Annotated in this window: 62 protein-coding genes (1 of these 62 only partly in view); 41 read left to right on the top strand and 21 right to left on the bottom strand. The window is 62.7% G+C overall.

The window, feature by feature from the left end; translation table 11 throughout:
- From uvrB to CK228_RS20970, 10 genes are all read left to right on the top strand, one after another.
- Positions 1-2,558, top strand: the 3' portion of a protein-coding gene (gene uvrB / locus CK228_RS21015) for an excinuclease ABC subunit UvrB (protein ID WP_095789078.1). 601 nt of this gene lie to the left of the window's left edge; the window shows 2,558 of its 3,159 coding nt (coding positions 602-3,159); its start codon lies beyond the left edge, outside the window; the stop codon is at positions 2,556-2,558.
- A gap of 63 nt (positions 2,559-2,621) precedes the next feature.
- Positions 2,622-2,957: a hypothetical protein gene (locus CK228_RS21010; protein WP_095789077.1), complete on the top strand. Its 336-nt coding sequence runs from the start codon at positions 2,622-2,624 to the stop codon at positions 2,955-2,957.
- A 118-nt stretch (positions 2,958-3,075) separates the two neighbouring features.
- Entirely contained in the window at positions 3,076-3,981 is a 906-nt protein-coding gene (locus tag CK228_RS21005; RefSeq protein ID WP_095789076.1) for a DMT family transporter, read from the top strand.
- 242 nt (positions 3,982-4,223) lie between these two features.
- Positions 4,224-5,750, top strand: coding sequence for an ABC-F family ATP-binding cassette domain-containing protein (locus CK228_RS21000; RefSeq protein WP_095789075.1), 1,527 nt, complete (start codon positions 4,224-4,226; stop codon positions 5,748-5,750).
- Positions 5,751-5,831: 81 nt separating this feature from the next.
- Positions 5,832-6,110, top strand: coding sequence for a type II toxin-antitoxin system RelE/ParE family toxin (locus CK228_RS20995; RefSeq protein ID WP_095789074.1), 279 nt, complete (start codon positions 5,832-5,834; stop codon positions 6,108-6,110).
- A 27-nt stretch (positions 6,111-6,137) separates the two neighbouring features.
- The gene (locus CK228_RS20990) at positions 6,138-6,446 is read left to right on the top strand and encodes a HigA family addiction module antitoxin (RefSeq protein WP_095773554.1); all 309 of its coding nucleotides are present in this window, start codon (positions 6,138-6,140) and stop codon (positions 6,444-6,446) included.
- A 143-nt stretch (positions 6,447-6,589) separates the two neighbouring features.
- Complete coding sequence (locus CK228_RS20985) at positions 6,590-6,772, top strand: hypothetical protein (RefSeq protein ID WP_095773716.1); 183 nt, start codon at positions 6,590-6,592, stop codon at positions 6,770-6,772.
- Between the two features lie 160 nt (positions 6,773-6,932).
- The gene (locus tag CK228_RS20980; protein ID WP_095773553.1) at positions 6,933-7,355 is read left to right on the top strand and encodes a glyoxalase/bleomycin resistance/extradiol dioxygenase family protein; all 423 of its coding nucleotides are present in this window, start codon (positions 6,933-6,935) and stop codon (positions 7,353-7,355) included.
- 92 nt (positions 7,356-7,447) lie between these two features.
- On the top strand, positions 7,448-7,801 hold the full coding sequence (locus tag CK228_RS20975; RefSeq protein WP_095773552.1) for a DUF1428 domain-containing protein: 354 nt from the start codon (positions 7,448-7,450) through the stop codon (positions 7,799-7,801).
- A gap of 87 nt (positions 7,802-7,888) precedes the next feature.
- A complete protein-coding gene (locus CK228_RS20970; protein WP_095789073.1) occupies positions 7,889-8,458 on the top strand; it encodes a dihydrofolate reductase family protein in 570 nt (189 codons plus the stop codon).
- An 80-nt stretch (positions 8,459-8,538) separates the two neighbouring features.
- Here the strand turns inward: CK228_RS20970 and CK228_RS20965 are convergent, their stop codons facing one another.
- The gene (locus tag CK228_RS20965; RefSeq protein WP_095789072.1) at positions 8,539-10,173 is read right to left on the bottom strand and encodes a tetratricopeptide repeat-containing sulfotransferase family protein; all 1,635 of its coding nucleotides are present in this window, start codon (positions 10,171-10,173) and stop codon (positions 8,539-8,541) included.
- A 246-nt stretch (positions 10,174-10,419) separates the two neighbouring features.
- On the opposite strand from CK228_RS20965, the gene CK228_RS20960 reads away from it, so the two are divergent.
- Positions 10,420-11,037, top strand: coding sequence for an NAD(P)H-dependent oxidoreductase (locus CK228_RS20960; protein ID WP_095789071.1), 618 nt, complete (start codon positions 10,420-10,422; stop codon positions 11,035-11,037).
- A gap of 7 nt (positions 11,038-11,044) precedes the next feature.
- Here the strand turns inward: CK228_RS20960 and CK228_RS20955 are convergent, their stop codons facing one another.
- Positions 11,045-11,509, bottom strand: a complete 465-nt coding sequence (locus tag CK228_RS20955; protein WP_179295990.1) for a Kazal-type serine protease inhibitor — start codon at positions 11,507-11,509, stop codon at positions 11,045-11,047.
- Between the two features lie 461 nt (positions 11,510-11,970).
- Here CK228_RS20955 and CK228_RS20950 point away from each other — a divergent pair, with 461 nt between their 5' ends.
- From CK228_RS20950 to CK228_RS20940, 3 genes are all read left to right on the top strand, one after another.
- Positions 11,971-12,183, top strand: coding sequence for a cold-shock protein (locus tag CK228_RS20950; RefSeq protein WP_006202520.1), 213 nt, complete (start codon positions 11,971-11,973; stop codon positions 12,181-12,183).
- Between the two features lie 318 nt (positions 12,184-12,501).
- A complete protein-coding gene (locus CK228_RS20945; protein ID WP_008877668.1) occupies positions 12,502-12,714 on the top strand; it encodes a cold-shock protein in 213 nt (70 codons plus the stop codon).
- 188 nt (positions 12,715-12,902) lie between these two features.
- Positions 12,903-13,331 (top strand): BA14K family protein, encoded by a 429-nt coding sequence (locus tag CK228_RS20940; RefSeq protein ID WP_010911084.1) that lies wholly within the window; start codon positions 12,903-12,905, stop codon positions 13,329-13,331.
- Between the two features lie 143 nt (positions 13,332-13,474).
- On the opposite strand, the gene CK228_RS20935 is transcribed toward CK228_RS20940, so the two are convergent.
- The 3 genes from CK228_RS20935 to CK228_RS20925 all read right to left on the bottom strand — a co-directional run bounded on the left by CK228_RS20935 (position 13,475) and on the right by CK228_RS20925 (position 15,737).
- Positions 13,475-14,113, bottom strand: coding sequence for an MBL fold metallo-hydrolase (locus CK228_RS20935; RefSeq protein ID WP_095789204.1), 639 nt, complete (start codon positions 14,111-14,113; stop codon positions 13,475-13,477).
- Between the two features lie 267 nt (positions 14,114-14,380).
- A complete protein-coding gene (locus CK228_RS20930; RefSeq protein WP_095773549.1) occupies positions 14,381-14,698 on the bottom strand; it encodes a hypothetical protein in 318 nt (105 codons plus the stop codon).
- Positions 14,699-14,843: 145 nt separating this feature from the next.
- The gene (locus tag CK228_RS20925; RefSeq protein ID WP_095789070.1) at positions 14,844-15,737 is read right to left on the bottom strand and encodes a branched-chain amino acid aminotransferase; all 894 of its coding nucleotides are present in this window, start codon (positions 15,735-15,737) and stop codon (positions 14,844-14,846) included.
- A gap of 256 nt (positions 15,738-15,993) precedes the next feature.
- On the opposite strand from CK228_RS20925, the gene CK228_RS20920 reads away from it, so the two are divergent.
- From CK228_RS20920 to CK228_RS20900, 5 genes are all read left to right on the top strand, one after another.
- Positions 15,994-16,527, top strand: coding sequence for a MarR family transcriptional regulator (locus CK228_RS20920; protein ID WP_032933687.1), 534 nt, complete (start codon positions 15,994-15,996; stop codon positions 16,525-16,527).
- The gene (locus CK228_RS20915; RefSeq protein WP_019860633.1) at positions 16,514-17,233 is read left to right on the top strand and encodes a response regulator transcription factor; all 720 of its coding nucleotides are present in this window, start codon (positions 16,514-16,516) and stop codon (positions 17,231-17,233) included. The genes CK228_RS20920 and CK228_RS20915 overlap by 14 nt, the downstream gene beginning before the upstream one ends.
- A gap of 69 nt (positions 17,234-17,302) precedes the next feature.
- A complete protein-coding gene (locus CK228_RS20910; protein ID WP_095789069.1) occupies positions 17,303-18,718 on the top strand; it encodes an ATP-binding protein in 1,416 nt (471 codons plus the stop codon).
- 208 nt (positions 18,719-18,926) lie between these two features.
- Complete coding sequence (locus CK228_RS20905) at positions 18,927-19,949, top strand: glycosyltransferase family 1 protein (RefSeq protein ID WP_095789068.1); 1,023 nt, start codon at positions 18,927-18,929, stop codon at positions 19,947-19,949.
- A 280-nt stretch (positions 19,950-20,229) separates the two neighbouring features.
- Positions 20,230-21,114: a hypothetical protein gene (locus CK228_RS20900; RefSeq protein ID WP_245438080.1), complete on the top strand. Its 885-nt coding sequence runs from the start codon at positions 20,230-20,232 to the stop codon at positions 21,112-21,114.
- A 69-nt stretch (positions 21,115-21,183) separates the two neighbouring features.
- Here the strand turns inward: CK228_RS20900 and CK228_RS20895 are convergent, their stop codons facing one another.
- From CK228_RS20895 to CK228_RS20885, 3 genes are all read right to left on the bottom strand, one after another.
- Entirely contained in the window at positions 21,184-21,543 is a 360-nt protein-coding gene (locus tag CK228_RS20895) for a tRNA-binding protein (RefSeq protein ID WP_095773543.1), read from the bottom strand.
- A 10-nt stretch (positions 21,544-21,553) separates the two neighbouring features.
- Positions 21,554-22,054, bottom strand: a complete 501-nt coding sequence (locus tag CK228_RS20890) for a YbjN domain-containing protein (RefSeq protein WP_013893499.1) — start codon at positions 22,052-22,054, stop codon at positions 21,554-21,556.
- Between the two features lie 323 nt (positions 22,055-22,377).
- On the bottom strand, positions 22,378-22,680 hold the full coding sequence (locus CK228_RS20885; protein ID WP_027055368.1) for an accessory factor UbiK family protein: 303 nt from the start codon (positions 22,678-22,680) through the stop codon (positions 22,378-22,380).
- Positions 22,681-22,895: 215 nt separating this feature from the next.
- Here CK228_RS20885 and CK228_RS20880 point away from each other — a divergent pair, with 215 nt between their 5' ends.
- The 8 genes from CK228_RS20880 to CK228_RS20845 all read left to right on the top strand — a co-directional run bounded on the left by CK228_RS20880 (position 22,896) and on the right by CK228_RS20845 (position 30,204).
- Complete coding sequence (locus CK228_RS20880) at positions 22,896-23,129, top strand: BrnA antitoxin family protein (protein WP_095773542.1); 234 nt, start codon at positions 22,896-22,898, stop codon at positions 23,127-23,129.
- A 134-nt stretch (positions 23,130-23,263) separates the two neighbouring features.
- Complete coding sequence (lgt, locus tag CK228_RS20875; protein WP_095789066.1) at positions 23,264-24,157, top strand: prolipoprotein diacylglyceryl transferase; 894 nt, start codon at positions 23,264-23,266, stop codon at positions 24,155-24,157.
- Complete coding sequence (locus tag CK228_RS20870; RefSeq protein ID WP_095773541.1) at positions 24,154-25,242, top strand: class I SAM-dependent methyltransferase; 1,089 nt, start codon at positions 24,154-24,156, stop codon at positions 25,240-25,242. The genes lgt and CK228_RS20870 overlap by 4 nt, the downstream gene beginning before the upstream one ends.
- Positions 25,243-25,358: 116 nt before the next feature.
- On the top strand, positions 25,359-26,153 hold the full coding sequence (gene pgeF, locus CK228_RS20865) for a peptidoglycan editing factor PgeF (protein ID WP_095773540.1): 795 nt from the start codon (positions 25,359-25,361) through the stop codon (positions 26,151-26,153).
- Positions 26,153-27,304, top strand: coding sequence for a Xaa-Pro peptidase family protein (locus CK228_RS20860; protein WP_095789065.1), 1,152 nt, complete (start codon positions 26,153-26,155; stop codon positions 27,302-27,304). Before pgeF ends, CK228_RS20860 begins: the two co-directional genes overlap by 1 nt.
- A gap of 43 nt (positions 27,305-27,347) precedes the next feature.
- A complete protein-coding gene (locus CK228_RS20855; RefSeq protein WP_095773538.1) occupies positions 27,348-27,977 on the top strand; it encodes a hypothetical protein in 630 nt (209 codons plus the stop codon).
- Between the two features lie 168 nt (positions 27,978-28,145).
- Complete coding sequence (locus CK228_RS20850; protein WP_010911102.1) at positions 28,146-29,081, top strand: ribose-phosphate pyrophosphokinase; 936 nt, start codon at positions 28,146-28,148, stop codon at positions 29,079-29,081.
- A 145-nt stretch (positions 29,082-29,226) separates the two neighbouring features.
- Complete coding sequence (locus CK228_RS20845) at positions 29,227-30,204, top strand: tripartite tricarboxylate transporter substrate binding protein (RefSeq protein WP_095773537.1); 978 nt, start codon at positions 29,227-29,229, stop codon at positions 30,202-30,204.
- A 26-nt stretch (positions 30,205-30,230) separates the two neighbouring features.
- Here CK228_RS20845 and CK228_RS20840 read toward each other — a convergent pair whose 3' ends face one another.
- On the bottom strand, positions 30,231-31,109 hold the full coding sequence (locus tag CK228_RS20840; RefSeq protein ID WP_095789064.1) for a helix-turn-helix transcriptional regulator: 879 nt from the start codon (positions 31,107-31,109) through the stop codon (positions 30,231-30,233).
- Between the two features lie 151 nt (positions 31,110-31,260).
- On the opposite strand from CK228_RS20840, the gene CK228_RS20835 reads away from it, so the two are divergent.
- Positions 31,261-32,502 carry an MFS transporter gene (locus tag CK228_RS20835; protein ID WP_179295989.1) on the top strand — a complete coding sequence of 414 codons (1,242 nt, stop codon included), beginning with the start codon at positions 31,261-31,263 and terminating at the stop codon, positions 32,500-32,502.
- Between the two features lie 71 nt (positions 32,503-32,573).
- On the opposite strand, the gene CK228_RS20830 is transcribed toward CK228_RS20835, so the two are convergent.
- Positions 32,574-33,431: an alpha/beta hydrolase gene (locus CK228_RS20830; RefSeq protein WP_095773535.1), complete on the bottom strand. Its 858-nt coding sequence runs from the start codon at positions 33,429-33,431 to the stop codon at positions 32,574-32,576.
- A 149-nt stretch (positions 33,432-33,580) separates the two neighbouring features.
- Between CK228_RS20830 and CK228_RS20825 the strand changes: the two genes are divergently transcribed.
- The 9 genes from CK228_RS20825 (at position 33,581) to CK228_RS20785 (ending at position 40,477) form a co-directional block, all read left to right on the top strand.
- Positions 33,581-34,009, top strand: a complete 429-nt coding sequence (locus CK228_RS20825; RefSeq protein WP_095789063.1) for a MarR family transcriptional regulator — start codon at positions 33,581-33,583, stop codon at positions 34,007-34,009.
- A 310-nt stretch (positions 34,010-34,319) separates the two neighbouring features.
- Positions 34,320-35,234: a hypothetical protein gene (locus tag CK228_RS20820; protein WP_095789062.1), complete on the top strand. Its 915-nt coding sequence runs from the start codon at positions 34,320-34,322 to the stop codon at positions 35,232-35,234.
- A gap of 317 nt (positions 35,235-35,551) precedes the next feature.
- A complete protein-coding gene (locus tag CK228_RS20815) occupies positions 35,552-36,193 on the top strand; it encodes a 50S ribosomal protein L25/general stress protein Ctc (RefSeq protein WP_095773532.1) in 642 nt (213 codons plus the stop codon).
- A 23-nt stretch (positions 36,194-36,216) separates the two neighbouring features.
- Positions 36,217-36,939: an aminoacyl-tRNA hydrolase gene (pth, locus tag CK228_RS20810; protein ID WP_095789061.1), complete on the top strand. Its 723-nt coding sequence runs from the start codon at positions 36,217-36,219 to the stop codon at positions 36,937-36,939.
- 97 nt (positions 36,940-37,036) lie between these two features.
- Complete coding sequence (ychF, locus tag CK228_RS20805) at positions 37,037-38,140, top strand: redox-regulated ATPase YchF (protein ID WP_095789060.1); 1,104 nt, start codon at positions 37,037-37,039, stop codon at positions 38,138-38,140.
- Positions 38,141-38,167: 27 nt separating this feature from the next.
- Positions 38,168-38,299 carry a hypothetical protein gene (locus tag CK228_RS35815; RefSeq protein ID WP_280951030.1) on the top strand — a complete coding sequence of 44 codons (132 nt, stop codon included), beginning with the start codon at positions 38,168-38,170 and terminating at the stop codon, positions 38,297-38,299.
- A gap of 151 nt (positions 38,300-38,450) precedes the next feature.
- On the top strand, positions 38,451-39,425 hold the full coding sequence (corA, locus tag CK228_RS20795) for a magnesium/cobalt transporter CorA (RefSeq protein ID WP_095773530.1): 975 nt from the start codon (positions 38,451-38,453) through the stop codon (positions 39,423-39,425).
- Between the two features lie 114 nt (positions 39,426-39,539).
- The gene (locus CK228_RS20790) at positions 39,540-40,010 is read left to right on the top strand and encodes a MaoC family dehydratase (protein ID WP_095773529.1); all 471 of its coding nucleotides are present in this window, start codon (positions 39,540-39,542) and stop codon (positions 40,008-40,010) included.
- Positions 40,007-40,477: a MaoC family dehydratase gene (locus CK228_RS20785; protein WP_095789059.1), complete on the top strand. Its 471-nt coding sequence runs from the start codon at positions 40,007-40,009 to the stop codon at positions 40,475-40,477. The genes CK228_RS20790 and CK228_RS20785 overlap by 4 nt, the downstream gene beginning before the upstream one ends.
- A gap of 170 nt (positions 40,478-40,647) precedes the next feature.
- Here CK228_RS20785 and CK228_RS20780 read toward each other — a convergent pair whose 3' ends face one another.
- From CK228_RS20780 to petA, 6 genes are all read right to left on the bottom strand, one after another.
- Entirely contained in the window at positions 40,648-41,193 is a 546-nt protein-coding gene (locus CK228_RS20780) for an adenine phosphoribosyltransferase (protein WP_027047299.1), read from the bottom strand.
- Positions 41,194-41,360: 167 nt separating this feature from the next.
- Positions 41,361-42,506, bottom strand: coding sequence for an alpha-hydroxy acid oxidase (locus CK228_RS20775; protein ID WP_179295988.1), 1,146 nt, complete (start codon positions 42,504-42,506; stop codon positions 41,361-41,363).
- Between the two features lie 174 nt (positions 42,507-42,680).
- Positions 42,681-43,376 (bottom strand): phosphatase PAP2 family protein, encoded by a 696-nt coding sequence (locus CK228_RS20770; RefSeq protein WP_095773526.1) that lies wholly within the window; start codon positions 43,374-43,376, stop codon positions 42,681-42,683.
- 128 nt (positions 43,377-43,504) lie between these two features.
- Positions 43,505-44,362 (bottom strand): cytochrome c1, encoded by an 858-nt coding sequence (locus tag CK228_RS20765; protein WP_095773525.1) that lies wholly within the window; start codon positions 44,360-44,362, stop codon positions 43,505-43,507.
- A 27-nt stretch (positions 44,363-44,389) separates the two neighbouring features.
- Entirely contained in the window at positions 44,390-45,691 is a 1,302-nt protein-coding gene (locus CK228_RS20760; protein WP_095773524.1) for a cytochrome b N-terminal domain-containing protein, read from the bottom strand.
- A gap of 16 nt (positions 45,692-45,707) precedes the next feature.
- Positions 45,708-46,268, bottom strand: coding sequence for a ubiquinol-cytochrome c reductase iron-sulfur subunit (petA, locus tag CK228_RS20755; RefSeq protein WP_010911121.1), 561 nt, complete (start codon positions 46,266-46,268; stop codon positions 45,708-45,710).
- Positions 46,269-46,583: 315 nt separating this feature from the next.
- Between petA and CK228_RS20750 the strand changes: the two genes are divergently transcribed.
- The gene (locus CK228_RS20750; protein ID WP_095773523.1) at positions 46,584-46,928 is read left to right on the top strand and encodes a cupin domain-containing protein; all 345 of its coding nucleotides are present in this window, start codon (positions 46,584-46,586) and stop codon (positions 46,926-46,928) included.
- Positions 46,929-46,999: 71 nt separating this feature from the next.
- Entirely contained in the window at positions 47,000-47,884 is an 885-nt protein-coding gene (locus CK228_RS20745; RefSeq protein ID WP_095789057.1) for an alpha/beta hydrolase, read from the top strand.
- On the opposite strand, the gene CK228_RS20740 is transcribed toward CK228_RS20745, so the two are convergent.
- From CK228_RS20740 to CK228_RS20720, 5 genes are read right to left on the bottom strand one after another with little or no spacing between them, the layout of a single operon-like run.
- Positions 47,865-48,176: a DUF6665 family protein gene (locus CK228_RS20740; RefSeq protein WP_095773521.1), complete on the bottom strand. Its 312-nt coding sequence runs from the start codon at positions 48,174-48,176 to the stop codon at positions 47,865-47,867. The two genes, CK228_RS20745 and CK228_RS20740, sit on opposite strands and share 20 nt — an antisense overlap.
- A gap of 1 nt (position 48,177) precedes the next feature.
- Positions 48,178-48,645, bottom strand: a complete 468-nt coding sequence (locus CK228_RS20735) for a GNAT family N-acetyltransferase (protein WP_095773520.1) — start codon at positions 48,643-48,645, stop codon at positions 48,178-48,180.
- A 4-nt stretch (positions 48,646-48,649) separates the two neighbouring features.
- Complete coding sequence (locus CK228_RS20730; RefSeq protein ID WP_095789056.1) at positions 48,650-50,533, bottom strand: ABC transporter ATP-binding protein; 1,884 nt, start codon at positions 50,531-50,533, stop codon at positions 48,650-48,652.
- A 10-nt stretch (positions 50,534-50,543) separates the two neighbouring features.
- Positions 50,544-52,430 carry an ABC transporter ATP-binding protein gene (locus CK228_RS20725; RefSeq protein ID WP_095773518.1) on the bottom strand — a complete coding sequence of 629 codons (1,887 nt, stop codon included), beginning with the start codon at positions 52,428-52,430 and terminating at the stop codon, positions 50,544-50,546.
- Positions 52,431-52,460: 30 nt separating this feature from the next.
- Positions 52,461-52,856, bottom strand: coding sequence for a hypothetical protein (locus CK228_RS20720; RefSeq protein WP_095773712.1), 396 nt, complete (start codon positions 52,854-52,856; stop codon positions 52,461-52,463).
- A 491-nt stretch (positions 52,857-53,347) separates the two neighbouring features.
- Between CK228_RS20720 and CK228_RS20715 the strand changes: the two genes are divergently transcribed.
- Both CK228_RS20715 and soxR read left to right on the top strand, forming a co-directional pair.
- Positions 53,348-53,806, top strand: coding sequence for a tRNA (cytidine(34)-2'-O)-methyltransferase (locus CK228_RS20715; protein WP_095773517.1), 459 nt, complete (start codon positions 53,348-53,350; stop codon positions 53,804-53,806).
- A 155-nt stretch (positions 53,807-53,961) separates the two neighbouring features.
- Positions 53,962-54,411 (top strand): redox-sensitive transcriptional activator SoxR, encoded by a 450-nt coding sequence (gene soxR / locus CK228_RS20710; RefSeq protein ID WP_095789055.1) that lies wholly within the window; start codon positions 53,962-53,964, stop codon positions 54,409-54,411.
- Positions 54,412-54,936 lie beyond the last annotated feature (525 nt).

The raw sequence follows: 54,936 nt of genomic DNA, 5'->3' as shown, positions 1-54,936 counted from the left end.
ACCTTGTCGAAGGCGTCGACAACAACGACCGCACCCAGGTGCTGCTCGGCGTCACCGGCTCGGGAAAAACCTTCACCATGGCCAAGGTGATCGAGGAGACGCAGCGCCCGGCCCTGATCCTGGCGCCCAACAAGACGCTGGCCGCGCAGCTCTATTCCGAGTTCAAGAAATTCTTCCCCGACAATGCGGTGGAGTATTTCGTCTCCTATTACGACTACTACCAGCCGGAAGCCTACGTTCCGCGCACCGACACCTTCATCGAGAAGGAATCCTCGATCAACGAACAGATCGACCGCATGCGCCACTCGGCGACGCGCTCGCTGCTCGAGCGCGACGACGTCATCATCGTCGCCTCGGTGTCCTGCATCTACGGTATCGGTTCGGTCGAGACCTATACGGCGATGACCTTCCAGATGCAGATCGGCGACCGGCTCGACCAGCGCGCTTTGCTCGCCGACCTCGTCGCCCAGCAGTACAAGCGCCAGGACATCAATTTCGTGCGCGGCTCGTTCCGCGTGCGCGGCGACACGATCGAGATCTTCCCGGCCCACCTTGAGGATCGCGCCTGGCGCATCTCGATGTTCGGCGATGAGATCGAGCAGATCACCGAGTTCGATCCGCTGACCGGCCAGAAGACCGGCGAGCTGAAAAGCGTCAAGATCTACGCCAATTCGCACTATGTGACGCCGCGCCCGACGCTCAACCAGGCGATCAAGTCGATCAAGGAAGAGCTCAAGCAGCGGCTGGTGGAACTGGAGCGCGCCGGCCGCCTGCTGGAAGCGCAGAGGCTGGAGCAGCGCACCCGCTTCGACCTCGAAATGCTGGAAGCCACCGGCTCCTGCGCCGGCATCGAGAACTATTCGCGTTATCTCACCGGCCGCCAACCGGGCGACCCGCCGCCGACCTTGTTCGAGTATATCCCGGACAATGCACTGGTGTTCATCGACGAAAGCCACGTCACCGTGCCGCAGATCGGCGGCATGTATCGCGGCGACTTCCGGCGCAAGGCGACGCTGGCCGAGTATGGCTTCCGCCTGCCCTCCTGCATGGACAACCGGCCGCTGCGCTTCGAGGAATGGGACGCCATGCGCCCGCTCTCCGTCGCCGTTTCGGCGACCCCGGGCGGCTGGGAAATGGAACAGTCCGGCGGCGTCTTCGCCGAGCAGGTCATCCGCCCGACCGGCCTGATCGACCCGCCGGTCGAGGTGCGCCCGGCGAAAAGCCAGGTCGACGATGTCGTCGGCGAGATCCGCGAGACCACGGCCGCCGGCTACCGCACGCTGGTCACGGTGCTGACCAAGCGCATGGCCGAGGATTTGACCGAATATCTGCACGAACAGGGCGTGCGCGTGCGCTACATGCACTCCGACATCGACACGCTGGAGCGCATCGAGATTCTGCGCGACTTGCGCCTCGGCGCTTTCGACGTGCTGGTCGGCATCAACCTTTTGCGCGAAGGCCTCGACATTCCCGAATGCGGCTTCGTCGCCATTCTCGATGCCGACAAGGAAGGTTTTTTGCGCTCCGAAACCTCGCTCATCCAGACCATCGGCCGCGCCGCCCGCAACGTCGACGGCAAGGTCATCCTCTATGCCGACCAGGTCACCGGCTCGATGGAGCGGGCGATGGCCGAAACCAACCGCCGCCGCGAAAAGCAGATGGAGTGGAACGCCGCCAACGGCATCACGCCGGAATCGGTCAAGTCGCGCATCTCCGACATTCTGGACTCGGTCTACGAGAAGGACCATGTCCGCGCCGACATCTCGCAGTTCACCGACAGCGCCGGCGCCATGATGGGCAACAACCTCAAGGCGCATCTCGACGCGATGGAAAAACAGATGCGCGACGCAGCCGCCAATCTCGACTTCGAGAAGGCCGCCCGCATCCGCGACGAGATCAAGCGGCTGCGCGAGATGGAACTGTCGATTTCCGACGACCCGCTGGCCAAATACGCCGACATGGAAAGCCCGGTCTCGGGCCGCGAAAAGGGCAAGCACAACAAGGGCGTGGCCAAGCATCGCACGGCTGAGGAACAGGAACGTTTCCGCAAGCTCGACGAAGCACGCGCCGCCGAAGAGGCCGCCAGGGCTGCCCGGCCCAACCTGTTCCGCAAGCCCGATCTCGACGAGATGGGCGCCGACGGCGCCGTGCCGGTGAAGAAGCCGCTGTTCGCCAAACCGTCGATCGACGACATGGGGCCCGGCACCGACATGCCGACGCCTGCGGGTGTAATGTCACGTTCGCTGTTCAAGAAACAGTCGGCGTCCGAAGCGCACGGTTCCGACTTCGGTATTCCCGGCGAGCCGGTCAAGCCGCTGTTCAAGAAGAACTCTCTGGACGAGATGACCGTGCGGCGCACGGAAAAGCCGGTCGAAGGAAAAGTGCCGGCGAAGCCGCAGCCGATCTCCCCCCTCGTGGGGGCCGGCAGGACAGGCGCGACAGATCGCGACGACAAACCAATCATCCGCCAGCGCGCCGGAATCGGCTCCTACGAGGACCCAGGCGACGCCCGCCGCGAAAAGCGCCGGCCTGGGAAAACGGGCAGGCCGGGGAAGTAGCGGCCTGTAAACATCACGTTTCGATCGGTTGCGATTTTCAAGCGCCATCACCTAGAATAAGTGATGGTGGTCGTTCGCAGACTTGATGAGAAAGAGTTCAAAGCCTGCTTCGCTGAGCCGATGACGAATGTCACCGCCACGGTGAATGCCGTCGTAGACATATGGCCCTATGTCGACGCACTGGACCTCAACGATATCGGTGTGCCCTACCTGAACGACGTACACTATGTTTACCGGGATGCCCAAAATCGGTTTGACCAGGTTTTGATTGGCACAGGCAGGTTCAACGCCCTTCTCGTGATCATTATTGATCTCCGCGCCTGTACGGTGTTCGGCCATTTCCTGCTCGATCTCAACAAGGAATATGAACTAAGCGACGGTCACCTGAGACCCGTGTAATCTCGAAACTGTATTTGCCGGCCGACTGGACCATGCGCCTTCCCTTGTCAGTCGCCGGCCGAAGCGATACGGCCGTGGGGCTCTCGTCTCCCGCCTAAACCTCACGCAGCCGCGCGAAATGAAACCCAAGGATATCGCAGCCTACGCCTTCCTGGCCGTCACCTGGGGCCTGTCGTTCCTCGTGCTGCTCAAGGTGGTACACGCATTCGGCTGGGTCGGCGCGGTGACCTTGCGCTCGCTGATCGCCGGCATCACGCTCTTCCTGCTGGCGGCGGCGACGCGGCGACGGCTCGATTTCAGCGCCGGCTGGCGGCACTTCGCCATGGTTGGCGCGACGACCGTCGCGGCGCAGCTGATCGGCCTGTCCTACGCCACGCCGCGTATCGGCACGGCGATGGCGGCCATTCTCGTTGCCGCGATCCCGCTGTTCTCGATGATCCTTGGCCAGTTATGGGGGCTCGAGCGCATCACCGTTCGCGGGCTGGCCGGCTTGCTGCTCGGCGCTGCGGGCATCGTGGTCTTGGTCGGCTTCCCTTCGGTGCCGATCACGCCGTCCTTCGCATTCGGCTGCGCCGCCTCGCTGTTCAGCTCCTTCTCCGCCGCCTTCGGCAGCAACTACGCCAATCGCCATCTGCGCTCGGCCGGCTCGTTCGAACTCACCGGCGCCGCCTTTCTGTTCGGCGGGCTGATGACACTGCCGCTGCTGCTGGCCGTCCCGGTGCCGGCCATGCCGCGCCCTGTCGATTTCCTCTATCTCGTCCTTCTCGCTTGCGTGATGAGCGCGCTGACCTATGTCGTCTACTTCCGGCTGGTGGCCAGCATCGGCGCGACCAGGGCGATCAGCGTCGAATTCGCCGTGACCACGATCGCCGTGCTGGTTGGCACTGTCATGCTCGGCGAGTCGCTGACCATCATCCAGGCCTTCGGCGCGGTAGCAATCATCGGTGGCTGCATATTGGTGCTGGATCCGTTCCCGCACCGGGCGAAAGCGGCGGCCTTGCCATCCGCACCGCCTTTGGTGTAATCGCTTCGCACACTCGAACGTCTTGAAAGGAGGGCTGCGTGTCTATTGATCACCATCGTCAGCGTGGCCCGATTTCTGCCCTGCAAGCCAGCTTGCAGGGCTGACCAGGGACGGTCCGGGTTTTTCCCGCTTCGATTTTTTTGGTCTGCCCTTCGTGGTGCCGCAACGCCGAGCCTGATGGCCAGCACGCGCACCGTCAAAGTGCATCCGGAGTTGTTTCCGGCAAGACCAGAGAAATCACAATGCCCCTGATCAGCCTCAAATCCCTCGGCGTCACCGTGAGTGCGCCGCTGTTTTCCAATCTCGACCTCACTGTCCGCGGCGGCGACCGGCTCGGCATCGTTGCCGCCAACGGCCGCGGCAAGTCGACCTTGCTCAAATGCCTGACCGGCGAGATGGAGCCGACCTCTGGCGACATCACCCGCACGCGCGGCTTGCGCGTCGGCCATGTCGAGCAGTCGGTTCCCCCTGCCCTTCTCAGCCGCAGCTTCCATGAGGTGGTGGCCGACGCCTTGCCGTCGGAGCAGGCCGAAAGCGAGATGTGGCGCGTCGACGTGGTGCTGGATTCTCTCGACGTGCCTGAGCCGATGCGCGAGCGGGAAATCCAGGCGCTGAGCGGCGGCTGGCAGAGGCTGGCGCTGATCGCCCGCGTCTGGGTCACCGATCCCGATGTGCTGCTGCTCGACGAGCCGACCAATCATCTAGACCTTGCCCGCATCAGCCAGCTGGAAAGCTGGCTGAACGCGCTGCCGCGCGAAGTGCCCGTCGTCATCGCCAGCCATGACCGCGCCTTCCTCGACGCCACCACCAACCGGACGCTGTTCCTGCGCCCGGAACAGTCGCCGGTGTTTGCGCTGCCCTACTCCCGCGCCAGACAGGCGCTCGACGAGGTCGACGCCTCGACAGCGCGAAAATTCGAGCGCGACATGAAGGTCGCCCAGCAGCTGCGAAAGCAGGCCGCCAAGCTCAACAACATCGGCATCAATTCCGGCAGCGACCTTTTGACGGTGAAAACCAAGCAGCTCAGGGAACGGGCGGACAAACTCGAAGAGGAGGCGGTATCGGCGCACCGCGAAAAATCGGCCGGTGCGATCCGGCTTGCCAATCGCGGCACCCACGCCAAGGTGCTGATCACGCTCGACGACGCGGTGGTCGAAACGCCCGATGGCACGCTGCTGTTCAAGACCGGCAAGCGTCACATCTGTCAGGGCGACCGCATCGTGCTGCTCGGCCGCAATGGCGTCGGCAAATCGCGCTTCGTCAGCCTGATCCGCAGCGCCATCGCCGAGCCCGACACGGTGCAGAACGTGAAGGTGACGCCGTCGACGGTGCTCGGCTACAGCGACCAGGCGCTGTCCGGCATCAGCGGCGACGACACGCCGCTGGCGATGGTCTCGCGCCGCTACGACGTCGGCGAACAACGCGCCCGCTCGTTGCTTGCCGGCGCCGGCGTGGTCATCGAGATGCAGGAGAAAAGGATCGGCGCGCTGTCCGGCGGCCAGAAGGCACGGCTGATGATGCTTGCGCTCAGGCTCGCCAATCCCAATTTCTATCTGCTCGACGAGCCGACCAACCATCTCGACATCGATGGCCAGGAAGCGCTGGAGGAGGAATTGCTCAAGCACCAGGCAAGCTGCGTGCTCGCCTCGCACGACCGCTCCTTCATCCGAGCCGTCGGCAACCGTTTCTGGCTGATCGAGAAGCGGAAGCTGACGGAGGTCGAGGACCCCGAGGGCTTTTTCCTTGAGGTAGCGGAAGGCGGCGGTTGAGCGGCGAGACAGGTTCGTTTTGCCTGTAAATTATTTGCTTACACATCTTGATCTGTGTAAGCAACCTGTTTACATAGATCGATGATCAAGTCCTTCAAGAACAAGGCGCTGTCGGACCTCTTTCAAACCGGAAAAACCGGTAAGATCGACGCCAAAATGCACAAGCGCATTCTGGTCCGGCTTGACCGCCTGGAAGCTTCGGAGAAGCCGGAGGAGATGAACCTCCCCAGCTTCGACTTCCACCCGCTGAAAGGCTTCGATCCAATTCGCTACACGGTCCATGTCAACGGCCCGTGGTGCATCACATTTGAATTCGACGGTAAGGACGCCGCCCGCGTCGATTTCGAGCAATACCACTGAGGCGGCCAGATTGGAGAAGTTCGACTTATGACCGTGCACGAGCCGATGCGTCCGATCGAGCGTTGTCCCTCCCACCCGGGAGCGCTGCTTGAGGACATTATCCCGGCAACCGGAAAGACCAAGGTGGAAATTGCAAATCTGCTCGGGATCTCCCGGCAACAGCTTTATGACATCATCCGCGAAAAGAAGCCGGTTTCGCCGGCTGTGGCCGCTCGCCTTGGGAAGATGTTTGGCGACGGTGCCGCGATCTGGCTTCGGATGCAGGCGGCTTTCGATGCCTGGCACGCCGAGCGCGAGGTTGATGTTTCAGCGATCCCAACGCTTAAGTTCGCATAGCCGCCGCTCTGAGCGACGAAGGCCTCTTCGATCGAATTCGGAGTCGTAACAAAAAATTCGGCGCTCTGTCGGATCGCCTGAACCTGCCACGTCCTTGGGATGCCGACACGATGATGCCGGCATCAACCCAGGGAGAGAACATCATGTCGGTCCTTTCATCCATCGGTCGCATCGCAACCCAATACGCGTCGGCACGTGCCCGCCATCGCAGCGAACGCATCCTGCTCTCGCTGCCAGCCGAATTGCGTAAGGACATCGGCTTTCCGGACCTCTTCGACGCGCGCAACAGCCGTCGTGCAACGACCTTCTCGACCAAGGTCATATGACCGCGATCAGCCTGTTCATGCGATTGCCGCTTCAATCCGCCGGTTGCCCGGCCCGTCCGGGTCCGGCTCGAAAGAAAATTCGCGCCGCCATGTAGGATTGCCGTCACCTCGCGCGTCCTGTGGTTCGTAAGGCCAAGCCGAACGCAAAGAGGAGCAAGACATGACTGACCAGACCCCCATTCAGCCCAGGGCAGAAGTGCTCGGCGGGTTAACCCCTTATCTGCAGGTGGACGGCGCCTTCAAGGCCGCTGATTTCTACAAGAAGGCCTTTGGCGCCAAGCAGGTCTTTGCCTATCCGGCGGATGAAAAAGGCCGCACCATGCACATCCATCTCCACGTCAACGGCTCGACGCTGATGCTGGGCGACGCCTATCCCGAGCACGGCCATCCACATAAGGCCGCGCAGGGCTACACGCTGCAGCTCCATCTCGAAGATGGCGACATCGAGACCTGGTGGCAGCGCGCCGTCGATGCCGGCTGCGAAGTGGTCACGCCGCTGCAGGTGATGTTCTGGGGCGATCGCTGGGGCCAGCTGAATGATCCGTTCGGCGTCGCCTGGGCGATGAACGCGCCGGTGAAGTAGCGAGCAGGCGTCGCCCGTCAGGGCTGACGCGCTCACCGCGCCGGGTCGTATCCCCGCCGACCCGGCGCTCGGTTTTCAGCAAGGAGCTCACCATGTCCTATGTCGATGGTTTCGTGCTTGCCGTGCCAAAGGCCAAACTCGATGACTACAAGAAGCTGGCCAACCTCGCAGGCCCCATATGGATGGAACACGGCGCGCTGGCCTATGTCGAATGCATCGGCGACGACGTGCCCTATGGCGAACTCACCTCGTTTCCGCGTGCCGTCCAGGCAAAGGACGACGAGATCGTCGTCTTCGCCTGGGCGGTCTATGAATCCAGGCAAAGCCGCGACACGGTGATGGCCAAGGTGATAGCCGATCCCCGTTTGACACCCGATTTGGGACCCATGCCCTTCGATATGAAGCGCATGATCTTCGGCGGCTTCCAGCCTTTCATCGAGCTGTAGTCGCCCGCTGCCGCGTAACGACGCCAATGGCGGGACTCTTCTTCATTTCTCAAGGCAGGACTTCATTTCTCAAGGCAGGACCGACTTATGCGCAAACTGATCGTATTCAACAGCATCTCGCTCGACGGCTATTTTACCGACAGGCACGGCGCCATGGACTGGGCGCACAGCCAGGATCCGGAATGGAACGCTTTCGCCGCCGACAATGCCAAGGGCGGTGGCATGCTGGTGCTGGGCCGCGTTACCTACGACCTGATGATCCAGTTCTGGCCGACGCCGATGGCGGCCCAAATCGCACCGGCGGTGGCCGAACGCATGAACGCCATGCAGAAGGTGGTGTTCTCCCGCACGCTCGACACGGTGAGTTGGAACAACACCGAGTTGGTCAAGAGCGAGCCGGCCGCGAAGCTTCGGGAACTGAAGCAGCAACCGGGCAACCACATGACAATCCTTGGAAGCGGCAATCTCGTCGCTCAATTGGCCGAGGATAATTTGATCGACGAATACCAGTTCGTCATCGTGCCGATCATGCTTGGCGCCGGCAGGACGATGTTCGAAGGCATCGGCAATCGGCTCAACGTGAAGCTGGCCCGATCGCAAGCCTTCGGCAACGGCAACGTCTTCCTGCGCTATGAGCAGAAGCCGCAGGCCGGCTAATGCATATTGCCCAAAGAGATCAGGACAATGATTTCAACCAAACATCGTCCTGATTAATCGCGGCACATCTGCCTGGCTCTTCAATCCAGTTTGTCCAGCAGCGGCTTTAGCCGGTCCCCATAGCGCTTCCACAGGTCGACCGAGCCTTGATACATCGGCTGGCGCACCTGCGCGGCGGACGCCGTGCGCACCGGCCGGTCGGTCTCGTGGAACGACAGCACGGCATCGTCCCATGGCAGGCCGAGATAGTCGATGAGCGCCCGGCTCTGGCCTTCCTGATCGGCGACGAAATCCTCGTAGCGCACATCATGCACGACGCCGGGCAGCACCTTGTGCCAATGCGCCATGATGTCGGTGTAGAGATTGTGGAAGTCGGCGAGCTCGCCGAGATCGTAGCCATAGCGGTGGCTGTCGCCGCGGAAATGCACCTTGTAGATCGACAGGCAGGTTGCAGCCGCATCGCGGGCGCAATGGATGATCCTGGCTTTCGGCATCATCATGTGGATGAAGCCGACAAGCAGGAAGTTGCCCGGCATCTTGTCGGTGACGTGGCTGACATGCGGATAGCGGGCATGCAGCATGTCGAGATAGGCCTGGCCCGCCGCGGCGAAATCCGCATCGTCCGTATCCGATACGCCCCACGGAAAGCCACCCGGCATGGTCGCCGGGAACTGCTTGCCGACCGCGTTCTTCAGGATGCTGAGCTCGCCCGCGCCATAGACCTGCGGATGGCTGGCGATGATCTGCTCGACCAGCGTCGTGCCCGAACGCGGCATGCCGACGACGAAGATCGGCGCGTCATCGGTGATCGGGCTCGGTCTGTGCCTTTCGAAGAAGCCGGCATCGAACACCGTCTTCATCGCCGCGAATTCCTCGCGCGTCCTGACGGGATCATAGTTGATCCCCTTGCGGCGAATGGCATTGCCTTCGGCAAAATAGTCGAAGGCCTTCTCATAGTCCTTCAGGTCGTCATTGGCCTTGCCGAGGCCGAACGACAGCTGCATGCGCGCCAGGCTGTCCTGCGGCGCCTTGGCATGCTGCGCTTCCATGCCGGACAATTCGGCATCGCGCTCCTTCTGGCGCTTGACCTGCGACAACATCAGCCAGGCCTTGGCCATGCCCGGGTTGACCGCCAGCGCCTGCCGGAACAGATCGGCCGCCTCGTCGAGCCTGCCCTTTTCCATCAGCCCGACTCCGAGCCCATGCAGAAGGTCGGCATCCTTGGGACGGATGGTCAGCGACTCGCGAAACACGGCCAGCGCCTCGTCCAAGCGAGCGGCTTCCTGCAGGGTTTCGGCAAGCCCGATGCGGGCGCGCACATGGAAGGGATTGCGCGCTACCGTGCCGCGATAGATTTCTTCGGCCTCCTCGAACCGGCCGAGCTGCTTCAGCGACGAGCCGAGATTGTCGCGCGCGGCGAGCTGCTCCGGCCGCAGATCCACCGCGCCGCGGAAGAAGTCGGTTGCCGCGGCGACGCGGCCGAGATCGCGCATCACCGTGCCGAAATTGTTGAGGAAATCGGCATTCGTCGGCTGCAGGCTGACCGACCGCTCGATGAGATCCAGGCCCTCTTCGCTGCGTCCGGTCTGGTGCAGCAGCAGCCCCAGGAAATGCGCCGCCGCCGCGTGCTTGGGCTGGCGCGCCAAGACTTGCCGGTAGATGGTCTCTGCCTCTTGCCGGCGCCCGGCCTGGTGCAATTGCAGGGCCTGCTGCACATACTGGTCGAGACCCAGCGGCGGCTGTCCGCCTGCGCCAGACCTGGTTCCCGCACTCGCCGCTCGTCTTTGATCTCTGTTAATGGGAAACCTGCCGTGTTTGTCCGCCTGCTGCGATCTAGGCCATTGGCGCGGCAGGTTCAAGTCTTCGCGGGGTTGCGAGTTCTTTCGGGATGCGTTGAGCGATCAGAGCAACCGCAAGCGCCTCGCGACGTTGAGCCTGCAGCCATATGCAGGAGCCGCCGAATGTCCCTCACCGCCTTTGCCGTCAACTGTTCGCTGAAAGCATCCAGCGACAAGGAAAAATCCTCCACCGACAGGCTCATCGCCGACCTGCTCTCAGCGCTCAAGCCGCATGGCGTGAAGGGGGAGGTCGTGCGCGCCCTCGATCATGATATCAAGCCCGGAGTGCTCTCCGACATGGGCAAAGGCGACGACTGGCCTGGTCTGCGTAAGAAGATTATCGCGGCCGATATATTCATACTCGGTCTGCCGATCTGGATGGGACAACCCTCCAGCGTCGCCAAGCGCGTCATGGAACGCATGGATGCCTTTCTCGAGGAAACCGACGGCAAGGGCCGCATGCCGGCCGCCGGCAAGGTGGCACTGGTGGCGATCGTCGGCAACGAAGATGGTGCCCACCATTGCCATGCCGAGTGCTTCCAGGCGCTCAACGATGTCGGCTTCACCATTCCGGCCAATGGCGGCGTCTATTGGGTGGGCGAGGCGATGGGCGACGTCAATTATGTCGATCTGCCAAAGACCCCCGAAAAGGTCGCCGGCATGATCGAGATGGCCGCGTCTAATGCCGCCCACCTGGCAGCCCTGCTGAAAGGCAAAGCCTATACTGGCGTGGACAGGTAGGACGTTCTCAGCACGGGCCATCGCCGACGACGCGGTAGTCCGCGGCGCGGGCTTCGCAGGCATTGGGGAAGCTGCGCATCTCGCCATGGCGGCGGGCGCAGACGGGCGCGTATTCACGGGTGCAGAACGTCTGCTCTTCGCCACCACCACCACCATCGCCACCGTCGCCGCCATCGCTGCGGCAGGGGCCGTCGCGCACGATACGGTATCCGGCGCGGTCGGCAAGGCAGGCATTGGCGAAGGTCTGGCGGTCGCCGCCGCGCCGGGCACAGACGGGCTCGTATTGCCTAGTGCAGAATTCCGGTTCGGGACGCGGCGGCCGCGGTCCTGGCCCATCATCGACGACCACGGTGCAGGCGGCCAGAAGCGCCGACAGGAACAGGACGGCAAACCCTTGCCGCGAAAAAACCGACGCCAGGAAGTTGATGCTGATTTCTCCCTCGATCCCATCCCCGATCACGATCCTCGCCATTCCCCTGTCAAATGCAACCCCGCTCGCGGATGCGACCGCGTTCGCGGGGACGGAAACGCCGGTTACAGCCATGGCCGGCGTCCGCCGGCAACACTGGCCCATGCGCGACCCTCTCTGTGGGTCAATGACCGGCCCGGCAACGGGGCCTATTTGCGGCCCGTCGACGCTCAGATCGGTCGATTCTTGCGTCGGGATGCGCTCAGTGCGGCGGCCCGCGGCGCTATCTTGCAACCTTCACGTTTCCGTGCGATAAATTCCGTGTTCGGGCATTTGCGACCCGGAGAGCGGAACGTTTTGGACGACCTTTCCCCGATACTGTGAATCTCTGACGGCCCCGTTTTTCGGCGGGGGGTTTGACCATGCGCCAATGCATGACTGCCGAAAGCAACCACCGGGAACTGCCCTCGACGCCAGGTGGCGGGCAGACCAACAAAGACTGAACGGGTGAAGGAGTTTCCCCAATGGCCCAGACCGGCACCGTTAAATTCTTCAACGCGACCAAAGGCTTCGGTTTCATCACGCCCGACGGCGGCGCCAAGGACGTGTTCGTCCATATTTCCGCGATCGAGGCATCGGGCCTGCGCACGCTCGTCGACGGCCAGAAGGTCACCTTCGACGTCGAGCCGGACCGCATGGGCAAGGGCCCGAAGGCGGTCAACCTCCGCGCTGCCTGAACCATCGGCGCCGCGCGTCCCTGACGGCGGGCGAACGAGGGTTCGAAGCCTGCCCAGCCTGTGGGCACGCAGACAGATTTTTAAAAAGGCGCGGCGATTTTCGTCGTGCCTTTTTTCATGTCCGTGGCGCGGCATCAATGCATGTAGCCCGGAAGTGGATCCGGCTCCGGGTCAACGACATGCATCACAACAAAGGCTTAAGGCGCTTTAAGTGCCCGCAAAACTTTCTCTTGCCGATGACGCTAAAATAAAGGACAAATTTCCTCTCGGGCATTTGCCGGCCCGAGACTGGAGTTTATGGGATCAAAGGAGCTTCCCATGCCGCAGACCGGCACCGTCAAATTCTTCAACCATGCCAAAGGCTTCGGCTTCATCACGCCGGACGATGGCGCGAAGGATGTCTTCGTCCATATTTCGGCCGTGCAGGCGTCGGGTCTTCCCGGTCTCGAAGATGGGCAGAAAGTAACATTCGACACCGAGCCGGACAAGCGCGGCAAGGGACCCAAGGCCGTCAACCTGTCGGTCGGCTGAGCCGGCTTCAGACTGTCGGCTCCAGCAGGGCTGCCCAGCTCGATCAGAGCCTGGTTTTTGACGCCCCTCTTGGATCGGCACGTCGAAATCCGTTCAGCCTCCGTTCAGCCACGGTCGCATATTAATCTTGGGTAAAGCCGGACCGCATCCCCTGCAAAACTGCACGGTCCGGACCGAAGGAGACCAAGATGAACAGAATTTTCAAGACTGCCGTGCTGTCCGCCGCCATGGCGGCCACCATGCTGGTGGCCTTGCCCGCGGCCAACGCCGATGAATGGCGCCATCACCGCCACCACGGCAATGGCGACGCCATTGCCGCCGGTGTGCTTGGCCTCGCCGCCGGTGCGCTGATCGGTGGCGCGCTGGCCAATGACCAGCCACCGCCTGACGCTGACCGCTACTACGATGACGGTTACTACGATCGTGACGTGCGGATCCGCCCGGCACCGGTCCGTCGCTACTATGTCGAACCGCGGGTGGTCTATGCCGATCGCTATGCCGAGCCGTGGACGCGTGACTGGTACGAATACTGCTCGGACCGCTACCGCAGCTTCAACTCCCGCACCGGCACCTTCACCGGCAATGACGGCGAGCAGCATTTCTGCACTGCCAACTGAGTGCATGTCGCCCAAAAGTGCGCAGCGGTTTTGGGATAACGACTTGCACCAGACAAAGACCTAAAGCGCGAAAGCGCTTAGGGCTTCCCTGCCCCAGACAAAAGCGCTGACCGCAAGGCCAGCGCTTTTTGCTGGTGCTGATCCTAAACAAGGAACGGATTGGTTCGCCGCTCCTCGCCAAAACGGCCGCCGGGGCCGTGGCCGCAGATGAAACCGATATCGTCACCGAGCGGCAAGAGCTTGTCCTTGATCGAGGCGATCAGCGTCGCGTGGTCACCGCCCGGCAGGTCGGTGCGGCCGACCGAGCCGCGGAACAGCACATCGCCGACATGGGCGAACTTGGCCGCGCGGTTGTAGTAGACGACATGGCCGGGCGCGTGGCCGGGGCAATGCAGCACCTCGAACACATGACCGCCGAACGACACGGTATCGCCTTCGGTGAGGAACCGGTCGGGCACGCAGTTACGCGCGCCGGCGATGCCGTAGAGCCTGCCCTGTTTCTCCAGATTGTCGAGCAAAGGCCTGTCGGCTGCATGTGGGCCGATGATTTCGAGGCCGAGCGCATCCTTCAGCTCCATGGCGCCGCCGGCATGGTCGATATGGCCGTGCGTGATCCAGATCGCCTCGGCCGTGATCGCATTGTCCTTCAACACCGCCAGCACTTTGTCGATATCGCCACCCGGATCGACGACGACGCCGTGCTTGTCGACCATGTCGAACAGGATGGTGCAGTTCTGCTGAAACGGTGTGACCGGCACGATGCCGGCATTGAGCTGACCCATGATCGTCCTTTCGATGTTCACGCGGTGATGTAGAACACTTCCAGGCAAAGTGTGAGACGGTTTTCCCGGGAAAAGCGCGTAGCGCTTTCCCTTGGGAATTGCGTCAAAATAAAGAGACGGAGTGGTTCTGCGTTTCCTTGAAACGATGAACCACTCCGGCGGCGCGAATGAAGGGCGTCCACGCTCGAAACACGAACAGTCAGTCGTTGCAGAAACAGAAATGGGCGGCCGAAGCCGCCCATTTGAACAAACCTGAGACCGTCAGGCTTACTTCTTCATAGCGCCCATGACAGCGCCGATGATGCCGGTCAGGATCGCGCCGCCGCCGGCGCCGCCGACGATGTTGTTGAGGTTGAGCGCACTGCCGAGACCGCTGGTCGCTGCAGCGGCCGCTGCCGGATCAACCGCGCCGCCGCCAAGCAGGCTGCCGAGGATTGCCGCGCCGCCGACGCCGCCAATGGCGCCACCCAGGATTTTGGGAAGCTGGCCCATCGCCGCGTTCTTGAGTGCAACACCGACCGCCTGACCTCCGATGATACCCGTAATCACCTGCACAATGATCGGAAGAAGCGTGTTCATGTCCATATGATTAGTCCCTCCATAGCTGCCAGCCTCCCGGGCCGACACCATCATGAGACGCCGAATTGACTGAAAGTCAAATGCAGAAACGCTGAAATAAAAGGGGCGGCCCGAAAACCGCCCCTGCTTGCGCGAAAAGCTGTGACTATTGTTATTCTGCGGCGATCGCGTGCTTCGGCTGAACGGCCGCAGAATAGTCATTCATAAGGTTCTTGGCGATTTCGCCAACCTCGAATCGGTAAGGGCCGATCTCCGAAACCGGCGTTACTTCCGCCGCCGTTCCGGTCAGGAAGCATTGTTCGAAGCTTTCGAGTTCTTCCGGCAGGATGGCGCGTTCGATTACGTCCAGGCCACGGTCCCTGGCGAGCCCAATGACCGTGCGGCGGGTGATGCCGTCGAGGAAGCAGTCGGGCTTGGGCGTATGGATCTTGCCGTCCTTGACGAAGAAGATGTTGGCACCGGTTGCCTCGGCGACCTGGCCGCGCCAGTCGAGCATCATGGCGTCGGCATAGCCTTTTGCTTCGGCGGCGTGCTTGGACATGGTGCAGATCATGTAGAGGCCGGCAGCCTTCGACTTCGACGGCGCCGTGCGCGGGTCGGGTCGGCGCCATTCCGCGACATCGAGGCGGATGCCTTTCAGCTTCTGCGCCGGATCGAAATAGCTCGGCCACTGCCAGATGGCGATGGCTACGTTGATGCGGTTGTTCTGCGCCGAAACGCCCATCTGCTCGCTGCCGCGCCATGCGATCGGCCGGACATAGGCGTCCTGGAACCCTTGCTTCTTCAACAGCGAGGTCGAGGCGTCGTTGAGCTCGGTGACCGAATAGGGAATCTTGAAGCCGAGCAGGCGGGCCGATTCATGCAGGCGCTCGGTGTGCTCGTTGAGCTTGAAGATCTCGCCGCCATAGGCGCGCTCGCCCTCGAAGACCGCGCTGGCATAGTGCAGACCGTGCGTCAGAACATGGATCTTGGCGTCGCCCCACGCAACGAATTCGCCATTCATCCAGATGAAGCCGTCCAGTTGATCGAAGGGAACGGATGCCATGGTAACCTCCCGCGGGTCGCGGCCCGCATATCCTTGGTGTCGTAGCGTTTTTGGCCGCGCCGTGTGATTGGAGACGCCGGCCGGTGTTGCGAAGCGTAGGCGGATAATCGCGCTCTGGCAAACTCAGGAAGTTCCGGAAAAACCGGCCTGCCTTGCCTTTTCGTTCGCAATCCGCCCAAAAGCTTGTCAAAAATTACCATTGCGGGGAAATTACGTCAATAGTACTGACATAATCTCCCGTTCCCATGGAGAAATGATGACGGATCGAAGCCCAGCCGCCGGAAAGCCGATCAGGACCGCGATGTCAGTCGAGGACGGCATAGACTTCGCCATCATCGAACTGTTCTTCTTTGCCTATCGCGACTTCACCTCCGATCCAGACCAGATCCTGGCCGACTATGGCTTCGGTCGCGCCCACCATAGGGTGCTGCATTTCGTCAACCGCCGGCCGGGCCTGACGGTCGCCGAACTGCTCGACGTGTTGAAGATCACCAAACAGAGCCTGGCGCGCGTGCTGAAGCAGCTGATCGACACCGACCATGTCGTGCAATTGCAAGGTCCGCGCGACCGCCGCCAGCGCGAACTCTATCCCACCGCCAAGGGCCGCGCGCTGGCGCTCGCCCTGGCGCGGCCACAGTCACGCCGCATCCGTGCTGCATTGGAAGATTCCGGCGCCACCGAACGGGCCTTGGTGGAACGCTTCCTCGAAGCGATGGTCAATCCGGAACTGAGAGCTCAGATCGACGTTGGGTCCGCAAAAATGTCAGGAAAAAGCCATGGAGAGCACTGAGAGGGTCGATCAGGCGGCCGCACCGGACGACGACGCGCCGCATCTGCTTGTGGTCGACGACGACACCCGCATCCGCAATCTTCTCAAACAGTATCTGACCGAAAACGGCTTTCGCGTCACCGTCGCCGGCAATGCCGGCGAGGCCAGGCGCAAGCTCGCCGGACTCGACTTCGACCTGCTTGTGCTCGATGTCATGATGCCCGGCGAAAGCGGCGTCGATCTCACCAAATCGCTGCGCGCCGAAAAGAACGTGCCGATCCTGATGCTGACCGCGCTTTCGGAAACCGACAGCCGCATCCTAGGGCTCGAGGCCGGCGCCGACGACTATCTGCCAAAACCCTTCGATCCGCGTGAGCTGATCCTGCGCATCAACAACATCCTGCGCCGCGGCGGCCCCGCGACCACGCCCAAGGTCGAACAGCTGGTCTTCGGTCCCTACACGTTCCAGATCGCCAGGCGCGAACTGAAGCGCGGCGGCGAGGCGCTGAAGCTGACCGATCGCGAGCAGGAGATCCTGGCGATCTTTGCCGCGCGGGCCGGCGAGACCATCCCGCGCCACGAACTGGTCGGCGACGATTCGGAGGTCGGCGAGCGCACGATCGACGTGCAGATCAACCGGCTGCGCCGCAAGATCGAGCGCGATCCGTCCAATCCTGTCTGGCTGCAGACCGTGCGCGGTATTGGGTATCGGCTCAGCGTGGAATAGAATACCGGACGCGGCTCTGGAGCCAAACGTCGTTCTGATCTAGTGCCGCGGACGAAATGAAAAGAGCCAATGGCAACGACGCAACTGGAAGGGCCGGGACCTGACGGCTTGAGCGCACGCGCCACGCGAACGCTCAAGGCGGTGCCGCGCATCTGGAACCGGTTCTGGCGCCTGATTTCGCTTTACATGCCCAAGCGCCTTTACGCGCGCTCGCTGATCATCGTCATCGCGCCGATGATCCTTCTGCAATCGGTGGTCGCCTTCGTCTTCATGGAGCGCCATTGGGCAACGGTGACCCAGCGCCTGTCGCAGGCGACCGTGCGCGACATTGCCGCCATCATCGACCTGATCGAGACCTACCCGCACGACGCCGACTACGCCAACGTCATCCGCATCGCCCAGGACCGCATGCAGCTGAAGGTCGATCTGCTGCCGCCGGATCCCTTGCCGCCGCCCGGTCCGAAACCGTTCTTCTCGATCCTCGACGACGTTCTCTCGGCCGAGATCACCCGCCAGATAAACCGGCCGTTCTGGATCGACACGGTCGGCAATTCCAACATCGTCGAGGTGCGCGTCCAGCTCGAGAACAAGGTGCTGCGCGTCTTCGTGCGCCGCAGCCAGGCCTATGCCTCCAACACCCACATCTTCCTGATCTGGATGGTCGGCACCTCGCTGGTGCTGCTGATGATCGCCATCCCCTTCCTGCGCAATCAGATCCGGCCGATCCTGACGCTTGCCGAGGCCGCCGAAAGCTTCGGCAAGGGCCGGCCGATGCCGCGCGATTTTCGCCCGCGCGGCGCCGAGGAGGTGCGCCGCGCCGGCTTTGCCTTCATCCAGATGCGCGAGCGCATCGAGCGCCAGATCGACCAGCGCACCGCCATGCTTACCGGTGTCAGCCATGATCTCAGGACCATCCTCACCCGCTTCAAGCTGCAGCTGGCGCTGGCCGGCGGCAAGGCCGAGACCAAGGCGGCGCTCAACCAGGACATCGACGACATGCAGTCGATGCTGGAAGGCTATCTCGCCTTTGCCCGCGGCGAAGCCTCGGAGGACCCGGGACGTTTCGATCTCGAAGCCTATTTCCAGAAGCTCAGCGACGAGGCCGCCTTGCGCAAATGCAAGCTGTCGACGACGCTTTCCGGTGATCCGACCGTGCATGTGCGGCCGAACGCCTTCGCGCGGCTGTTGTCCAACGTCATCGGCAATGCCTTCCGCTATGCCAAGACGGTGGAGGTCAGCGCCGATCACGGCCGTGGCTCGCTCGTGGTCACCGTCGACGACAACGGTCCCGGCATTCCGGCCGACAGGCGCGAGGACGTGTTCAAGCCCTTCGTGCGGCTCGACGAAGCCCGCAACCTCGATGCCAGCGGCACCGGGCTCGGCCTGTCGATCGCCCGCGACATCGCCCGCAGCCATGGCGGCGACATCACCCTCGACGACAGTCCGCTCGGCGGCCTGCGCGCGGTGATCAAGGTTCCCGCCTAGGCTGGCCAAACATCGGGCTTCATCCGCCCGTCATGAAATCATGGTGAAGAGCGCGCATGAAACGCGCGACATTACTTGATTCGGCCTCGCCGCCCCATTTCGATCCCGTGCCCGCCCGGGTGCGCTGGAGCGAAGCGAGGGCCCCCGGCTGGTCGCCGTTCCGGCATCGTCTCAAGGCTACCGTCGACCTTTCCAGCAAAGGGCCGCCATGCGCATATTGATGGTCACCGACGCCTGGCGCCCGCAAGTCAACGGCGTCGTCCACACGCTGGAGCGGCTCACCGAAACGCTGAAATCCTTCGACGTCGCGGTGGATTTTCTGACACCCAACATCTTTCGCACGCTGCCCCTGCCGACCTACCCCGACATCAGGCTGGCGCTGACCACGCCAGGCCATGTCGCGCGCCTGATCGACGCCTACAAGGCCGACCATATCCACATCGTCACCGAAGGACCGCTGGGCATCATGGCGCGGCGCTATTGCCGCAATGCCGGCCGGCCGTTCACCACCAGCTATCATACGCGCTTTCCCGAATATCTCAGCGCCCGCCTGCCAGTGCCGGAAAGCTGGGCCTATCGCTGGCTGCGCGACTTCCACAATTCCGGCCAGGGCACGCTGGTCGCCACCCAGTCGCTCGCCGATGACCTTTCGGCGCGCGGCTTCAACAAGCTGAGGCCATGGACGCGCGGCGTCGACACCGACCATTTCCGCCCGGACAAGCGCAAGGACCTCGGCCTCCCCGGCCCGGTCTTCCTCTGCGTCGGCCGCGTCGCCATCGAGAAGAACCTCTCCGCGTTCCTCGACCTTGACCTGCCCGGCAGCAAGGTGATCGTCGGCGAGGGACCGGAGCTCGCCAAGCTGAAGGCCCGCTACTCCAACGCGCATTTCCTCGGCCATCGTCCCAATGACGAACTGGCGGAGATCTATGCCTCGGCCGATGTCTTCGTCTTCCCCAGCCGCACCGACACCTTCGGCAACGTCATCATCGAAGCGCTGGCCAGCGGCACACCAGTCGCCGCCTATCCGGTGACCGGACCGATCGACATTGTCGGCGACGGCTTTGGCGGCGCGGTCTCCAACGATTTGCGCGAGGCCGCGCTCGCCGCCCTCGAGGTCGACCGCGCGCAAGCCCGCGAACGCGCCATGCGCTACAGCTGGAAGGCTTGCGCCGAGATGTTCCTCGACACGGTCGAGGAAGCGCTCGGCAGGACGCGCAAGCTGGCGGCCTGACGGCGGCAGTTGTGTGACCTCTTCGATGGCGCGTTTCCTTCAGCAAATCCAGACCTTCGACAACTTGCCGATACTTTTAGACAAGTCTTCCGCGTGAAATTGATGGAATGCATTGGGAGATCGTGCGCCGGCAAGCTTTAGTCCCCGTGAGCGCACTCCTTGCGAGAGCTTGCGCGACAGTTCCTTGCGGTGCATTATTCTGCATCTGTAGTTCGTTGCGGGATTGACACCGATTTCAACGCTGGACCAGTCGCCTGCCGTATCGCCGAAGCGTCGCGTCTTGCGCATCAGCAAGACCGTTGCGAAGGTGTTCGGCTATTGCCGTGCGAATGCCTGGCCACTCTTCGTGGCCGCCTGGTTTCCCTGCTTTCTGACGACGCTCTGTCTGGCGGCGCTTGCTCTTATTCTCTTTGCCGATCCGGGGCAGGTGCCCGGCTGGCTTCTATCGCGAGGCTTTGACTCCAGGACCTGGCTTTCCGCGATTGTGGCGGCGCCGTTCTCGGCGATGGTCATTGCGTTCGTTCTGGACCGCATGGCAAACGCGCCCGAGCGCGGCCGTGTCGTTGTTCGGCGCGGCGTTGAACGTGTCAAACGCTACGCTATCCCGGGCATGCGCTTTGAGCTTGGCCAGCGGATTCTCTTGGCTGCGTTGCTTCTCGCAGTGATCCAGCTTGTTTGCGGCTTTGCCGTCGCCGGCGAGCACAGACTGCTTGCGGCCCTGCTGGCCACACGTGACCTACCGCTCAACCCTGAGGACGTGGCGCATTGGGTGTCGGCGATGGGAGTCTTCAACCTGTTGGCGGGTGCTTTCGTACTTGTCTGGACATATCTTTTTGTCGGTGATTTTCTCTGGACAGGATCGTTTGATCCAATCGGGTGCTGGCGCGCGCTAGATGGCAATCATCTGCGTTTCCTCGTCATAATGTTCATCGTTTTCGCAATAGTTGCCATAGTCAAGTATGGGCTGGTCCTGGCCGGAGCCTTGATTCTCATTCCTACGGATGCGGCGTCGCCTTCCTTCCTGACCCTTATGCTGGTGCATTTCGGACTCGCCTGGCCGTTCGACATCCTCCATCTCGTACTCTCGGCCGCAACGGTCGGAACCATTCTCGGCGCGTTTCGGCCACCAGCTAGCGCTTCAATCCGGTCGGCTGTGCCGCTATGACGGCGCCCGCCGGGCGTCCTGACAGCGCTGCGCCGGGCGAGGTTCTTTTGAGCAGGCCGGGGTAAAATTCTAGAACAACCGCCCGCCGTCCGGCACCTTGCGCTCGATGGCGCCGAGCACCACGGCGCCCTCCTCGTCGGGAAAGCCGAGCGTCAGCACTTCCGACATGAACGGGCCGATCTGACGCGGCGGAAAATTGACCACGGCGAAGACCTGCCGGCCGACCAGCGTCTCGGGCGTATAGTATTTGGTGATCTGCGCCGATGATTTCTTGATACCGATCTCAGGCCCGAAATCGATCTTCAGCTTGAATGCCGGCTTGCGCGCCTCGGGGAACGGCTCTGCTTCGATGATCGTGCCGGCACGGATGTCGACACGATCGAAATCGGCGAAGCTGATTTCGGGCTTTCGCGTGGTGCTTGAACTCATCCAGTGCGACTCAGGCGTTGCCGTAGGTCTCGAACAGCACGCCGGCCAGCGCGTCCTTGGCCGAGGTTCCCGACCAGACGACGAACTGGAACGCCTGGAAATAGCATTCACAGGCTTCCAGCGCAGAGGACAAAAGCACCTCGACCTGCTGGCTCGACGGCTCGACGCCACCGGCCAAAAGCAGCGACTGGCGGAACATGATCGCGCCTTCCTGCTCCCAGAGGTCGAAATGGCCGAACAGCATCTGTTCGTTGATCAGCGACAACAGCCGCATCACCTCCAGCGCGCGGGTCTCCGGCACCTTGATGTCGAAGGCGCAGGCCAGGTGCAGCGCCTCGAAATCCTCCATCCAGGAGAAGGAGACGTGATAGTCGGTCCAACTGCCTGCGACCGAGATCGAAATTTCATCGTCGCCGGCCCGTTCGAAGGACCAGTCGTTGTTGTGGGCCACCTGCTCGATAACATCCACCGGATGGATTTCGCGGGAGAATTCGAGTTCGAGAAGTTCCATGGAATGCTTCCTGTCGTTCTGAGGAGCGCCGCCACACGCTCCGCGGGAGGGCACACACAACGAACAATCTGATCTAGAACTCGGACGGCCAGGACTTCTCGACGCAAAGACCCCAGACCGGACCCCACCGCCCGGCCGCATGACCCTGCTCCGAATCATGCAACAAATTCAGTCTATTGATCGGGAGTCGCGTGAACAGCCCAATTTTTCGCACTGCGTCATTCGCATGTGGAAAGGCGCTGTCACAAAGATTCATGCAATGCCGTTAAGCGATTCACGGCAAAGCGATTTTCAGGATCGGACTATGTGGAAAAGTTTAACGATTATTTTTTTGCGCGGGGCTTCGCCGCCGCCGCTGGTGCGGCATCGCCGGCGAGTTCGGCGAGCTTCGCCTCGAGCGCTTCGATGCGGGCGGCAAGCCTGGCATTCTCGTCCCGGGCCTTGGCGGCCATCTCGCGCGCGGCCTCGAATTCCTCGCGCTGCACCACGTCCATCGAATTGAGGATGCGCTCCGCCTGGCCCTTGAAGGCGGTCTCGACCTCGCGGCGCACGCCCTGCGCGGCACCCGCGGCGTCGGTCATCAGCTTGGCGAATTCATCGAGAATGCGGTTCGGTCCGGTCGACATGGCAAATCCTCGCTTTGCTCGAAATGACGTAGTGGCGCGGAGCGCCGAATGCAAGAACGTTGAGGGCTGGTGCGGCCTCTGCGTTGCTATGGCGCATGGCGATGCCTTGCCTGCGCCAAGCTTTCAAATGGCCCTAAGCTGTACTTGAGGACGCCAAATCGCCTACTGTGTGGTCATCACGCCGTGCCTCAGCATGCTCCAATCAGGGTCACCCAATGGCAACGCCCCCGCGCCGACCGACAAATCCGTTCGCAGCCGCCGAAGCGGCATTCAAGCCGGTCAAGAAGCCGGCAGCGCCCATTCGCGAACCCTCGACCGCCCCGAATGTCCGCGAGCTTGTCTCGATCCGGATCGACCGGGCCGTGCTCGACCATTTCCAGGAAGACGGCCCCGGCTGGCAGGACAGGATCAACGACGCATTGCGGCAGTGGGTGGCCGCCAAGGGTTGAACTCACCACTCATGGCGCGATGGCTCGCAATGGCGATCCGTCGCGACCCCTGACGGCGGCCGGCTTGCCTTGACCCTGCCAAAACCCTGCCGCATGGTCCGCGCCCGAATGCGACCGCAACCGAGAGCTCCCCGTTGAACGAATATTTCCTGCTGCCGCTGGCCTCGTTGCCCTTCCCCAACATCAACCCGATCCTCATCCAGATCGGGCCGCTGGCGGTGCACTGGTACGGCGTCGGCTACATCGTCGGCATCCTGTTTGCCTGGTGGTATGCCAAGCGGCTCGCCGCCAATCCGAAGCTTTGGCCCGACGGCATCCTGCCGATGAAGCCGGAGGACCTCGACGATTTCATCGTCTGGGCGGCCATCGGCGTCGTGCTCGGCGGCCGCACCGGCTATGTGCTGTTCTATGACCTGGCGCGCTACATCGCGCATCCGCTCGACATCTTCGCCGTCTGGCAAGGCGGCATGTCGTTCCATGGCGGCCTGCTCGGCGTCATCCTCGCCATGACGCTGTTTTCCATCAAGCGCGGCATCCGCACCTGGTCGCTGTTCGATGTCGTGGCCGCCGGCGTGCCGGTTGGGCTCGGCCTGGTGCGCGTCGCCAACTTCATCAATGCTGAACTCTGGGGGCGGGTAACAGACGTGCCGTGGGGCGTCATCTTCTGCAACGAACGGCTTCAACAAGCTCAAGCACTTTGCCCAGCCGGCCTGGATCCTCGCCATCCTAGCCAGCTCTACGAGGCCCTGCTCGAAGGCCTGGTGCTGTTTGTCGTGCTACGCGTCCTCACCCATTCGCGCCTCAAGCTGAAGACGCCCCGCTTCGTCGCGGGCGCCTTCATCTGCGGCTATGGCTTGTCGCGCATCTTCGTCGAATTCTTCCGCCAGCCAGACCAGCAGCTCGGCTACCTCCTCGGCACCAACTGGCTGACCATGGGCATGATCCTGTCGACGCCGATGGTGCTGGCCGGCATCTGGGCGATGGCGACAGCCAAGCCGGTGAAGCAAGCGCAGCCGCAGGCGACATGACGCGGCTGAAGACCCGCATCGTCGACCTGATCGAGGCACTCGGCCCCCTTCCCGTCAACGAGTACATGGCGATGTGCCTGTTCGACCCCGCGGACGGCTACTACACGACACGCGAGCCCTTCGGCGCCGCCGGCGACTTCGTCACCGCGCCGGAGATCAGCCAGATGTTCGGCGAACTCGTCGCCGTCTGGCTTTATCAGGTTTGGGCAGCGATTGGCCGGCCGATGCCGGTCACCACCGCCGAGATCGGCCCGGGTCGCGGCACGCTGATGAAGGACATGCTGCGCACCCTGTCGCGGCTCGACCCGGTCCTGGCCAATGGCGCCGCCTTCGCCATGATCGAGACCAGCCCGCGCCTGACTGAAATCCAGAAGCAGACGCTGGGCGCGACGCCTTTCGCGGTTCGGTGGCACGAGACCATCGACACCCTGCCCGATCAGCCGCTGCTCATCGTCGGCAATGAATTGTTCGACGCCGTGCCGGTCCGCCAGTTCGTCCGCGCCGGCACGGGCTGGCGCGAGCGCATGGTCGGCCTCGACGATGAGGACGAGCTGCGCTTCTTCGCCGGCGCCGGCTCGATTGACTCGGCCCTATTGCCCCTCGACGCCGCTGAAGCGCCGCAAGGCGCGATCGTCGAAGTGGCACCGGCTCGCACCGCCCTGATGGCCGCCATTGCCGGGCGCATCGCCCGAAACGGCGGCGCTGGGCTGTTTCTAGACTATGGCCATCTCCAGCCGGGTGTCGGCGACACGCTGCAGGCCTTGCGCCGACACGATCACGAAGATGTGCTGGCCAATCCCGGCGAGGCCGATCTCACCTCGCATGTCGATTTCGCCGCCCTTGCCGCCACCGTACGCGCGCATGGTCTCGACGCGCATCTGTCGACGCAAGGCAATTTCCTGCTCGGCATGGGCATTCTCGAGCGCGCCGGCCGGCTTGGCGCCGACGGCGACCAGGCGGCCCGCGACAAGATCACCGGCGATGTCGAGCGTCTTGCCGGACCGCAGGCCATGGGCGAACTGTTCAAGGTGCTTGCCGTCCTGCCGCGCGGTGTGCCGATCCGGCCCTTTGCGACGGCGGATTGACTTTTCACCGCTGCCCCTCCCAATCTCCCGTCCGGTAGAAGAGCGGCAGAACAGCCGGCCACCTCGCTTCCGGACTTTTTCTTGACGAAACCGCCCACACGGACAACAACGCCCGCATGCTGAATCAGACCAAACCGGATCCCGTTCGGTCGCCGCTGCTGGACAAGGCGCAGGCACAAGGCATCCGCCATGGCTATTTCACCCGGATGGGCGGCGTCTCGACGGGCATCTATCAGGGCCTCAACATCGGCACCGGGTCGGATGACGACAAGGCGCTGGTGGCCGAGAATCGCGCCCGTGTCGCCGCCTGGATGGGCGTGCCGGCGAACCATCTGCTGACCGCCTGGCAGGTCCATTCGCCCGACGTCATCGTCGCCAGGGAACCCTTTGCCGGCGAACGGCCCAAGGCCGATGCCATCGTCACCGACCGCCCGGGCATCGCCATCGGCGCCTCGACCGCCGACTGTGGCCCGGTGCTGTTTGCCGATTCCGGCGCGCGCATCATCGGTGCGGCGCATGCCGGCTGGAAAGGCGCTTTCACGGGCGTGCTGGAGAACACAGTTGCAGCCATGGAAAGCCTGGGCGCCCGGCGCGAAAACATCGTCGCCGTGCTCGGCCCCTCGATCGGCCCCGCCAATTATGAAGTCGGGCCGGAATTCGTTGCCCGCTTCGTCGAGGCCGACGCGCAGAACATCGGCTATTTCGCGCCCTCCGCCACATCAGGCCATGCCATGTTCGACCTCAACCGCTACACGGTCGACCGGCTCATCAGGGCCGGCGTGACCGCCGAGGGCCTCGGCCGCTGCACCTATGGCGAGGAAGATTTGTTCTACTCCTACCGGCGCACCACGCACCGCAAGGAACCCGATTACGGCCGGCAGGTTTCGGCCATCGTTTTGGAGAGTGAATAATGGCGCTGCATTTTGAACGATCGGAATTTGACGCGCGGCGCGACCGGCTGATGATCGAGATGGCCGAGAAGAAGCTCGACGCCATCCTGCTGTTCGCGCAGGAAAGCATGTACTGGCTGACCGGCTACGACACCTTCGGCTTCTGCTTCTTCCAATGCCTGGTGGTGAAGGCCGACGGCTCGATGGTGCTTTTGACCCGCTCGGCCGACCTTCGCCAGGCGCGCCACACCTCGATCATCGACAACATCGTGCTGTGGACCGACCGCAACGGCGCCAACCCGGCGGTCGACCTGCGCAATCTGCTCAACGACCTCGACCTGCTTGGCGCCCGCATTGGGGTCGAATACGACACCCATGGCCTGACCGCCTATAATGGCCGCCGGCTGGACGAGCAGTTGCAGACCTTCGGCCAGATCGCCGACGCGTCCGGCATTGTCGGCCGGCTGCGCCTGTTCAAGAGCCCGGCCGAGATCGCCAAGGCCGAGAAGGCCGCCAACCTCTCCGACGACGCGCTGGACGCGGCACTGCCGCTGATCAAGCAGGGCGGCGACGAGGCGCTGATCCTGGCCGCCATGCAGGGCGCGGTCTTTGCCGGCGGCGGCGACTATCCGGCCAACGAATTCATCATCGGTTCGGGCGTCGATGCGCTGCTGTGCCGCTACAAGGCCGGCCGCCGCAAGCTCACCAAGAACGACCAGCTGACGCTCGAATGGGCCGGTGTCTTCCATCACTATCACGCGCCGATGATGCGCACCGTGCTGACCGGCAAGGTGTCGAAGCGCCATCAGGAGCTGTTCGATGCCGCGCGTGCCGCCCTTCTAGCGGTGGAAAAGGCGATGACGCCGGGCAATACGTTCGGCGACGTCTTCGACGCCCACGCCCGCACCATGGAGGCGCACGGCCTGACCAAGCACCGGCTGAACGCCTGCGGCTATTCCGTCGGCGCCCGCTTCACGCCGTCCTGGATGGACATGCCTATGTTCTACCAGGGCAATCCCGAGCCGATCGCGCCACACATGACGCTGTTCGCCCACATGATCATCATGGATTCCGAGACCGAGACGGCAATGACGCTTGGCCGCACCTACCTGACCACCGAATCCCAGCCGAAGCCGCTTTCCCGCCATGATCTCGACTTGATCGTACAGTGAATCCATAATGGGAGGCGTTCTTCGCCAAGGAGTTAGAAGGCAAATGAGACGATCGCATGTGACGACCGTGTCATTGCTTGTGGCATTGGCTCTGGCTGCCTGCACCAACGCAAAGGACGTTCTCGAACCATCCGCCATCACCCCGCCGGCCGCCTCGGCGCAGCCCGTGCCGGGAGCCCAGGGTGGCACGACGGCCACCGTTGCCGCAACGTCACCCACCGCGCCTGCCGCCACCACGGGCGCTGCTGCAACCACCACCACGCCGCTCACCTCGGCGCAAAGTGCTGCCATCCTGTCGAAGACCCGGCTGCAGATCGCGCCGATCGTCGGCGCTTCGGTCGAGGCCGCGACCCCGCTGACGGCGGAACTGCAGACGCGCGCCAGGCAGCGTGGCATTACGCTCGCCGGCAGCGCCGACCAGACCGCGACCCATGTGCTGAAGGGTTATTTCTCGGCGATTTCGGAGGGCAAGGACACCACCGTCATCTATGTCTGGGACGTCTACGACCCCTCAGGCAACCGCCTGCACCGCATCAACGGCCAGATGAAGGCGCCTTCCGGCGCCGGCGCGGGCGCCGACAGCTGGAAGGGCGTCTCGCCGGCCACCATGCAGTCGATCGCCGACCAGACCATCGACCAGTTCGCGGCATTCCTGGGTGGCAAGGCTGGCTAGCAGGGCATGCTTGAGTGTTGCCTCTCGGCGATGGCACGAACCTTTCTTCAGCTTAGCCGGCGGATTCCCGATCTCGGCGCTTGCAATACCAGCGCGGGCCGCTAAAAGCCCGATTAAAAGGTCCGGGAGAGTCTGTCAGGCCTTCCCATCCTCCACCAGGAACGGTGCATGAAACTCTTCGCGGGCAATTCCAACAGGGTGCTGGCCGAAGCGGTCGCCCGCTATCTCAACATCCCGCTGGGCAAGGCCACTGTCAGGCGCTTCGCCGACCAGGAAATCTTCGTCGAAATTCAGGAAAACGTGCGCGGCGAGGATGTCTTCATCCTGCAGTCGACCTCGTTCCCGACCAACGATCATTTGATGGAGCTGCTCATCATGATCGACGCCTTCATGCGCTCCTCGGCCAAGCGCATCACGGCGGTGATTCCTTATTTCGGCTATGCCAGGCAGGACCGCCGGGCGTCGGGCCGCACGCCGATCTCGGCCAAGCTGGTCGCCAACATGATCACCCGCGCCGGTGTCGACCGCGTTCTGACGCTCGACCTGCATGCCGGCCAGATCCAGGGCTTCTTCGACATCCCGACCGACAACCTGTTTTCCGTGCCGGTGATGGCCCGCGACGTGAAGGCGAAATACAAGCAGCTCGGCAATGTCGTGGTGGTGTCGCCCGACATTGGCGGCGTCGTGCGGGCACGTGCGCTGGCCAAGCGCTTCGACGCGCAGCTCGCCATCGTCGACAAGCGCCGTGAGCGCCCGGGCGAATCGGAAGTCATGAACATCATCGGCGCGGTCGCCGGCAAGGATTGCCTGCTGATCGACGACATCGTCGATTCCGGCGGCACGCTGTGCAATGCCGCCGATGCACTCCTGGCCAACGGCGCCACCAGCGTCACGGCCTATATCACCCATGGCGTGCTGTCGGGCGGCGCTGTCGCCCGCATCAGCGGCTCGAAGCTGCAGGAGCTGGTGATCACCGATTCCATCCAGCCGACGCAAGGCGTGCTCGACGCCCCCAATATCCGCGTCATCTCGATCGCCGACCTGATGGGCGAGGCGATCTCGCGCACGGCGACCGAGGAATCGGTGTCGAGCCTGTTCGACTAACCCCCCCGCGATCGACGAAACGTCGGCCAGGTAGAGCGGACGCCTCCTATTGTCGGCCCCTTGTCTGCGCCGCCCCGCGAGCAGAAATTTCTCCTGACGGGCCTGCCGTGGCATACTGCCCCCGTAGACAATGGAGGAGTAGCATATGCCAATCCGGCGAAGGACTTTGCTTGGGCTTGCCGTTTCTGTCGCGGCTCTCTTTTCGGCGCCAATGGCTTGGGCGGCCGATTTTCCGGACCGGACCATCACGATGGTTGTTCCCTTTTCCGCGGGCGGCTCCACGGACCTGGTCGCCCGCCTCGTCGCCAACAAGATGTCCGAAAACCTCGGGCAGCAGATTGTCGTCGAGAATGTCGGCGGGGCCGGCGGCAGCATCGGCGCGGCCCAGGTCGCCCGGGCCGATCCTGACGGCTACACGATTCTGATGGGCACGGTTGCGACACACGCGCTCAACCCGCTCATCCTCAAGACCAAGCCCTACGATGCGGAGAAGGATTTTGCTCCGATATCGCTGCTTGTGCTGGTGCCGAACGTCCTGGTCGTGAACCCTCAATTTCCTGCCCAGAACGTCAAGGAACTGATCGACCTGTTGAAGAAGGACCCGGACAAATACGCCTACGCCTCATCGGGTAACGGCACCCCGCTGCATCTCTCGGGCGAGCTTTTCAAGACGATGGCCGGCGTGAGCATGCAGCACATACCCTATAAGGGCGCCGGGCCGGCCCTGAACGATGTCATCGCCAATCAGGTGCCGATGATGTTCGACAATTTGCCGTCTTCATCGGGGCATATCAAGGGTGGGACGCTGCGAGCCCTGGGCGTCACCACCAAGGAGCGCGTTCCCTCCTTCCCTGACGTCCCGGCAATTGCCGAAACCATTCCCGGCTATGAAACCTACAGCTGGAACGCCCTGTTCGCGCCCGCGGGCACCCCCGCGGACGTGATCGAGGTTCTCCATAAGGCAGCAGCCAAGGCGCTGCAGGATCCCGATGTGATTGCGCGCATGGGCCAATTCAGCGCCTCGATCGTGGCCTCCACTCCGGAAGAGCTGGCAACGCATGTGAAGGCTGAACTCGCCAAATGGGAACCGATCGTCAAGGCGAGCGGCGTTCAGATGGACTAGGCGTTAATGCGCTCCCGCATTGCTTGCTATGGCGCCGGGGGCTCAAGGCGAGGCGGGGCTCGCCGCATGCCTTCACTATTGTCTCGCGCGCCGCGCATATAGCCGCGCGGCGACGAGCCCAGCATGCGCTTGAACATGGTGATGAAGGCCGGCACGCTGTCATAGCCGAGATCGAGCGCCACCCGGGTGATCGGCTCGCCATCGGCGAGCCGCGGCAGCGCCGCGAACAGGCAGGCCTGCTGGCGCCATGTCGACAGCGACAGGCCGGTCTGGCGCTGGAAGGCGCGCGTGAAGGAGCGCCGGCTCATGCCGGCGGCGTCAGCCCATTCGTCGATCGTCGCATGCGGCGACGGTGCGGCGACGAAGCGGCGGCACAGCGCCGCCAGCCTCGCATCGGACGGGAATGGCAGGCCGAGCGGCCGTTCCGGCAAGGTCGGAATCTCATGCAGCAATAGCTTCATGATCAACCCGCCGCGTCCTTCCAACTCGCCGCCTTGCGGCAGCTTCTCCGATTCCACGATCAGGCTGTGCATCAACGCGGTGACGCCGACGACACGCAAGCCCTCCGGCAGCCCCGGGATCGCGCCCGGCATGACATAGACCGAGCGCATCGAGACATCGCCCAGCATCTCGACGGAATGCTCGATGCCGGCCGGAATCCACATCGCGTGGTCTGGCGGCACCATCCAGCGCCCATGCCGCGTCGTCACCAGCACGACGCCGACCAGCGCGTGCAGCAACTGGCTGCGCCTGTGGCGGTGTTGCGGCACGTGGTAGCCGTCGGGATATTCAGTCGGCAACGCCACCGCCGGCCCGGCGACCTCCTCCAGCCATTGCCAGCGGCTCTGGTGCAACTGGCCGAGATCGGCATTGCCGGCGCGGAAAATTTCCCTGCCATGCGGCATCTTGTATGGCCCACTTGCGAAACTATTGGACCAAACCACGAAAGAAGTCGCGCGGCAAGCGGCTTATAAGGCAACCGTCCCTGAGGCGGCCGCGGGAGCGTCCGCCAGATTGCCCGCGGGCGTGCCCGCCAAAAAGACCACGGAGCCTGCCTTGACCGATACGACAGCCGCCAGCGTCGCGTCACCAGCGACCGCCAGTCACGCCTCAGCCCAGGCGACGGCCTTCACCGTCATCCTGGCGGTGAGCTTCTGCCATTGCATCAACGACATCATGCAGTCGCTGCTATCGGCCATTTATCCGCTTCTGAAACAGAATTACGGCCTCGATTTCTGGCAGATCGGCCTGCTGACCTTCACCTTCCAAGTGACGGCATCCTTGCTGCAGCCGGTGATCGGCATGATCACCGACAAGCGGCCGATGCCCTATTCCCTGCCCTACGGCATGGCCTCGTCGCTGATCGGCCTGGTCGTGCTGGCATATGCCGGGCATTATTATCTGCTGCTGATTGGCGCCTCGTTGATCGGCATCGGCTCGGCGATCTTTCATCCCGAATCCTCGCGCATCGCGCGTTTCGCTTCGGGCGGCCGGTTTGGCCTGGCGCAGTCGCTGTTCCAGGTCGGCGGCAATTTCGGCCAGTCGATGGGGCCGCTGCTGGCCGCCTTCATCGTCGTGCCGTTCGGCCAGACCAGCATCGCCTGGTTCGCCGTCGGCTCGCTGATCGGCATCGTCGTTTTGTGGCAGGTCGGCGGCTGGTACAGCCGCCTGCGCGCCGCGCAAGGCACCCGCAAGGCGGCAAGCTTCGTCTCGCCCTTCCCGCGCCGCAAGGTGATGTGGGCATTGATCGTGCTGACGCTGCTGGTGCTGAGCAAGAACGCCTACATCGCCAGCCTTGCAAGCTACTACACCTTCTACTCGATCCATAAGTTCGGGGTGTCGGTGCAGATGAGCCAGGTGATGCTGTTCCTGTTCCTCGGCGCCTCGGCGCTGGGCATCCTGCTCGGCGGCCCGTTCGGCGATCGCTACGGACAGAAGGCGATGATCTGGTTCTCGATCGTCGGCGTGCTGCCCTTCACGCTGGCGCTGCCCTACGCCAATCTGGAATGGACGATGGTGCTCACCGTGCTGATCGGCCTCATCCTGTCGTCGGCCTTCTCCAACATTGTCGTCTTCGCCCAGGAACTGGTGCCGGGCCGCGTCGGCATGATCGCCGGCATCTTCTTCGGCTTCGCCTTCGGCATGGGCGGCATCGCGGCGGCCGTGCTCGGCGTCGTCGCCGACATGAAAGGCATCGATTTCGTCTTCCAGATCTGCTCGTATCTGCCGTTCCTGGGCCTGCTGACGGTGTTCCTGCCCAACATGAAGGAAGCCCGGAAGGCGCTGGCAGCAGCCTAGCTTCGGCTGCCCCCGAACGGATACGGAAAGGCACCCGCCAAATGGCGGGTGCCCCTTTTTTCTTAGAGAACTCAGGCCTTGAAGAAGGCCAGCAGGTCGGCGTTGATGACATCGGCGTGGGTTGTCGCCATGCCGTGCGGGAAACCCTTGTAGACCTTGAGCTCGCCCTTCTTGAGCAGTTTGATCGACAGCAGCGCTGAGTCGGCGATCGGGACGATCTGGTCGTCATCGCCATGCATGACAAGCACCGGCACGTCGATCGCCTTCAGATCCTCTGTGAAGTCGGTTTCCGAGAAAGCCTTGATGCAATCGTAATGCGCCTTGGTGCCGCCCATCATGCCCTGGCGCCACCAATTGTCGATGACGCCCTCCGACACTGCCGCGTCCGGACGGTTGAAGCCATAGAACGGGCCGGCCGGGACATCCCGGTAAAGCTGGGCGCGGTTGGCTGCGACGCCGGAGCGGAAACCGTCAAAGACCTCGATCGGCAAGCCGCCGGGATTGGCCGCCGTCTTGAGCATGATCGGCGGCACCGCGCCGATCAGCACCGCCTTGGCGACGCGGCCACCTGAGCCGTACTTCGCGACATAGCGCGCCACCTCGCCGCCGCCGGTCGAATGGCCGACATGGATAGCGTTCTTGAGGCCGAGATGCGCGGCGAGTTCAGCGACATCGGCGGCGTAGGTGTCCATCTCATTTCCGGTGTCCGTCTGCGTCGAGCGGCCATGGCCACGCCGGTCATGGGCGATGACGCGGTAACCTTGTGCCAGGAAGAACAGCATCTGTGCGTCCCAGTCGTCGCTGCTCAACGGCCAGCCATGATGGAAGACGACGGGCTGACCGGTTCCCCAGTCCTTGTAGAAAATCTGCGTGCCGTCCTTGGTGGTGATCGTGCCGCTGCCGGAACCGGATTTCGTCTGCGAGGCCATCTCAATCTCCTTTAATTGTTTTTCACGATAAACAATATCGCGACATTTATATCGCTAGCGCAACCCTAAAGCCTTGTCCATAGAAATATGTATCGCGATATCATTTTTCGTGGTATTGAATTCCTACGTCGGCAAACAAGGAACGCGTCGTGCCACTCCCTTTGGACAATCAGCTCTGCTTCACGCTCTACGCCACCTCGATGGCGATCAACCGCACTTACAAGCCGATGCTGGACGAGATGGGGATCACCTATCCGCAATATCTCGTGCTCAACGCGCTGGGCGAGGCCGACGGCATGTCGGTCGGCAGGGTCGCTCATCGGCTTGCTTTGGAATCGAGCACCGTCACCCCCCTGGTAAAGCGCATGGAACAGGCCGGGTTGGTCACCCGCCAGCGCAGCCAGGCGGACGAGCGCCAGGTCCAGGTCGACCTGACATCGGCCGGGCGCGCGCTGCTCGTCCAATGCACCTGCCTCAACGAGACCTTGATCGAGCGCTCGGGCATGACGCTGGCGGAGCTCGATGCGCTGAACCGGCAAATCCAGGCGCTGCGCGATGCGTTGAGCGGCGATCGGTAGCCACCGGCTGAAGCTTGAGTGCCTCGGCGCGGCTTGAACTGCGCTCGCACGGCATCGAAATGCTCCTTGGTTCGCCTCTCGTGCCCAGGCTGGCACGAAACGAAATTTCGAGCATGAGGCGTTACGGGGAATTGACCCACAGGCTCTCGATTCTGCTATAGGGCTCTCGATTCTGCTGTAGGGAATGCCGCGGCGAAGATGAGATGAATGGGTGTCAGCAGCCCCAGGATAAATGGCTTCGTCATGACCTGCGGCAGTGGAGAAATTCCCAAGACTTGCTTGCGTTCTCTGCGCTTTTTCTGGATTCGCCATGCACGCCCAGCCGCTTCGTGTTTTGACCCTTCTGGTGCGTCATGGGACCGAGAAGTATCCGACCGCATGGCAGGACTTGCGAGCTATGTTCGCCCGCCAGATGCCGGACGTTGCGCATCGCATGCTCGTGATCGACAATTCGCTGCCAGTCGGTCATGGCTCTGATTTGGACCGCGGCGTCGAACTGATCGGCGCGTCGAACGAAGATTGGGAATTCTCCGCGTGGGACCGCGGCATCGACCATACCGGCGCCAAACTTCATCACTATGATCTGGTCCACCTGGCCACTTCGGCTTTCGCGGTATCCGCATCTGACCATCTCAAATTGATCGATGGTGGCTCGTTGCGGTCGTTGCTTGGTTTTCAGGGAGCGCTGGGTTGCATTGATTCTCGCCGTGAGGCTTTCTCGATTTTCGGAATCGGTTCGCAGGCTTGGCTCCGCAGCTCGTTCATCCTGATGACCCCGCGGCAACTCAGCAGCCTGGGATCCCTGGTAAGCGTCGGCAGGGACGCGCCGATTTTTAGCGGCAACCCTCGACAGCCCTTTCGTGAAGACGCACCGATCTCGCAAGCATATCAGCAGTTTTTGCTGCATTGGCTCACCGGCGACGGCGACGGCGAAGAGGTAATCTGGCATTCAAGGTTCGATCTCACACCTGAAACGCTGCCGTTTTTCGAAAGCAAGGCGCGGGCTATTCTCAATGAGCTGATGCTCACCAACCGGTTGCTGGCCAATGGATGCGAGCTCGTTGACATGACATGGTTGGCGCAAAAGGTCCGTGCGGCGAGTTCGGAATCCGAGATTGATATTCCGGACTGGCGCGTGCAAATCAGCTCCCGAGCGCGAGTCAAACGCACTTTGATCCAAAAGCTTCGCCGCTGGTTGTCTAAACATATGCCGCGGCAAAGATGACTGCCATCGCTGGTTGCCCACCGCAGACATGGCAACTGCTGGCGGACTGTCAGACGAAGATCGGTCCTCGATCTGCCCTTCATGCCTTCCAGCCCGACCGCTTGCGCCTCTCGCCACCTTCCGCTATAGAGCCGCCACCCGCGTAGACACCCTTGGAGGCAACGCGGCGGAAGGCTGCCTTCCCTTGTGATCCCGAACAAAGCTCCGTCTCAAAGCGGACGCCCTCATTCGGACATCGAGGTCTGGCGGCTTTCGACGTTTTCGGCTTGGGCAATCTGCCCTCCGCAAACGCTCCATAACACGCGAAAGGAAAAGCCATGAGCCACGATACTTACGAGCTCAAGGCCGAAGCGCGCGAACAGGTCGGTAAGGGGTCCGCCCGTGCAGTTCGCCGCAACGGTAAAGTGCCTGCAGTAATCTATGGTGACAAGCAGCCTCCCCTGGCGATCGCTCTCACCTACAAGGACATCTACTACAAGATCCACGGCGGCGGGTTCCTGACCACGGTCGCCACGATCGATGTCGACGGCAAGAAGATCCAGGTCCTGCCCAAGGACTTCCAGCTCGACCCGGTCAAGGATTTCCCTGTCCATGTCGACTTCCTGCGCATCGGCAAGGACACCGAAGTCAATGTCGACGTGCCTGTCCACTTCATCAATGAGGACAAGTCTCCCGGCATCAAGCGCGGCGGCGTGCTCAACATCGTGCGTCACGAAGTCGAGTTCCACTGCCCGGCCAATGCCATCCCGGAATTCATCACCATCGATCTCACCGGCACCAACATCGGCGACTCGATCCACATCTCGGCGGTGAAGCTGCCGGCCGGCGTCAAGCCGGTCATCTCCGACCGCGACTTCACCATCGCGACCATTGCCGGTTCGTCGGCGATGAAGCCGGAGGTCGAAGAGACGGCCGAGGTGGCTGCACCTGAAGCGGCACCTGTCGCCGAAGAGAAGTAACTCTTTCCCGCCCGGAGCAGACGATGCTTGTCTTTGCAGGCCTCGGCAATCCGGGCGCGAAATACGCAGATAACCGGCACAATGTCGGCTTCATGGCGGCGGACGCAATTGCCCGCCGCCATTCCTTTTCGCCCTGGTCGAAGAAATTCCAGGGCCTGATCGCCGAGGGCACGATTGCCGGCGAAAAGATCATCCTGATCAAGCCGCAGACCTTCATGAACCTGTCCGGCCAGTCGGTCGGCGAGGCGCTGCGCTTCTACAAGCTCGAGCTTTCCGCGCTCACTGTCTTCTATGACGAGATCGACCTTGCCGAAGGCAAGCTGCGCATCAAGACCGGCGGCGGCGCCGGCGGCCACAACGGCATCCGCTCGATCGACGGCCATGTCGGCAACACCTATCGTCGCGTGCGCATCGGCGTCGGCCATCCTGGCGTCAAGGAAATGGTCCAGCACCATGTGCTCGGCGATTTCGCCAAGGCCGACCGCGAATGGCTCGATCCCTTGCTCGAGGCGATCGCCGACAACGCCGCCATGATCGTCAAGGGCGACGAATCCGGCTTCATGAACAAGGCCGCCCTGGCCGTCCAGGGCAAGACGGTTCTGGAACTCGATAAGCCCGCGTCGAAGCAAGCCCCCAAGCAACAGAGCCACATCCGCCAGGCACGCCCGCAGCAGGCGCCCGCCAAACTGCCGGAGACCGGCCCGATGGCTGCCATGCTGAAGAAACTCTTCGGCAACAAGGACTGAGCGCGTAGGCATGCGGCCTTACGGGGCTTGACGTTGATCACCCCTATCGCCCATAGCCCTCATCAAATTTCGCTTTTCCCGATAGGACTGGACAAAAATGGGTTTCAAATGCGGCATCGTTGGCTTGCCCAACGTCGGCAAGTCGACGCTCTTCAACGCGCTGACCAGGACGGCGGCGGCGCAGGCCGCCAACTATCCGTTCTGCACCATCGAACCGAACACCGGCGAGGTGGCGGTGCCCGACCCGCGCCTGCAGAAGATCGCGGCCATCGGCAAGTCCAAGGAGATCATCCCGACCCGCATCTCCTTCGTCGACATTGCCGGCCTGGTGCGCGGCGCCTCGAAGGGCGAAGGGCTGGGCAACCAGTTCCTCGCCAACATCCGCGAGGTCGACGCCATCGTGCATGTCCTGCGCTGCTTCGAGGATGACGACATCACCCATGTCGAGGGCCGCATCGACCCTGTCGCCGACGCCGAGACGGTCGAGACCGAGCTGATGCTCGCCGACCTCGACAGCCTCGAGCGCCGCATCGTCCAGATCCGTAAGCGCGCCGGCAGCAAGGACAAGGAAGCAACGACCGTGCTGCCGATGATGGAGGCAGCGCTCGAGCTGCTGCAGGCCGGCAAGCCGACCCGTATATTGCTCAAGGGCATCTCGGCGGAAGATTTGCGCATCCTGCAGGGCCTGAACCTGCTGACCTCGCACCCCGTGCTCTATGTCTGCAATGTCGCGGAGGCCGATGCCGCGACCGGCAACGAGCACACCAGGGCCGTGGAAAAGATGGCTGCCGCGCAGGGCGCCGGCACGGTGGTGATCTCGGCCGCGATCGAGGCCGAAGTCGCCCAGCTCTCCGACGAGGAAGAGATGGAATTCCTGTCCTCGCTCGGCCTCGACGAGCCCGGCCTCAACAAGGTCATCCGCGCCGGTTATGAGCTTTTGCATCTCATCACCTATTTCACCGTCGGGCCGAAGGAGACGCGCGCCTGGACCATCCACAAGGGCGACAAGGCCCCGCAGGCCGCCGGCGTCATCCACACCGACTTCGAACGCGGCTTCATTCGCGCCCAGACCATCGCCTATAACGACTTCATCACGCTGGGCGGCGAAGTGGCGGCCAAGGAAGCCGGCAAGGCGCGAGACGAAGGCAAGGAATATGTCGTCCAGGACGGCGACATCATGCTGTTCAAGTTCAATACCTGACGCCTGGCGGGTCGTCACCAGGATCTGGTGCTCGCCGGCCGGAGCATCCGCTACAATCTCGGCTCGAGCTGGATAGAGCCTTTTCTCGAACGGTACGGGCCGCCGGAAACCGAGCCGGCGAAGCTTTCCTGGTATCGGCTGCTCGACGAGTTCTTCTGAGCGGTCGATCCCGGCCCGGCTCCCGACGCTTGTCTTGATTTTGTCATGGCACGGGTCTAAGCGGCTGGCACACGGTCGCGCACGCGACGAAGAGCCGTGCAATCCGACACGACGCGCAATCCGAACGAACCTTCGCAGGGGAGATCTGGCGATGATCAAGGCATTTGTCGTGGACAATGATCGCCTGCGCGTCGTCGACGACCTGCTGGCCGATGGCGACAGGGTCGTCTGGGCCGACCTGATCAGTCCGACCAAGGAAGAAGAGGCCACCATCGAGAACTGGCTCGGCGTCGCCGTCCCTACCCGCGAGGAGATGGAGGAGATCGAGATTTCCAGCCGCCTCTACATAGAGGATGGCGCCTACTTCATGACCGCCACTTTGCCTGCCCAGACCGAGGTCGACGATCCCCTGATGTCGCCCGTCACCTTCGCGCTCGCCGGCAACAGGCTGATCACCATTCGCTATCATGAACCCAAGGCCTTCAAGACCTTCCCGCTGCGCGCCGAGAAGGTGGCGACCGGCTGCACCAGCGGCGACACCATCCTGATCGGCCTCCTGGAAGCGATCGTCGACCGTCTCGCCGACATCCTCGAACGCGCCGGCCGCGATATCGAGACGATTTCACGCGACATTTTCCAAGCGCGCTCGACCAAAGTGTCGAAGCGCAACCGCGACTTCCAGGAGCTCTTGAAAGCCATCGGCCGCAAGGAAGATATCGCCTCGTCCGTGCGCGACAGCCTGATCTCGCTGCAGCGCCTTGCCGGCTTCCTCGCCCATGTCGCGACCCAGACCAAGATGAGCAAGGATGTCCGCGCCCGCATCAAGACCTTGTCGCGCGATGTGCTGTCGCTCGCCGACCACGCCACCTTCCTGTCGCAGAAGATCTCCTTCCTGCTCGACGCCACGCTCGGCATGATCTCGATCGAGCAGAACGCCATCATCAAGATCTTCTCGGTCGCCGCCGTCATCTTCCTGCCGCCGACACTGGTCGCCTCGATCTACGGCATGAACTTCGACGTCATTCCCGAGCTGAAATGGGAGTTTGGCTATCCCTTCGCCATCGGCATGATGATCCTGTCGGCGATCCTGCCCTTCTGGTATTTCCGCCGCCGCGGCTGGCTCTGACCGCTGCCGCCGGCGCCGGCTGCCTCAGGCTGGCTCACCAGAAAGGACTTGACCAAATCGCTGCCGGCCTGCATCCGGGTTGCCCGATCCTTGGGATTTGACCGGATTGCCGACATGAGCGCAAAGACATGGGCCTATGAGGATTTCGTCGAGGGCGCCTCGTTCGACCTCGGCACGAAACAGGTGAGCGCGGCCGAGATCATCGAGTTCGCCAGTGAATTCGATGCCCAGCCGATGCATCTCGACGAGGAAGCCGGCAAGGCCAGCATCCTCGGCGGCCTCTCGGCCTCGGGCTGGCACACCTGCGCCATGTTCATGCGCATGCTGTGCGATGCCTTCCTTTTGGACTCCACCTGCCAGGGCGCGCCCGGCGTCGACCAGGTCAAATGGAAGAAGCCGGTCCTGGCTGGCGATACGCTCAGAGGCAATTTGGTTGTCCTGGCCAAACGCCTGTCGCGATCGAAGCCGCAACTCGGCTTCATCACCATGCGCAGCGAACTGGTCAACCAGCGCGGCGAAAGCGTCTTCGAGCTTGAGAATTCCGTCATGTTCCTGACGCGCGATGCCGCGGGGTGTCAGGCATGACCCTGGATGAATTCTTCCGCATCGGCACCACGATGACGCTGGGCTCGCACACATTCGAGCCCGAGGCGATCAAGGCGTTCGCCCGCAAATACGACCCGCAGATCTTCCATATCGACGAGGCGGCCGCCAGGAAGAGCGTGCTCGGCGGGCTTTGCGCCTCCGGCTGGCACACCGCCGCCACCTGGATGAAGCTCAACCTCGAAGCGAGCATGGATGCCGAGGGGGCCAGTTGGAAGGGCCCCGGCCCGGCCCCGGAATTCGGCCCCTCGCCCGGCTTCAAGAACCTGAAGTGGCTGAAGCCGGTCCATGCCGGCGAGACCGTCACCTTCAGCCGCACCGCGCTGTCCCATCGCGCCATCGCCTCGCGCCCCGGCTGGCGAATGCTGTCGCTGCGCGCGGAAGCTTTCGATTCGACCGGCGACAAGGTGCTGGAGTTCGAAAGCGCCGTGCTGGTGAAGGTAGAGTAGCCGCAACGCCCCTTCCTTCTCCCCTTGTGGGAGAAGGTGGATCGGCGCGCAGCGCCGAGACGGTTGAGGGGTGTTCCAGCGGAGTGAGGCGTTGGCGTTCCCTGGAACACCCCTCATCCGTCGCCTTCGGCGACACCTTCTCCCACAAGGGGAGAAGGAAGAACCGCCTCTCAATGTCCCTCGAACCCGATCAGCGTCCTTACCGGCACGCCAAGCGCCTCGAGCTTGGCGCGGCCGCCGAGATCGGGCAGGTCGATGACGAAGCAGGCGGCAAGAATATCGGCGCCGATCTGGCGCAGCAGCTTGACCGCCGCTTCCGCCGTGCCGCCGGTGGCGATCAGGTCGTCGACCAGGATCACCTTTTCGCCTGGGGAAATGCCGTCCTTGTGCATTTCCATTTCGTCCAGCCCGTATTCCAGGCTGTAGGCGACGCGCACCGTCTCGAAAGGCAGCTTGCCCTTCTTGCGGATCGGCACGAAGCCGGCCGAAAGCTGGTGGGCGACGGCCCCGCCCAGGATGAAGCCGCGTGCCTCGATGCCGGCGATCTTGTCGACCTTCTGGCCGGCATAGGGATGCACCAGTTCGTCGATGGCGCGGCGGAAAGCGCGCGCATTGCCAAGCAGCGTGGTGATGTCGCGAAACAGGATGCCGGGCTTGGGATAATCCGGGATGGTGCGGATCGCCGCCAGCAGCGTGTCTTCGAGCGAAGGTTTCATGAGGCGGCTCCGGATGATCCAGCTGACAGGTTTGGAACGCGCGGGAGGCTGATCGTAGCCCGACGCGACCGACAACGGCTAGCGCGATGTGGCGGCCGAGACAAGCGCGTCCGGCAAAGGATTGGCCTGGCCAGGCGCAGTGACCGTCCGCGCCGATCCTCTGCTGGTCACCGGAAGCGCAGGTTCTCGCGCGACAATTGTCCGATCGAACTGCAGCCCATCAGCTTCATGCCGCGTTCGATCTCGACCCGCATCTGTTCAAGCGCCCGTTCGACACCCAGCTGGCCGGCCGCCGCCAGCGGAAACAGATAGTAACGGCCGATGCCGACGGCCTTGGCGCCGAGCGACAGCGCCTTCAGCACATGCGTGCCGCGCTCTACGCCGCCATCCATGATGACGTCGATCCGGTCGCCGACGGCATCGACGATCTCGGCCAACTGGTCGAATGCCGCCCGCGAGCCGTCCAGCTGCCGGCCGCCATGATTGGAAAGCACAATGCCGCTGCAGCCGATCTCGACGGCGCGTTTGGCGTCCTCGACCGACATGACGCCCTTGAGGCAGAACGGGCCCGACCACTGCCTGACCATCTCGGCGACATCGTCCCAGGTCATCGACGGGTCGAGCATTTCGGTGAAATAGCGGCTGATCGACATCGTGCCGCCGCCCATGTCGACATGTTCGTCGAGCTGCGGCAGCTTGAACCCCTCATGGGTGAAATAATTGATCGCCCAGGCCGGCTTGAGCGCGAACTGCGCCATCCCCGCGAGGTTGAGCTTGAAGGGAATGGCAAAGCCGGTGCGCTTGTCGCGCTCGCGGTTTCCCCCGGTGATGCTGTCGACGGTCAGCATCATCACCTCGACGCCAACTTGCTTCGCCCGCTGCATCATCGCCCGGTTGAGGCCGCGATCCCGGTGGAAGTAGAACTGGTAGACCTGCGGACTGGCACTGATCCCGCGCGCCTCCTCGAGGCTGACCGTGCCAAGCGAAGAGACACCGAACATGGTGCCGTATTTGGCGGCGGCCTTGGCCACCGCGCGCTCGCCCTGATGATGGAACAACCGCTGCAGGGCGGTCGGCGAGCAATAGAACGGCATCGCCAGCTTCTGCCCCATCACCGTCACCGACATGTCGATCTCGCTCACCCCGCGCAGCACGTTGGGAACGAGGTCGCAGGTCTCGAAGCTTTCGGTGTTGCGGCGATAGGTGACCTCGTCGTCGGCCGCGCCATCGATGTAGTCGAAGATCGGTCCCGGCAGCTTTCGCTGCGCCATGCGGCGGAAATCGGAAAAGTTATGACAGTCGCGAAGCCGCATCATCGTTTCCCAGGCCCATGGCAGGCCAGCATTCGCCCGCCCTTCTATGCCTCGAATATCAATCCGATGCAGCCCTGCCAACGGGCTAATTGCGGAACTCGCGCCGAGCATGGCCGTGAACAGAAAAGGGGCGCCTGGAGCGCCCCTCGCGTCGAAGCCGACTGCTGACGGAATTTACATGCCGAGATCGGAACGAAGCTCTGCCCTGGCCACTTCGTATTCGGCCTTGAAGTCGTCCCGGTTGAGCAGGACAGCGGCAATGACGCTGCCGGAAATCCTGCCCATCTCGACGTCGGACGCATAGTGGATACCGCCAACCTCACGGTTGTGGGCGTATTCGGCCGCCCGCGCCATGATCTCGGCGCGCTTCTCCGGAACCATGTCGGCCAGGATGATGCCCATCATGGTGCCGACGGTGGCGTGGCCGGATGGCCAGGAGCCGGAGCTCGACAACTTGACCACAGGCTTGACGAGGTCGCTGAGCTGATGCGGACGCGGGCGCTTCCAGACATCCTTGGCCGGATCGACGACAGCGCCTTCGGTCTCGACCACGCGATCGAAGAAGGCACTGAATTTCGGCAGCTTGTCCTTGTTGAAATTCGGCCCCATCACATTGGCAAAGCGCCAGACATTCTCCTCGGAGTCGGCAACGGCGCTGGCCACCATCTCGGGCGTGCGTGTCACCTGCAGCGTCAGCACCTCGCCGAGTTCGGCCTTGGTCTGCGCCGAATCGTTTGCCGGTGGCGGCGGCAGGATCATCGTCAGGTCGATGTCCTTGTACGTGACGAAGGGTTTTGCGTCTTCGGCCCGGGCGGCAGAGCCGATGACCAGCAACAGCAGACCGGCTGTCAGCGATGCGTATTTCTTCATGGGTGCGATCCTTTTGTGCGAATGGCGCAGGATCGCTGTTGGCGGTGACGGTCATGTGACACAGCATGTCGCCGGACATGCAAAAAAGGCGCCTTTCGGCGCCTTTCTTGGTCGTTGGCTACGCCGGCTTAGTGGGCCACGCCTTCCCACACCTTGCGCTTGGTCAGGTAGACCAGCGCGCCGAAGAGCAGCAGGAACACCAGCACGCGGAAGCCCATCTTCTTGCGGTCTTCCATGTGCGGCTCGGCGGCCCACGTCAGGAAGGCCGATACGTCGCGGGCATACTGGTCGACTGTCTGCGGCGAACCGTCATCATAGGTCACCTGGCCGTCGGAGAGCGGCTTGGGCATCTTCAGCGACACGCCGGACATGAAGTACGGGTTGTAGTGCGTGCCCTCGGGAATGACCATTCCGGCCGGCGGCGTCTGGTCGTAGCCGGTCAGCAGCGAATGGATATAGTCGGGGCCGCCCGCGTCATACTGGGTGAAGATATCGAAGACGAACTGCGGAAAGCCGCGCTCGACGCCGCGCGCCTTGGCCAGCAGCGACATGTCGGGCGGGGCAGCGCCACCATTGGAGGCAGCCGCGGCTTCCTCATTGGCGAACGGCGCCGGGAAATGGTCGGACGGCTTGCCGGGACGGTCGAACATGTCGCCGGCGTCGTTGGGGCCGTCATGGATGGTGTATCCGGCGGCCAGCGTCTTGACCTGGGCTTCGTTGTAGCCGAGGTCCGACAGCGTGCGGAACGCCACCAGGTTCATCGAATGGCAGGCCGAGCAGACTTCCTTGTAGACCTTCAGGCCGCGCTGCAGCTGCGCCTTGTCATAGGTGCCGAACGGGCCGGTGAAGCTCCAGCTCATTTCCTTCGGCTCGTCGATCGGGAAATGCGTGGGTGCCGCGGCGTTGTGCGCCTCTTCGGCCGCGAACGCTGCGGTGCCGGCGGCCACAAGGCCGACCAGCGCCAGCGAGGTGAGAATCTTTTTCATGCCAAATCCCCTTAGATTCTCTACCGCTCAGCCCTTGGTCTCTGGCGCGGCCGTGGCGCCCGCCGGATGCCCGCTGCCACCCTTGTTCTTTTCGAGCACCGCCTCGGTGATCGAGTTCGGCAGCCTGCGCGGCGTCTCGATCAGGCCAAGCACCGGCAGCGCGACCAGGAAGAAGGCGAAGTAGAAAAGCGTCGCCATCTGCGCCATGAAGACATAGCTGCCTTCCGCCGGCTGCGAGCCCAGCCAGCCGAGCAGGATGGCATCGGCCACGAACAGCCAGAAGAACAGCTTGTACCAGGGCCGGTAGACCGCCGAGCGCACCTTGGAAGTGTCGAGCCAGGGCACCAGGAACAGCATGACGATGGCGCCGAACATGCACAGCACGCCGCCGAGCTTGGAATTGATCGGCCCGATGTTGAAAGTGATGGCGCGCAGGATCGCGTAGAACGGCAGGAAGTACCATTCCGGAACGATATGGGCCGGGGTCTTCAGCGGGTTGGCGACCGTGTAATTGTCAGGATGGCCGAGATAGTTCGGCAGGTAGAAGACGAAATAGGCGAAGACGAACAGGAACACGATCATGCCGAACGCGTCCTTGATGGTCGCGTAGGGCGTGAAGGCGACGGTGTCGGTCTTCGACTTGACCTCGATGCCGGTCGGGTTCGACTGGCCCACCACATGCAGTGCCCAGACGTGCAGCACGACGACGCCGGCAATCATGAACGGCAAGAGGTAGTGCAGCGCGAAGAAGCGGTTCAGCGTCGGATTGTCGACGGCAAAGCCGCCGAGCAGCAGCTGCTGGATCCAGTCGCCGACCAGTGGAATGGCGCTGAAGAAGCCGGTGATGACGGTGGCGCCCCAGAAGCTCATCTGCCCCCATGGCAGCACATAACCCATGAAGCCGGTCGCCATCATCAGCAGATAGATGATGCAGCCCAGGATCCACAGCAGCTCGCGCGGCGCCTTGTAGGAGCCGTAATAGAGGCCACGGAAAATATGGATGTAGACGGCGACGAAGAAGAACGAGGCGCCGTTGGCATGCAGGTAGCGCAACAGCCAGCCGGAATTGACGTCGCGCATGATCTTTTCGACGGAGCCGAAGGCGAGATTGGTGTCGGCCGTGTAGTGCATGGCCAGCACGATGCCGGTCAGGATCTGCGCCGCCAGCATGATCGACAGGATGCCGCCGAAGGTCCAGGCATAGTTGAGGTTGCGCGGCACCGGATAGGCGACGAAGCTGTCATAGACCAGCCGGGGCAGCGGCATGCGGGCGTCGAACCAGCGTCCGAGACCGGTTTTGGGCGTATAGGTCGAGTGTCCCTCGCTCATCGAAATATCCCCTGCCTCAACCGATAAGGATCTTGGTATCGGAAATGAATTTGAATACCGGCACAGCCATGTTTTCCGGTGCCGGGCCTTTGCGGATGCGGCCGGCGGTGTCGTATTGCGAACCATGGCACGGGCAGAACCAGCCGCCGAAATCGCCTTCCTGGCCGAGCGGGATGCAGCCCAGATGCGTGCAGACCTGAACCATCACCATCCAGGCTTCCTTGCCGGGCGTGGTGCGGTTGGCGTCGGTCGCCGGCGCATCGGCCGGCAGATTGGCGTTGCGGGCGATCGGATCCTTGAGATCGGAGAGGTTGACGGCCTCGCCGTCCTTCATTTCCTTTTCGGTGCGGTTGCGCACCACGACCGGCTTGCCGCGCCACTTGACGATCAGCGACATGCCAGGCGTCAGCGAGGCGACATCGACTTCCACCGAGGCGAGCGCCAGCGTCGAGGCATCGGGGCGCATCTGGTCGATGAAAGGCCAGGCGACGGCGCCGGCTCCGACCACGGCAGCCATGCCCGTGGCGACATAAAGAAAATCTCGACGATTGGGATCGTGGATGTCGGTTGCGCTCACGGGTGCCTGATCCTTTCGCCTCTTCCGCGCCGGTGGCCGAGCCTTGTTCCCCGCTCAATCACGCCAACCCGACAGCGCATGGCGAACAGGCTAGCGAATTCCTCCGGCATTTGGACTTCGGTTTATGCGTGAAGCCCGTTTTTGTCCAGACGGCTCAAGGCACAAGGGCAGATTGTCGCGGGGACAAAATCCCCTATTGTCCGGTGGAACGGCAGAGGGCCGCAAAAGGCTGCTAAACAACCGGGAAATATCAGCAAAATCCAAGGCTCAAGCTTGCCTCGACACGGGGCGCCGGTGTGATCTATCCTCCATCGCATGGCGCACGTCATAGACCGCGACGAATGGGCAGTTCGCTCCGACCATTGGAAGGGCGAGTTGCAAGGCGGCGCCTACGGCTCCAGCTCCTGCCTGATTTTCAACTACCTGCCCGATGTCGGCGGCGGCCCACGGCTGCATTCCCACCCTTATGCGGAGATCTTCATCATCCGCCAGGGCACCGGGCTGTTTACCGTGGGCGACAAGGAAATCGAGGCTTCCGCCGGCCAGATCGTCATCGTGCCACCCCACACGCCGCACAAATTCACCAATCTCGGTCCGGGCCCGCTGGAAACGACCGACATTCACGAGAACGGCACGTTCATCACAAAGTGGCTCGAGTGACGGTTCAAGGCCCTGTCGAATTCCCGATTGCCGCCTAGATCTATGGCAGAGGCAGTCGGCAGGATCAGGACATGCAAGTCTCGACCGTCGAAATCGAAGGGCTGAGCATTGCCATCCGCGAGGCGGGTCCGGCCGAAGCGCCGGCATTCCTCCTGCTGCACGGATGGCCGCAAAGCTCCTACGCGTTCGAACGGGTGATCGGCCGGCTGGCAGCCGACTACCGGGTCGTCGCCCCCGATCTGCCCTGCATCGGTGGCTCACAAGGCATGCCCCGGGCTGGCGACAAGCGGACCCTGGCAAGGCTGATGAGAGGCGTCGCCGAGGCTTGCGAGCTGCGGCACCTCGTGGTCGCCGGCCATGATGTCGGCGGCCAGATCGTATTTGCCCTGTTGCGCGACCATCCGGACATTCTCAGCGGCGCCGTGATCATGGATGTCGTCATTCCAGGCGTGGCGCCGTGGGAGAAGGTCATTCGCAATCCGCAGATCTGGCACTTTGCATTCCATGCCGTTCCGGCCTTGCCGGAAACGCTGGTGAGCGGCCATCAGAGCGCCTATTTCGACTTCTTCTTCAATGTGCTTTCGCAGGATCGGGCCGCGATCCCCGACGATGCCAGGGAAATCTACGCAAAGGCCTATTCCCGGCCCGAAAGCCTCCAGGCCGGTTTCGCCTGGTATCGCGCCTTCCCCGAGGATGCCAAGGCCAATGCCGCGCGGCCCGCCACGCCGATCGCGGTTCCGGTGCTGTATCTCAGGGGTGCGGCCGGGCCCGGCGAGATCGGCGACTATGTCGATGGCCTGCGGGCTGCCGGGCTCTCGAATGTCATCGGCGACGTCATAGCCGACAGCGGGCACTTCGTCGCCGACGAGAACCCCGAAGCGCTCGCCATCCGCCTGGCGCGATTCCATAGGGAAATCTCCGCTGCAAGCGCCGAGCCTAGCGGGCGCCGAGCCTGACCAGCACGGCCCTGGGGATGTCGTATTCGCGGATGACGCCATCGTGCTTGCGCAAGCCGCACAGCTCGCGCTGGATGAAATAGCCGTGCACCGCCTCGGCGGCCTGCTTGAGAAGCTTGGGGCGCAACTCCTCATCGGCATTGTCGCGCAACATGGCCAGCGTTTCCTCGACCTTTTGGCCGGCGCGGCCGAGTGCGGCCGCCTTTTCGGCCAGGACTTCGTGGCCAAGCGCGTCGAAGGCCGCTTCAGCGGCCGAAGAGCCGGCAAGACGGGACGGCGGACGCAAGGACATTTCAGTTCCCCTTCCCCAAAAGCATGCGGTGGGTGACGAATTCTTCGCCTTCCACGCGCCGAAAGCCAAGCCTTTCATAGAAGCCGAAGGCGTCCCGCGGCGCGCGGGTGTTCAACGCGGTGAAATGGCGGCGTGCCCGATCGATGACGGTCTCGACCAGCATGCGGCCGAGGCCGGCGCGGCGGTGAGGCGCGCTGACGAACAGGTGCCGGACCCGGCCCTGGTCCCTGCCCCCGGCATAGGGATCGATGTTCAGCCCGCATACACCGGCAAGTTCGGCGCCATGCCACGCCCCGAACAACGCCTCGCCCCGCTTGAGGAACTTGTTGCGGCCACTTGCCCAGCCATCCGCCAGGCGCACGAGCATCCAGTAGCCTTCCAGCCGGCTCTCATCCTTCAGCCTGTCGAAGGCCGGCGTGGTCGGCCGGAGCCGCTTGAGCACATAACCGACTTCCGGCGTCCCGCCCATGCGCCTACTCCGCCGGCCGCGTCTCTTCGAGCACGCTGTCCTCGTGAGAGAGGAAGCCGCCGGACTGCCGCCTCCACAGCCGCGCATAGAGCCCGCCGAGTGCCACCAGTTCATCATGCGTGCCTTGCTCGACGATGCGGCCGCCGTCGAGCACCACCAGCCGGTCGAGCGCGGCGATGGTCGACAGCCGGTGGGCGATGGCGATGACCGTCTTGTTCTCCATCAGCCGGGCGAGATTCTCCTGGATCGCCGCCTCGATGTCGGAATCGAGCGCCGAGGTCGCCTCGTCGAGGATCAGGATCGGCGCGTCCTTCAGAAAGACGCGGGCAATCGCCACGCGCTGGCGCTGGCCGCCCGACAGTTTGACGCCGCGCTCGCCGACATAGGCCTCGTAGCCGGCGCGCTCCCGGTTGTCGCGCAGGCCGAGGATGAAGTCATGCGCCTCGGCCTTCTTGGCCGCCGCGATCACCTCGGCGTCGGTTGCATCCGGCATGCCGAGCTTGATGTTGTCACGCAGTGAACGGTGGAAGAGCGCCGTATCCTGGCTGACGACGCCGATATTGGCGCGCAGCGAATTCTGCGTGACTTTGGCGACGTTCTGGCCATCGACAGTGATCGACCCGCCTTCCAGGTCGTAGAGCCGCAGGATCAGGTTGGCGAGCGTGGTCTTGCCGGCACCCGATGGCCCGACCAGCCCGACCTTTTCGCCGGGCTTGACGACAAGGTCGATGCCGTTCAGCACGCCGAACCCCTTGCCATAGTGGAACTCGACCCCCTTCACGTCGATGCGTCCGCCGGCAACGACAAGCTCCCTGGCATCGGGCGCATCGACGAGCCCCAGCGGCTGCGAGATCAGCGCCTTGGAATTCTCCAGCACACCGAGATTCCGCAATATGCCGTTGAGCTGCATCATCACCCGGCCGAGCAGCATGTTGAGCCGCAGCACCAGCGACAGCGTGAAGGCGACCGCGCCGACGGTGATCGAGCCTTCGACCCAGAGATAGACGGCAAAGCAACCGATCGTCGTGATCATGACGCCCGACAGTGTCGTCAGCGCCATACGCACGCCGGTCAACCGGCGGGTGAAGGGGCGCAGCGCGTCGAGATAGATGTCGAAGCCGTTCTTGATATAGCGGTCGTCGCCGTCGGCCGAGAACAGTTTCAGCGTCTGCACGTTGGAATAGGAATCGACGATGCGGCCATTGATCATCGAGCCGGCCTCGGCTGTCGCCTCGGCATGCTTGCGGATCGCCGGCAGATAAAGTTTCGCCAGCCAGCCGAAGGCGGAAATCCAGATCACCACCAGCACCGCCAGTCGGAGATCCAGTCCGGCGACCAGCGCCAGCGTCGTCACCGTGTAGACGACCATGAACCAGATGACCTCGATGAAGCTCTCCATCAGGTCGCCGGTCGCTTGCCCCGCCTGCCAGACTTTCGTCGCGATGCGGCCGGCGAAATCGTTCTGGAAGAAGGCGTAGGACTGGCGCGACACATGCCGGTGCGCCTGCCAGCGCACCAGATTGTAGAAGCCGGGCGTGATCGTCTGCTCATCGACCAGCGCCGACAGGCCGACGACGATGGTGCGGATGACCAGCACCACCGCGATCATGAACACCAACTCGGGGCCGGCGGCGGCCCACAGCGCGTGCCAGCTGCGCCCGCCGGGAAGCTGGTCGAGGATGTCGACCAGCCGCCCGACGAAGTAGAACAGGCCGGCCTCGACCAGCGGCGCGATGCCGCCGATGACCAGCATGGCGAAGAAGGCGAACTTCGCCTGGCCGACATAGTGCCACAGAAAGCCGCCGACACTCGACGGCGGCCGAAGATTCGTCGGCTCCCTGAACGGATAGACCCAGTTCTCGAACCAGCGATAGATGGCTGTCATCATGCGGCGGCCATCATTCTGCGGCTTGCCCTTTCGCGATCACGTCATTGGCGACATCGGCCGGTATGTCCTCGAGCAGGAACCCGCCCGACTGGCGCTGCCACAGCTGCGCGTAGAGCCCGCCCTTGGCGACCAGTTCCTCGTGCGAACCTTCCTCGATGACACGGCCTTGATCCATCACCACAAGCCTGTCCATCGCCGCGATTGTCGACAGCCGATGGGCGATGGCGATGACGGTCTTGCCCTGCATGAGCTTGTAGAGGTTCTCCTGGATGGCCGCTTCCGCCTCGGAATCCAGCGCCGATGTCGCCTCGTCAAGGATAAGTATAGGCGCATCCTTCAACATAACGCGAGCAATGGCGATGCGTTGCCGCTGGCCGCCGGACAATTTGACGCCGCGGTCACCGACATAGGCGTCGAACCCCTTGCGGCCCTTGTGATCCGCGAGCCCGCCAATGAAGTCCAGCGCCTCGGCCCGCCGCGCCGCCTCGACAAGCATCTCGTCCGAAGCATCGGGCCGGCCGTAGAGGATGTTCTCGCGCACCGAACGGTGCAGCAGCGAGGTGTCCTGCGTGACCATGCCGATCTGGGCGCGCAGCGAATCCTGCTTCACGCCGGCGATCTCCTGGCCGTCGATCAGGATCTTGCCGCTTTCCAGATCGTAGAAGCGCAACAGCAGGTTGACCAGCGTCGACTTGCCGGCGCCCGAGCGGCCGACAATGCCGACCTTCTCGCCCGGCTTCACCGTCAACGACAGGTTTTCGATCACGCCTTTCTGCTTGCCATAGTGGAAGCGGATATCCTCGAAGCGGATCTCGCCCCTGGAAACGGCGATCGCCTTCGCATCCGGCCTGTCCTCGACAAGGCGCGGCAGCGAGATCGAGGCGATGCCGTCCTGCACGGTGCCGATGTTCTCGAACAGGCCCGACATCTCCCACATGATCCACTGCGACATGCCCCACATCCGCAGCACCAGGCCGATGACCACGGCGACCGCGCCGATCGTCACCACTTGCCCCATCCACAGCCACAGCGAGATGGCGGTGACCGAGAACAGCAGCAGGGCGTTCAGAATGTAGAGTGTGCCGAAAAGCACCGTCACCAGCCGCATCGACCGGTAGACCGTGTCGAGGAAGCCCATCATGCCTTCCCTGGCGAAGGTCGCCTCGCGCTTGGCATGACTGAACAGCTTGACCGTCTGGATGTTGGAGTAGCTGTCGACGACACGGCCGGTCATGACCGAGCGCGCATTGGCCTGCTCCTCGCCGACCTTGCCCAGCCGGGGAATGAAGTAGCGCAGCAACAGCACGTAGCCGACCAGCCAGACCGCCAGAGGCGCGGCCAGCCGCCAGTCGGCGGAGCCGACGATCAACAGCATGCCGAGGAAATAGACGATGACGTAGTTGAGCACGTCGATCACCTTGATGACGCATTCGCGCACGGCGAGTGCGGTCTGCATCAGCTTGGTGGCGATGCGGCCGGCGAACTCGTCCTGGTAGAAGCTCATCGACTGGTTGAGCAGGTAGCGGTGCACCTGCCAACGGATGCGCATGGGATAGTTGCCCATCAGCGTCTGCTGGTTGAGCAGCGAATGCACCCATACCGTGCCCGGCAGTGCGAACAGCACGATGAAGGCCATTCCGGCGAGCTTCCAGCCTTCCGTCTGCAGGAAGGTTTCGCGATTCTGCCCCGACAGCCAGTCGACGATGCGGCCGAGGAAGCCGAACATCCAGACTTCCGCGATGGCGATGGCCGCCACCAGCACCGCGTCGACAAGGATATAGGGCCAGGCGCCGCGCGTATAATGCAGGCAGAAGGCTACCAGTGTCTTGGGCGGCTCGACCGGTTCCGCAGCGGGGAACGGATCGAGCCTTCTTTCAAACCAGCTAAACAACAACATAGGTCATGCCTGTGAAAGTCTGTTTTCCGCTTACGCGGCGCGTGAACGTACGAAGTCCTCGGACCGTGTGGCGCCGAGGGCCGACGGTCCGGAATCGTCCGGACCGTCGGCCCCACTTCGTCCAATATAGGGGTTCGCGGGCTTTTCGCCGACAGGCTCGTTTGCCGATCCTGACGGCGCGGTGTCGACAAGCCTGATTTTCGCACCCGGCCGGATCAGCCGGATGATCCGGCGCACCAGCGAAGGTCTGCTGGGGTCCGGAACAGCGTGCGAGAAATCGACATCCGGCAGCATGCCGCGATGCGGCCGGCGCCGGACTTCGGCATGGACCGCGGACGAATAGGTCTCGCCGATCAACAGCGCCCAGGTCGGCAGTCGGTGGATATGCAGGCTCCTCGAGCCCGGTATTCTGTAGGGATCGAACATCGGTCCGTCCTCCGTATGAAAATAAAGATGAAAAGGCCAAGCAACATCGTCCGCCGGCATTCGGCCGGAGGCGCGGATTGCCTCGGTCCGCAACCGACGCTCGGCATCGGTCTGGACACGATAAGCGTCGGTCCGGACACGACTGAACGAGTCGGTCCGGACATGTTCAGCTGGGGCGTTCAGCCCTTTTGACTTTTTGAAAAACATCGCAGGATTCCTTCAAGAGCCGAAAAATCGTCTCGGCGGGAATCGGTGCGATCAAGTCTTAGAGAGTCAGGTGAATCGTCGTACCGAAGCCGCCGGCAGGCGTACAAGCCCACGAGAGGGGCGCTGGATGTGCATGGTCATCATGAGTGTCCCCTCCATCGGTTCGGGTTGACAATGCGACTGACATACCCGACTTCGCAGAAAATGGCCACCCGCAGGTCCAGGAATTTCCAAAACCGGGAAGCTCCTGTGGCCGATCTGCCACTTATTAGAAGGATGCGGAAATGAACCGTCGTCTCCGCATCGCGCTCTACCAGCCGGACATTGCCGGCAATACCGGGACAATCCTGCGCTTCGCCGCTTGTCTCGGCCTTGGCGTCGACATCATCGAGCCGGCCGGCTTTCCGCTTTCCGACAAAGCGCTCAAGCGCGCCGGCATGGACTACCTCGAAATGGCTGCCCTGACCCGGCATGTCGACTGGAACGCCTTCGAGGACTGGCGCAACAAGGACGGGCGCCGGTTGGTGCTTCTGTCGACCAAAGCTGCGACCCCCTACACCAGCTTCAGCTTTGCGGACGGCGACATCCTTCTGTTCGGCCGCGAATCCGCGGGCGTGCCGGATCCTGTCCATCAGGCGGCGGATGCGCGGCTGACTATCCCCATGCAGGGCATCGCGCGCAGCATCAATGTCGCGCTGTCCGTCGCCATGGTGGCGGGCGAGGCCGTCCGGCAGCTCGGATAGGATCGGCGGCCCATCGACAGCCTTGCCGTCGCCGACGACAGCGGTTTCTCTGGCCATTCTCACCCAGGCGCACATCGCCTTCTCCTGTCATTTGCCCAATCAGCATTTCTTCGCTACAAGCTCAACTTAACTTGAGGTCAAGCGGAAAATCGGAAATGGCTCCAGCATCGGAATTGACGGTCGGCCAGGTGGCCATGCGCAGCGGCGTAGCGGTGTCGGCACTGCATTTTTATGAGACGCGCGGGCTGATCCGCAGCCACCGCACGTCAGGCAACCAGCGCCGTTACGGCCGCGACGTGCTGCGGCGGGTGGCAATCATCAAGGTCGCGCAGGAGGTCGGCATCTCGCTCGCCGAAATCGGCGAAGCCCTTGCGTCGCTGCCCGAAAGCCGCACGCCGACGCGCGACGACTGGGGATTGCTGTCGACCGCATGGCGCGACGCGCTCGACCACAAGATCGCCCAGTTGAAGAAACTGCGCGACGGGCTGAGCGACTGCATCGGCTGCGGCTGCATGTCGATCGACAAATGCCCGCTCAGGAACAAGGGGGACCGGCTGGCAAATGAGGGACCGGGCGCCCGACGATTGATACGTCAGGCGCCTTAAATCAAAGACAGGTTTCGATACCAATGGACATCGGCTCGCTATCGATTTGCTTCGAATCTGTCGCAAGCCAATTGGTGCCAGGCGCATAGACAAATATACCACAAGATATTACCATATATTGGGTTTTCGCTTTATGGGGAAGTAGGGAGGGGGCATTGCGATGATCGCGTTCGTGAAAAAATACTGGTCGATCATTTCTACGATACTATCAAGTTCATTTTTCTTATTTATATTGGCTTTCTGCATATTCTATGTTTTTAATAGAAGTAAGTACTTTATTGACGTAGATATTTCGCTTGATGGGCCAGGAAATAATTGTCATTTCATGTCGCCGGATAAAATTTCTGACATTGTCTCAATGCGGTCAAATAGGTACATAAGAAATTCAACATCAGATAAAAGAGATATAGCCGGATTCGGATCTGTTAAAAATCCAGATAAATCGACAGAATTACTACATGAGTACTACAACTCCAATAGCTATGCTAAGCTAATTGGATATATATCTGTCTCTTATACACATCT

Source organism: Mesorhizobium sp. WSM4312 (assembly GCF_002294875.1).
GTDB lineage: Bacteria > Pseudomonadota > Alphaproteobacteria > Rhizobiales > Rhizobiaceae > Mesorhizobium.
The sequence above is the reverse complement of the archived record's forward strand: the minus strand, read 5'-3'. Positions and strand labels throughout refer to the sequence as shown.

Excerpts from the sequence above, each read along its gene's own strand:
- CK228_RS21010 (WP_095789077.1), top strand. The coding sequence starts at position 2,622 with ATGGTGGTCGTTCGCAGACTTGATGAGAAAGAGTTCAAAGCCTGCTTC.
- CK228_RS21005 (WP_095789076.1), top strand. The coding sequence starts at position 3,076 with ATGAAACCCAAGGATATCGCAGCCTACGCCTTCCTGGCCGTCACCTGG.
- CK228_RS21000 (WP_095789075.1), top strand. The coding sequence starts at position 4,224 with ATGCCCCTGATCAGCCTCAAATCCCTCGGCGTCACCGTGAGTGCGCCG.
- CK228_RS20995 (WP_095789074.1), top strand. The coding sequence starts at position 5,832 with ATGATCAAGTCCTTCAAGAACAAGGCGCTGTCGGACCTCTTTCAAACC.
- CK228_RS20990 (WP_095773554.1), top strand. The coding sequence starts at position 6,138 with ATGACCGTGCACGAGCCGATGCGTCCGATCGAGCGTTGTCCCTCCCAC.
- CK228_RS20985 (WP_095773716.1), top strand. The coding sequence starts at position 6,590 with ATGTCGGTCCTTTCATCCATCGGTCGCATCGCAACCCAATACGCGTCG.
- CK228_RS20980 (WP_095773553.1), top strand. The coding sequence starts at position 6,933 with ATGACTGACCAGACCCCCATTCAGCCCAGGGCAGAAGTGCTCGGCGGG.
- CK228_RS20975 (WP_095773552.1), top strand. The coding sequence starts at position 7,448 with ATGTCCTATGTCGATGGTTTCGTGCTTGCCGTGCCAAAGGCCAAACTC.
- CK228_RS20970 (WP_095789073.1), top strand. The coding sequence starts at position 7,889 with ATGCGCAAACTGATCGTATTCAACAGCATCTCGCTCGACGGCTATTTT.
- CK228_RS20960 (WP_095789071.1), top strand. The coding sequence starts at position 10,420 with ATGTCCCTCACCGCCTTTGCCGTCAACTGTTCGCTGAAAGCATCCAGC.
- CK228_RS20955 (WP_179295990.1), bottom strand. The coding sequence starts at position 11,509 with ATGGCGAGGATCGTGATCGGGGATGGGATCGAGGGAGAAATCAGCATC.
- CK228_RS20950 (WP_006202520.1), top strand. The coding sequence starts at position 11,971 with ATGGCCCAGACCGGCACCGTTAAATTCTTCAACGCGACCAAAGGCTTC.
- CK228_RS20945 (WP_008877668.1), top strand. The coding sequence starts at position 12,502 with ATGCCGCAGACCGGCACCGTCAAATTCTTCAACCATGCCAAAGGCTTC.
- CK228_RS20940 (WP_010911084.1), top strand. The coding sequence starts at position 12,903 with ATGAACAGAATTTTCAAGACTGCCGTGCTGTCCGCCGCCATGGCGGCC.
- CK228_RS20935 (WP_095789204.1), bottom strand. The coding sequence starts at position 14,113 with ATGGGTCAGCTCAATGCCGGCATCGTGCCGGTCACACCGTTTCAGCAG.
- CK228_RS20930 (WP_095773549.1), bottom strand. The coding sequence starts at position 14,698 with ATGGACATGAACACGCTTCTTCCGATCATTGTGCAGGTGATTACGGGT.
- CK228_RS20925 (WP_095789070.1), bottom strand. The coding sequence starts at position 15,737 with ATGGCATCCGTTCCCTTCGATCAACTGGACGGCTTCATCTGGATGAAT.
- CK228_RS20920 (WP_032933687.1), top strand. The coding sequence starts at position 15,994 with ATGACGGATCGAAGCCCAGCCGCCGGAAAGCCGATCAGGACCGCGATG.
- CK228_RS20915 (WP_019860633.1), top strand. The coding sequence starts at position 16,514 with ATGGAGAGCACTGAGAGGGTCGATCAGGCGGCCGCACCGGACGACGAC.
- CK228_RS20910 (WP_095789069.1), top strand. The coding sequence starts at position 17,303 with ATGGCAACGACGCAACTGGAAGGGCCGGGACCTGACGGCTTGAGCGCA.
- CK228_RS20905 (WP_095789068.1), top strand. The coding sequence starts at position 18,927 with ATGCGCATATTGATGGTCACCGACGCCTGGCGCCCGCAAGTCAACGGC.
- CK228_RS20895 (WP_095773543.1), bottom strand. The coding sequence starts at position 21,543 with ATGAGTTCAAGCACCACGCGAAAGCCCGAAATCAGCTTCGCCGATTTC.
- CK228_RS20890 (WP_013893499.1), bottom strand. The coding sequence starts at position 22,054 with ATGGAACTTCTCGAACTCGAATTCTCCCGCGAAATCCATCCGGTGGAT.
- CK228_RS20885 (WP_027055368.1), bottom strand. The coding sequence starts at position 22,680 with ATGTCGACCGGACCGAACCGCATTCTCGATGAATTCGCCAAGCTGATG.
- CK228_RS20880 (WP_095773542.1), top strand. The coding sequence starts at position 22,896 with ATGGCAACGCCCCCGCGCCGACCGACAAATCCGTTCGCAGCCGCCGAA.
- CK228_RS20870 (WP_095773541.1), top strand. The coding sequence starts at position 24,154 with ATGACGCGGCTGAAGACCCGCATCGTCGACCTGATCGAGGCACTCGGC.
- pgeF (WP_095773540.1), top strand. The coding sequence starts at position 25,359 with ATGCTGAATCAGACCAAACCGGATCCCGTTCGGTCGCCGCTGCTGGAC.
- CK228_RS20860 (WP_095789065.1), top strand. The coding sequence starts at position 26,153 with ATGGCGCTGCATTTTGAACGATCGGAATTTGACGCGCGGCGCGACCGG.
- CK228_RS20855 (WP_095773538.1), top strand. The coding sequence starts at position 27,348 with ATGAGACGATCGCATGTGACGACCGTGTCATTGCTTGTGGCATTGGCT.
- CK228_RS20850 (WP_010911102.1), top strand. The coding sequence starts at position 28,146 with ATGAAACTCTTCGCGGGCAATTCCAACAGGGTGCTGGCCGAAGCGGTC.
- CK228_RS20845 (WP_095773537.1), top strand. The coding sequence starts at position 29,227 with ATGCCAATCCGGCGAAGGACTTTGCTTGGGCTTGCCGTTTCTGTCGCG.
- CK228_RS20840 (WP_095789064.1), bottom strand. The coding sequence starts at position 31,109 with ATGCCGCATGGCAGGGAAATTTTCCGCGCCGGCAATGCCGATCTCGGC.
- CK228_RS20830 (WP_095773535.1), bottom strand. The coding sequence starts at position 33,431 with ATGGCCTCGCAGACGAAATCCGGTTCCGGCAGCGGCACGATCACCACC.
- CK228_RS20820 (WP_095789062.1), top strand. The coding sequence starts at position 34,320 with ATGCACGCCCAGCCGCTTCGTGTTTTGACCCTTCTGGTGCGTCATGGG.
- CK228_RS20815 (WP_095773532.1), top strand. The coding sequence starts at position 35,552 with ATGAGCCACGATACTTACGAGCTCAAGGCCGAAGCGCGCGAACAGGTC.
- pth (WP_095789061.1), top strand. The coding sequence starts at position 36,217 with ATGCTTGTCTTTGCAGGCCTCGGCAATCCGGGCGCGAAATACGCAGAT.
- ychF (WP_095789060.1), top strand. The coding sequence starts at position 37,037 with ATGGGTTTCAAATGCGGCATCGTTGGCTTGCCCAACGTCGGCAAGTCG.
- corA (WP_095773530.1), top strand. The coding sequence starts at position 38,451 with ATGATCAAGGCATTTGTCGTGGACAATGATCGCCTGCGCGTCGTCGAC.
- CK228_RS20790 (WP_095773529.1), top strand. The coding sequence starts at position 39,540 with ATGAGCGCAAAGACATGGGCCTATGAGGATTTCGTCGAGGGCGCCTCG.
- CK228_RS20785 (WP_095789059.1), top strand. The coding sequence starts at position 40,007 with ATGACCCTGGATGAATTCTTCCGCATCGGCACCACGATGACGCTGGGC.
- CK228_RS20780 (WP_027047299.1), bottom strand. The coding sequence starts at position 41,193 with ATGAAACCTTCGCTCGAAGACACGCTGCTGGCGGCGATCCGCACCATC.
- CK228_RS20775 (WP_179295988.1), bottom strand. The coding sequence starts at position 42,506 with ATGCGGCTTCGCGACTGTCATAACTTTTCCGATTTCCGCCGCATGGCG.
- CK228_RS20770 (WP_095773526.1), bottom strand. The coding sequence starts at position 43,376 with ATGAAGAAATACGCATCGCTGACAGCCGGTCTGCTGTTGCTGGTCATC.
- CK228_RS20765 (WP_095773525.1), bottom strand. The coding sequence starts at position 44,362 with ATGAAAAAGATTCTCACCTCGCTGGCGCTGGTCGGCCTTGTGGCCGCC.
- CK228_RS20760 (WP_095773524.1), bottom strand. The coding sequence starts at position 45,691 with ATGAGCGAGGGACACTCGACCTATACGCCCAAAACCGGTCTCGGACGC.
- CK228_RS20750 (WP_095773523.1), top strand. The coding sequence starts at position 46,584 with ATGGCGCACGTCATAGACCGCGACGAATGGGCAGTTCGCTCCGACCAT.
- CK228_RS20745 (WP_095789057.1), top strand. The coding sequence starts at position 47,000 with ATGCAAGTCTCGACCGTCGAAATCGAAGGGCTGAGCATTGCCATCCGC.
- CK228_RS20740 (WP_095773521.1), bottom strand. The coding sequence starts at position 48,176 with ATGTCCTTGCGTCCGCCGTCCCGTCTTGCCGGCTCTTCGGCCGCTGAA.
- CK228_RS20735 (WP_095773520.1), bottom strand. The coding sequence starts at position 48,645 with ATGGGCGGGACGCCGGAAGTCGGTTATGTGCTCAAGCGGCTCCGGCCG.
- CK228_RS20730 (WP_095789056.1), bottom strand. The coding sequence starts at position 50,533 with ATGATGACAGCCATCTATCGCTGGTTCGAGAACTGGGTCTATCCGTTC.
- CK228_RS20725 (WP_095773518.1), bottom strand. The coding sequence starts at position 52,430 with ATGTTGTTGTTTAGCTGGTTTGAAAGAAGGCTCGATCCGTTCCCCGCT.
- CK228_RS20720 (WP_095773712.1), bottom strand. The coding sequence starts at position 52,856 with ATGTTCGATCCCTACAGAATACCGGGCTCGAGGAGCCTGCATATCCAC.
- CK228_RS20715 (WP_095773517.1), top strand. The coding sequence starts at position 53,348 with ATGAACCGTCGTCTCCGCATCGCGCTCTACCAGCCGGACATTGCCGGC.
- soxR (WP_095789055.1), top strand. The coding sequence starts at position 53,962 with ATGGCTCCAGCATCGGAATTGACGGTCGGCCAGGTGGCCATGCGCAGC.